Genomic DNA, 50,909 nt, shown 5'->3' with positions numbered 1-50,909 from the left:
GCAGGCCATCTTCTTAGCAGGCTTATTCTAAAGCCGCTTTCAGATATGATCGCAACGATGAAGCATATTGAGCGCAGCAATCAGTTTATTCGCCTTGAGCATCGGCAAAGCACAAGGGACGAGCTGTCTCAGCTAGCGACGACCTTCAATACGATGATGGATAAATTAGAAGATAACTATGAAAAGCAGCAGCAGTTTGTCTCGGATGCCTCACATGAGCTTAAGACTCCGTTAACGGTGATCGAGAGCTATGCGAGCCTGCTTAAACGCTGGGGAGCCAATGATCCGGATATTTTGAACGAATCGATTGAAGCCATCTATGCAGAATCGATCCGGATGAAAGAAATGACGCTTCAAATGCTGGATTTGGCGCGACATGAGAACGACTCCCCGCTTGAGCTGACGGATGTCCATCTATTGGAGCTTGCCAAGGAGCTCAAAAACCTACTCGAAACGACCTATCAGCGTGACATTCAACTGTATCCTCATCAAACGATTGAGGTTTGTGCCGATCGCCTGAAGCTCAAGCAATTGCTCTTAATCCTGTTGAATAATGCGATTCATTACAGCAATGGAACGATTGAGATTCACTTTGGATTAAAAGAAGATCAGCCTTACATCGCAGTCAAAGACTATGGCATCGGGATACCAAAGGAAAGCCTTCCTTACATCTTCGACCGCTTCTACCGAGTCGACAGGGCGAGAAGCCGAGACACAGGCGGCACTGGCTTAGGGTTATCCATTGCGAAGCGAATCGCCGACGCCCATGATGCGGTGCTCTCAATAGAAAGCACCGAAGGAGAGTACACCTGCTTCACGCTCTGGTTCAAAGTCTAAAGCATAAGAATCTCAGCGTTTTCTCATCTTTACCTTGTATAATGAACGCATCCCATGAGAAATAAGGTGGTTATGTGAAACTTAAACGAACCGGAAGCATAGCGGCAGCCATCCTACTCATTCTAATCCTTATTATCGGTATCCTTTATTGGAGCTCCCGTGACAATCACGAGCTGCTAAGCCAGGATGAGATCATTTCGTTAATTGAACAAAAATATGAGGGAACGATTGAGCAAATTGCCCGCAGCGAGCAGCAGTCCTTCCCTTCCTTTGACGTCACCCTTACGAATGCGCAAGGTACCTATGCCATTTTAGTCAATGCTGAAAACGGCAATATTGAAAAGATGACAAGAATGACTGCAGCCAAGCCAACGGACCCATCGGGCAATACGCCGGAACCTGCTCCAACCAAGGATAACGATCAGCAAACGGCTCCGTCTCCTGGTGCCAGCAATGGCAGTGGTAAAGAGCCAACTCCCCCATCGAAGCCAGATTCATCTTCACAAGGAGGTTCAGCCTCTAATCAAGGTGAATCAACTGCTCGTATTACTAAACAACAAGCGAAGGAAATCGCTTTGAAGCAAGTGAAGGGTACGATTACCTCTGTGGAGCTAGAGGATGATGATGATTTGTTAGCTTATGAGATTGAAATAAATACGGCTGATCATAAAGAAGTTAAGATTTATATCAATGCTTATACTGGTGAAGTCATTTCATTGGAATGGGATGAAGATTAATCCTTTTCTTTCAGATCTCTCATCAATTTCTCATTTTTCTCTTACGGCATTCTCATTCTCACCATCTATACTTGGTCTTGTCAGATCATGAGCAATGAATGCAAAGGAGAATGATAAACATGAGCAAAAAGAAATGGATCATCACCACAACGGTAGCTGCAGCACTTTTGACAACAGGCATTGGAATGAACTCTCTTGTCAGCGCGAAGGAGGATGTGAAGAAAGCATCTGCTTCACAAGCTGCTTCCTCTACGGTAAAGATAACAAGAGACCATGCGAAGAAAATTGCAGCTAACGCATCCAATCATGGCAAGATTGAAGAAATCGATGTCAAACGCATTAACGGCACCTTGTACTATGAAGTGGAATTCGATCAACGTGATGATGACCAGGATGAGCTTTATATCCATGCATCCACTGGTGCGTATACCTGGGAGAAAGACATGAACCTTTATGACGATGATGACCAGGATGATCGTGATAATCACAACGCTCCTGCTAAAAATCAAACGCCACCTGCTCCTAGCAAAAAGCCAGCTGGTAAGATTACCAAGCAGCAAGCGATCGATATCGCTTTAGCAAAGGTGCCAGGTACAGTTGAAGATGTAGATGTTGATCGCGATAACGGCAAGATCGTTTACGAGATCGAAATTGATTCGCACAACGGTGAAGACGTCGATGTCAAAGTCTCCTCCACTGGGGTCATTCTGGACGTTGACTGGGATTAATCAAATCAATCGCTAGCCGTCCACACGATCGTACTCTGCATGCACTCAGCACAAGAATATAGGCATGACTTTGAATAGCCGTTACATGGCTCCATACGGGTGTGGTTTGGAATCAGTCCACGATAACAGCAGTGGTCACACCTTTTATGTACCACCTCACATTGTTATCATTCTGTTGCCAACATATTAAAAGGGAGACAACAGCAGGCTAACCCTGCTCTGTCTCCCTTTATAACGTTAAGACGATTCATATAGTTGCAAGCAATCGAGAACTTATTTTCCCCACGATGTTGGATCTTCGCGCCATGCTTTAAGCACGGCCAGATCGGTCTCTTCAATGACTTTCTCTTCAAGCGCAGTTTCAATCAAAGCCGTATAGTTGGACAAGGTATGAAGCGGAATGCCAGCTTCTTCAAAAGCCTTCACCGCTTTATCAAGCTGATAGCTGAAGATGGCAAGCACAGCGACTGGCTCCGCACCAACTTCTTTAACAGCGAGTGCAGCCTTTAGCGAGCTCCCGCCTGTAGAGATCAAATCTTCGATCACAACAACCTTTTGACCTTCCTTGATAAGACCTTCGATTTGATTTTGCTTTCCATGGCCTTTTGCCTTGTCACGAATATAAGCCATAGGCAAGTTTAGTTTTTCCGCCACCCATGCTGCATGAGGAATACCAGCAGTTGCTGTTCCTGCAATAACTTCCGCATCTGGAGCAAGCTCGCGCACTAATGACGCGAAGCCTTCTGCAATCGCATTGCGAATCTCTGGATAGGACATCGTCAGACGATTGTCGCAGTAGATCGGAGACTTGATCCCCGATGTCCAAGTAAATGGATCATTCGGACGTAGGGCAACCGCCTTGATGTTCAAAAGATGCTTGGCAATAGTATGTTCTAGAGTTGTCATGTTAGATCAATCCTTCCAATATAGATTCTAATGCTTTACGTGGGCTTGGTGCAGCCGTTATCGGACGGCCAATCACAACATAGTCAGTACCTTGAGCAAAGGCTTGTTCAGGTGTCATCACACGACTTTGATCCCCTACGGCGCTGCCTGCAGGGCGAATGCCTGGCGTAATTGTTTGGAATGCCTCTCCGCACGCCTGCTTGATAAGCGTCACTTCCTGCGGAGATGCGACTACACCATGGAGTCCTGCCTCCTTCGTCAGTTGCGCGTAACGTACGACACTATCGGTCACTAGACCAGGGATCCCAATCTCTTCGTTCATCATCGTTTGACTCGTGCTGGTTAACTGCGTTACAGCAATGACAGTAGGCTTAGCCAAACCTTGATGATGAGCGAGCGCTTCTTCAACGCCTTCCATGGCTGCTTTCATCATTTGGACGCCGCCTGCCGCATGAACGTTGAACATATCAACCCCCAGCTTGGTAACACTGTTTGAACCGCCCTTTACCGTATTCGGAATATCGTGCATCTTCACATCCAAGAACACGCGGTATCCACGAGTCTTCAACTCACGTACAAAGTCAGGTCCTGCCGCATAGAACAGCTGCATGCCAACCTTCATATAGCAAGGAATGCCTTCTAGTTGCACCATCAACTGCTTGGCAGCTTCAGCGTCAGGGTAATCAAGTGCAACCATAATACGATTAGCCGCTTGCTCTAAGGTTAATGACTTCATCGATTCACTTCCTCCGATCAAACATAGGTAATCTTGGCTGATCTCAGCCTTTATTCGCAAGTCAAGGAGGCTCAATCGGCCTCCTTGTGTCACTTTATCATCAAATTAAGCTTGAACGGTTGGCATCGGTCTCGATGAGAAGTTAATCGTTTCAAGCATTTCAAGCAGCGCGCGTACGGTATCGAGCGATGTCATACATACGACACCATTCTCTACAGCCTCACGGCGGATACGGAATCCATCGCGCTCAGGCGTCTTGCCCTTTGTAAGGGTGTTGACTACAAAGTGTGCCTCGCCGTTGCGGATGAGATCCAAGATGTTAGGAGAGCCTTCTGTCAGCTTCTTCACATGCGTGACTTTAAGACCTGCATCCTCAAGCGCTTGTGCAGTACCGCCAGTCGCAATAATTTTGTAGCCGAGGTTGAAGAAGCCTCTCATTAGTTCAACAGCTTCCTCTTTGTCCTTGTCTGCAACTGTGCAGATGATGGAGCCTGTAGCAGGAATCTTCATGCCAGAGCCGATCAAGCCTTTGTACAGCGCCTTCGCGTACTGCTTGTCGCGGCCCATTACCTCGCCTGTCGACTTCATCTCAGGTCCAAGCGTTGGTTCTACGCGGCGCAGCTTCGCAAAGGAGAACACTGGAACTTTAACCGACACATGCTCATCTTCTGGCCACAAGCCTTCTTGATAACCAAGATATTCAAGCTTGCTTCCCATAATAAGCTTCGTTGCTACGTTCGCCATCGGTATATTCGTAACCTTGCTCAAGAATGGCACCGTACGGGAAGAGCGCGGGTTAACCTCGATGACGTACACTTCATCTTTGTAGATGACGAATTGGATATTGACTAGACCTACGGTCTTCAATTCCTTCGCGATGCGAATCGTGATATCGACAACTTTCTGCTTCAGTTCTTCCTTCAGGTGTTGAGGAGGATATACCGCGATCGAGTCACCGGAGTGAACGCCAGCGCGTTCAATATGCTCCATAATCCCTGGGATAAGCAACGTTTCCCCGTCACAGATGGCATCAACCTCTACTTCTTTGCCAAGCATATAGCGGTCAATCAGTACCGGATGATCCGGATTGATCTTCACTGCTTGCTCCATGTAGCTTAAGAGCTCTTGGTCAGAGTATACAATCTCCATCGCACGTCCGCCGAGAACGTAAGATGGACGAACGAGTACCGGATATCCGAGACCTTGAGCAGTTCCTACCGCTTCATCTACCGAAGTGACCGTGCTGCCTTTCGGCTGTGCAATGTTTAGGCGGGAGAGAAGCGCTTCGAACTTCTTGCGGTCTTCCGCTTCGTCAATGCTCTCTAGGCTTGTGCCGAGAATTTTAACACCAGCCTTGGCAAGCGGTGCTGCCAAGTTGATCGCTGTTTGACCACCGAATTGAACGATGACACCGATTGGCTTCTCTTGCTCGATAACGTTCATGACATCCTCGAAGAAGAGCGGTTCAAAGTACAGTCGGTCAGATGTGCTGAAGTCGGTCGATACCGTCTCAGGGTTATTGTTGATAATAACCGCTTCGTAGCCAGCATCTTGGATCGCCCATACCGCATGCACGGTAGAGTAGTCGAACTCGATCCCTTGTCCGATACGGATTGGACCTGAACCCAGAACGACGATTTTCTCTTTTGTCGACTCTGTTACTTCATTCTCGGTTTCATAAGTTGAGTAGTAGTACGGCGTTGTTGCTTCAAACTCCGCTGCACAAGTATCAACCATCTTGTATACAGGGATGAAGCCTTTCTCCTTACGAGACGTACGCACCTCAGCTTCTGTCAGATGCGTGCCAACGCTTAACTTCGCACTGCGGATTTCCGCAATCGCGCGGTCAGTGAAGCCCATCCGCTTCGCCTCGTACAGCGTTTCGCTGGACAAGTTCTCTTCAGCTGTCAGCTGATCCTCAAACTTAATCATGCGCTCCAGCTTATCAAGGAACCACCAGTCTACCTTCGTAAGATCATGAATTTGCTGCAGAGTGTAGCCGCGGCGATATGCTTCTGCGATTAAGAACAAGCGCTCATCATCAGGTGACTTGAGTCTCGCTTCTAGCGTTTCTTGCAATAGCTCGTCGGTTCCCTTCAAGTACAAGCGATGCGCGCCGATCTCAAGCGAGCGAATCGCTTTATGAATCGACTCTTCGAAGGTACGGCCGATTGCCATAACCTCGCCTGTTGCCTTCATTTGTGTTCCGAGCTTGCGGTTCGCTTGTGTGAACTTGTCGAACGGCCAGCGTGGGATCTTCGATACGATATAGTCAAGTGTAGGCTCAAAGCAAGCATAGGTTTGGCCTGTTACGGGGTTAACGATCTCATCCAATGTATATCCCACCGCAATCTTCGCAGCCATCTTCGCAATGGGATAGCCCGTTGCTTTGGATGCAAGCGCAGAAGAGCGGCTTACACGAGGGTTTACCTCGATAACGTAGTATTGATAGCTGTCTGGATCAAGCGCAAACTGTACGTTACAACCGCCTTCGATGTTAAGTGCACGGATGATCTTAAGAGAAGCCGAACGAAGCATTTGATACTCGCGATCCGACAGCGTTTGGCTTGGCGCTACAACGATACTGTCGCCTGTGTGAACGCCTACTGGGTCAAAGTTCTCCATGTTGCACACGACGATACAGTTGTCGTTCGCATCGCGCATGACTTCATACTCGACCTCTTTCATACCAGCGATGCTCTTCTCAATCAAGCACTGTCCGATTGGGCTGTAGCGAATTCCTGATGCCACGACATCACGAAGCTGCTCCTCGTTGTCGCAGATACCGCCGCCTGTTCCGCCTAGTGTATAAGCCGGACGGACGATGATCGGGTATCCGATTTGATTCGCAAAGTCAACCGCCTGTTGGACAGACGTTACAATATCACTTTCAGGCACTGGCTGCTCCAGCTCTCTCATCAGTTCGCGGAACAAGTCGCGGTCTTCCGCACGCTCGATTGCGTCTAGCTGTGTACCAAGCAAGCGCACGTTTTCTTGTTCAAGCACTCCTGCACGCGCAAGCTCAACAGCCATGTTAAGACCCGTTTGACCGCCCAGTGTTGGGAGCAGGCCGTCAGGACGTTCTTGGCGAATGATTTGTCTTACGAAATCTAATGTAATGGGCTCGATATATACTTTGTCAGCCATGTTCGTATCTGTCATGATCGTGGCTGGGTTGCTGTTAATGAGAACAACCTCAAAGCCTTCTTCTTTCAGTGCTTCACAGGCTTGAGTACCGGCATAATCGAACTCTGCTGCTTGCCCGATTACGATTGGTCCGGATCCAATAACGAGAATCTTTTTCAGTTCATTTCTTTTTGGCATGTTATTGTTCCCCTTTCAGCTGTGCTACGAGTTCCGCCTGACGCGGGATCTTAGGTGTATTGCGTTTATGTTCACGAATCATTTCGATAAATTGGTCGAACAAATAGCTGCTGTCGTGCGGTCCAGGTGCTGCCTCTGGATGATACTGTACAGAGAACGCTGGATACTGCTTGTGACGCAAGCCTTCAATCGTCTTATCGTTATTGTTGATATGCGTTACTTCCAGTTCTGAGTTTGCTACCGATTCTTCGACAACCGTGTAGCCATGGTTCTGCGATGTAATGAAGCAGCGTCCTGTGCTCAGTTCTTTAACTGGATGGTTGCCGCCGCGGTGGCCAAACTTCAATCTTCCTGTATCTGCCCCGCATGCAAGAGCGAACAATTGGTGCCCTAGGCAGATGCCGAATACTGGAATCTCGCCAAGCACTTCTTTTAGCATCTCGATCGCATGTGGAACATCCTTCGGATCCCCAGGGCCATTGGACAATTGAATGCCGTCAGGGCGAAGCGCTCGAATCTCATCCGCAGTAGTTGTGTGCGGTACGACGACTACATCGCATCCTCTTTGTGTTAATTCGCGAAGAATGCCGCTCTTTGCTCCAAAGTCAACGAGCACGATGCGCTCGCGGCTGCCAGGGCTTGAGAACACTTGCTGAGTGGATGTGCGCGCCACCTGGTCACGCAATAGCGGTGTAGCTTGCAGCATTTCTTGCAGTTCTTCAATCGATCTATTGCCTGTTGCAAGAATCCCTTTCATTGTTCCAAAGTGACGAAGCTTGCGAGTAAGCATACGAGTATCGATACCGCTGATTCCAGGGATATCATACTCCTTCAGCAGGCGATCTACGGAGTATTCAGCACGCCAGTTACTTGGAATCTCCTCATGACGACGAACCACAAAGCCATGCACATAAGGCCGAATCGATTCGAAGTCATCTCTTGTAATCCCGTAGTTTCCAATCAGTGGGTAAGTCATCGTTACGATTTGTCCACAGTAGGATGGGTCAGACAACACCTCTTGGTAGCCTGTAATTCCTGTATTAAATACGACTTCACCTACGGACTCCCGATCAGAACCAAAGGACGTTCCCGTAAAGAGTGTTCCGTCTTCCAATAACAATTTAGCTTGCATGCTAGTCACTCCTCGCTTTCATTTCATCTCCACCATCTAAGGCGAATTTTCGCTATATCTGTTCTCTGTATGCTGTCATCTATCGCTTTGTCGAGCTCGACAATCTGTTTTCATGATGAGATCACCCTTAGCTTAGGGTATCGTCGCTCCAAACAACCTTGCCGTCCACCAAAGTCATGACGGTCCAGCCTTTGAGCTTCCAGCCTGTAAATGGCGTATTGCGTCCTTTCGTTAAGAACTCTTCTGGATTTACTTTGCGTTCTGTATCCAGATCAAGGACAGCCAAGTCTGCTGGTGCGCCTTCTTCCAGTCGACCGGTTTGAAGTCCGAACGTAGCAGCTGGGATAGAAGTCATGCGTTTTACCAGCATGTCAAGCGTCCATTTGCCTGTCTCTACGAACTTCGTGTACATCAGCGGGAAGGCTGTCTCCAGTCCTACGATGCCAAATGGTGCAAGCTGCATGCCGCGAGCTTTCTCTTCAGCGCTATGTGGCGCATGGTCCGTTACCAGAATATCAATCGTGCCATCTTCAAGCGCCTCGATGCATGCTTTTACATCGCGCGGCGAACGAAGCGGCGGGTTCATCTTCCAGTTCGCATCAAGATCTGGGATATCTTCATCGGATAGCAGAAGGTGATGCGGGCATACCTCTGCCGTTACGTTAATGCCAATTTGCTTCGCTTGTCTAATCAAGCGGATTGATTGCTCCGTGCTAACGTGGCAGACATGGTAGTGCACACCTGTCGCTTCTGCCAGCAGAATGTCGCGTCCGACATGGATCGCTTCGGATTCATTCGGGATTCCTTTAAGTCCATGCTTTTTTGAAAATGGGCCTTCGTTGACAGGAGCGCCGACAACCAACGACTCATCTTCACAGTGGGCGATGATTGGCATGCCAAGTGCTTGCGCGCGCGCCATTGCATCCTTCATCATTTGTGCGGTTTGGACGCCTACGCCATCGTCCGTGAATCCGATAACCCCCGCTTCCTTCAGTCCCTCAAAGTCCGTCAACTCGCGCCCAAGCTCATTTTTTGTAATCGAGCCGTATGGGAGCACCTTTACGATGCCTTCTTCTTTAGCTTTTTGATGAATCAACGCTACCGTTTCGACGGTGTCAATAACAGGCTTCGTGTTCGGCATGCAAGCGATCGTCGTGAAACCGCCTCTTGCAGCGGAACGAGTTCCGCTTGCAATCGTTTCTTTATGTTCAAATCCAGGCTCGCGAAGGTGAACGTGCATATCGATGAATCCTGCCGAGACAAATTTACCCGCTACGTCGATCACTTCTGCACCCTCAGGAAGAGCTGCGTTCGAATCCGTCACGCGGCGGATCACACCGTCCTCTACCCATACATTTGCCTCGATCAGATGACCTTGTTCATTTAGTACACGTCCATTAGCAAGTATCAACATTGTACTTTTCCCCTCTCCGCCAAGTGGTTCACGCGCTTTTGACGCGATCCCCAGATTTTTTTCATATTCTATATGGATGTTATCCGAATCTATCGATTTAGCGCAGCGCGCGTTCCATGACCGCCATCCGTACAGGCACACCGTTGCTCATCTGTGTGAAAATTCTCGATCTGCTGCACTCAACCAGCTCATCATCGATCTCCACGTTGCGATTGACCGGTGCCGGGTGCATGATGATCGCATGATCTTTCATCTGATTCATTCGCGATGCTGTTAGTCCGTAAGATTTGCGGTACTCCTCAATGGAAGAGAATAAGCTGCAGCTCTCATGGCGCTCAAGCTGTACGCGAAGCATCATGACGACATCCGCCTTTAGAGCCTCGTCGAAGGATACATAAGGAACGTCCAAATCATGCGTCCGCATGTTCTCTGGAGCACAGAAGTTCACCTTCGCTCCGAACTTTTGAAGAGCCCACAGGTTCGAACGAGCGACGCGGCTATGCTCGACATCTCCAACGATCGATACGCTTAAGCCATCCAAGCTTCCAAATTCCTTGCGCATCGTATACAAATCAAGCAGCGCTTGCGTAGGATGCTCGTTATTGCCATCTCCTGCGTTAATGAGCGGCATGTTGACCCGTTCCGCGATTTCTTGCAGAAGCCCTACTGGCTTTAAACGAATAACCCCTGCATCCATGCCCAGCGATTCCAAGGTGCGAACCGTATCATAGATCGATTCTCCCTTTTCCACACTGGAATTCTCAGCCGAGAAGTTCACAACTTCCATGCCAAGTCTCTTCTCAGCTACTTCGAAGGAGTTGCGTGTACGCGTGCTGTTCTCAAAAAACATGTTCGCGACAAACTTATGCTCGAGCGTATGGCTTACCTTTTCCTTCTGCTGCTGCCAATAAGCCGCACGATCAAGCAAAAATGTAATCTCTTCACGGCTCAGGTCTTTTAGTCCAAGCAAGCTGCGTTCCTTCGTCGTTTTTGACAAACGGACCATAGTCATGGTGTACTACCCCCTGTTATGCGAAATTCGAACTTCATCGACGCCGTCTGCCTCTTGGAAGAAGACTTGAATCTCTTCCGATTTCGATGTCGGCACATTCTTGCCAACATAATCTGGGCGTATCGGCAATTCTCGATGACCGCGATCCGCAAGTACCGCAAGTTGAATCATTGCAGGTCGGCCGTGATCCATGACTGCATCCATTGCTGCTCGAATCGTTCTGCCTGTGTAGAGTACATCGTCGCAAAGAATCACCTTCATGCCTTCGATCGGGTAAGCTTCCCCAGGCACTGTCGCACTATCTTGCTCAACCACTTTGCGATCATCACGGTATCGTGTGATATCGAGCTCGCCAACCGGGATGCTGACACCTTCAATAGCCTGGATTCGCTCAGCGATGCGCTGCGCTAAATAAATTCCTCTTGTTCGGATCCCAACGAGCACACATCCTTCGATCCCCTTGTTACGCTCTAGAATCTCGTGTGCAATTCGGGTCAGCGCTCTTCGTACCGCCGCTTCATCCATAATGACATTGTAGTCTGCCATACTCACTGCACGTCCTCCCTTCCTGTGTTCAACTTTGGTATTTACTGCAATCGCATTTGAAGCCTAGTTCACATGTATCGAAGTCCTTTAATCACGTCTGTCGTGTATGATTACACAAAAAAATCCTTGCCTAATGGCAAGGATTGTCTGCGTAATATCATGCGAATCGGGTGTACTCATCCCTTAAGATGCCACGAAGGTATGATTCCAAACCTCCCATGTTCTCATCAAAAGTCGGGTAGAGTTGCGACAGATATTCTGGGCGTCGATCCATGATCTCTCGTATCATCGGATATCCCTATCTGCTCGCTTAACCGTTCGCTTCCGAGCGTGACCTTGCCAGCCTCTCTGGACTGATTTAAAGGCTCAATATGCGTTTAATAGGATTATCCCATTACAACCATCCGATGTCAAGACAAAGCTTTCATTCTAATTCTAAAACTCTAAATCAACGTTAAACCTTTATATTCAGCTTGTCCCTCATTATAATTTACATTAATTTATATATTTAGTACTATTTACACAATATCGATCTTCATGTTACGCTCACAGTGCATAGCCCTTTTCATAGAGCAGCTAGAATGCAATAAAAAGAGCAGGGAGGGAGAATGTAGAAGAAGGATTACCTGCATCTTGGATTTAGCACGAGGATCATCCTATTTGAAGGAAAGGATCGTGAGAGATGATGAAACGAAAATGGTTGTCGCTCATGTTAACTGTGGCAGCATTGATGGCGATTTTACCCGTGTCTGTCGCTTCTGCACAGAAAGTACCTGCTCATTCCTATTCTACTTCTGCACAAATTACGAAATCAATTGCTGGTCAAGGAAGACTCTCTGTTTATGTTGATGCCTACAGCATGGCTCCTCCTGAATATGGGCCTGTGCTCTGGTATCAATATGAAGTTAGGAATAGCGCTGGCCAAATCATTTATTCAAACGGCATCTCTCAATCTCCATCTGGCAGCCTGAACAACCTTCCTTATGATACGTATACGGTAAATGTATGGACCAATCAGTGGACTGGCATTGCCGGCGTATACTTAAACTTTTACTAATTTCATTATAGTCACAAAGTTTAAACGTTTTACATCGTTAAAAGCACTTATGAACCCCCAGTCTAACTGGGGGTTTCTTTCTGCACAACAAAGCCCTGCAAGACGACTGCTTACAGGGCTTCGATATAAGGCTTATTTATCACAAACTAGAATATAAACTGAACGTCTGTCAAACGACGCTTCAGTTCCTCAATCACGCGCTTCTCTTCCTCCAGTCCCTTCGCTTGGAAGGTTACGGAGAAGCGAATGAAGTGACCTGCATCATCCCAAGGCACAGTAGAAATCAGCTTCTCGCGAATGAGGTATTGAGAAAACGCTTCGGCTGAGTCGAAGGTTGGACCGTTTACTACACCTTTAGGCGCTTCTACATACAGGAAGAAGGAGCCTCTAGGCTTCTCCGCATGGAAGCCAATTTCATTCAAGGCACTCACAAGCAGATTATGACGGCGGGAATATTTCTCCGCAATGGCTTCTGTAATCGTCGGATTCTCAAGGCCATAGATAGCAGCCTTCTGGATCGCGATAAACTGACCAGAGTCGTTATTGTCCTTCACATCGCTGAAAGCTTTGACGACAAGTGGATTACCTGCGACGAATCCGATACGCCAGCCCGTCATGTTGTAGGACTTGGACAGGGAATGAAGCTCAACACCTACATCCTTGGCGCCAGGAACGCTCAAGAAGCTGAGCGGCTTCTCTCCATCATACGTTAGAGCTGCATAAGGCGCATCGTGCACCACGATGACATGATGCTGCTTTGCCCATGCTACAACCTTTTCAAAGAACGCAGTCGTTGCAGCTGCTCCTGTGGGATTGTTTGGATAGTTCAGATAAAGAAGCTTAGCACGCTGGCAGATCTCAGCTGGAATGCTATCAAGATCCGGCAGAAAGTTATTTTCCTTCGTTAATTGGATGTTGTATACTTCTCCACCCAGATACTTCGTATGTGTACCAAGGACAGGATAGCCTGGCACTGTCATGATCGTGACATCACCTGGATTAATAAAGCAAGAAGGCAGCATCGCTAGAGCTGGCTTGGAGCCGATCGAGTGAACGATCTCTATATCCGGATCGATGCCTCCCACTTGGAACACGTCTGCCAAGTATTGTGCAGCCGCTCTTTTGAACTCATGAATTCCATTGTCTGCGTATCCGCGGTTTTCTGGCTTGGCTGCTTCTTCAGCAAGCTTGGCAACGATGCCTGCATCTGCCATCTCGTCAGGCTCCCCTACGCCCATATCGATCAATTCGACGTTAGGAAAAGCTTGCTTTGCCGCTGCCTTGGCGCGCTTGATTTTTTCAAATTTATAAATGTTCGTATCCTTGCCATAGTTCACGCCCCCAATGCGATCCGCGAACACCTGCTGGATATAGGTTTCTTGATATTGTTCAACGCTCATATACATCCTCCTTCACATCCACACTACATAGCTTTACTATGCAGGATTCACATGGATTCATGAATGGACGATATAAGCAATGATTTGTACTAGCTGCACAGATCATACTGGGATCATGTGTATTATAATCTCTCGCGTATCCTTCCAAAACTGCTGATTTTCCGCGCAAATCAAAAAGCAGAAGAATCCTTATAATCGAAGTTGTTCGTTCAACCAGTCGATTCTACAGGACCTTCTGCTTTTTCTTTTATCCACTATTTCGTTCAATGATATAACAATTATCCCATTGAAATTAGATATTAATATCGCCTGAAACGGTAACTTATCGATTACGCAGCGTCATCAATAAATATTCCATATCCTCCGGGATTGGAGCATCAAATTGAATCAGCTCTCCCGTTGCTGGATGCTTAAAGCCAAGCGTCTTCGCGTGAAGGGCCTGACCCTCCATTTTAAGACTTTTCGTTACTCGACTATACATGGGGTCGCCTACCAGTGGGTGCCCGATAAATTTCATATGTACCCGAATTTGATGGGTACGTCCTGTTTCCAGCTGCAGTTCAACCAGAGTGGCATCGCCAAAGCGCTCTAGAACCTTAAAATGAGTAACCGCATGCTTGCTGTTGCGCTCTGTTACGGTATACATCTTGCGGTCATGCTCATCACGTCCGATGGGTGCATCAATCGTCCCTTGATCATGCTGCAGATTGCCGTGTACAACAGCAACATACTTGCGCAGCACGGAATGCTCTTTAAGCTGCTCCGCCAGTGACACATGCGCACGGTCATTCTTTGCTGCCATTAATAAGCCTGAGGTATCTTTATCAATACGATGCACGATACCTGGGCGAAGCTCCCCATTAATTCCAGACAGGTCCTTGCAATGATACATCAATGCATTGACAACGGTTCCAGAGGAATGCCCAGGGGCGGGGTGCACAACCATGCCGCGAGGCTTGTTAATCACGATGACATCAGCGTCTTCAAAATAAACGTCAAGCTCAATGGGTTCTGGCACGATATCGACAGCTTCAGGATCAGGCATCTCAAGCTCGATCAGGTCTCCCACTGTGCATTTATAGTTTGGTTTTACAGCAGCACCATTGACTTTAACATGTCCATCCTTGATCCATAATTGAACCTGAGAACGAGACACTTCCTCCTCAATCGACTCTGTAATATACTTATCAATACGTTCCTTTGCAAATTGCTCCGTGACAACCCATGACTGCGTCTCTTGTTCTTCAGACATGCTGTTTGAGCAATGTTCTTGATTCATCATTCCTTATTTCCCTTCTTGTTGCTCGCTTAATTTCTCTTGGCGTACGGAAAGAATCGTATCCAATAGGACAAGTCCTACCCCAATACAAATGGCGCTGTCTGCTACGTTAAAGATCGGGAAAGTGTAGCTGCCGAAATTAAACATAAGGAAATCGACAACCTCTCCAAAGAGCAAGCGGTCTAGGAAATTCCCAATCGCTCCCCCAAGGATAAGAGACAGTCCAATCGGCAAGATCTTGCTCTTTTCATGGCGAATCTTCTGCAGATACCATATTAATCCCGCAACCACAATGATCGTTACAACGATGAAGAACCAGCGTTGTTCCTGCAGAATTCCGAATGCTGCTCCCCGATTACGATGAGAGGTGATCAAGAAAAAGTCTCCAATTACCGAAATTTCCTGGTGAAGCTCCATCCGATTCGCTACCAGCCATTTCGTTCCTTGATCCAATAAGAATACAATTAAAGCAATCCCATAATACCACACTGGCTTAAAGTCACCTCTTTATCGAACTTCTCCTCTATATGTTAACTCGCTCATTGTATCACAAGTTCAAAATTAACGTCCAATTTGAGCCATCATTGATTTACCATGTCATTATTTTTGTATTCCGAGCATGCTATATCGTAACAAGATGTCATTCGCATGCGCGTTAGGAAGGAGAAATCATTATGCCTCATCTAACTTCTCAGCAGCTTCAATCACTAAGCAAACGCTTAATGGAAATGAAAAGCGATTATGAACAACGCCTTCAGCAATCTGATCATTATGGGCTTGAGAACAGTTTGCGTGAATCTACAGGCGAGCTTTCCCCAATAGACAACCATCCCGGTGATGTCGGTACTGAAATGTTCGAGCGCGGTAAAGACATTGCCCTGAATGAGCACCATGAAACGCAGCTTGAACGTATAGATACGGCTCTGAAGCTCATTGATAAGGGAACATACGGCACCTGCGTCGTTTGCGGAAAAGAGATTCCCTTTGAACGTCTTGATGCTATTCCTGAAACAATGTTTTGTGTCGAGCATAGCCCTGAACAAGCCGTTTCCAACAATCGTCCAGTAGAAGAGGAGTTCCTATATCCGCCCTTTGGCAGAACCAGTCTGGATGAGAACGACCAAACCGGCTTTGATGGCGAAGATGCATGGCAGATCGTCGAGTCCTGGGGCAATTCAAACACACCTGCTCTTCACGAAGAAAATAATATTGACAGCTACGATGACCTGCATATTGAAGCTTCAGATGAGCTTGATGGGTTTGTCGAGACGTATGAGACTTTCGTTGCCACAGACATTACAGGTCGGCATGTCACCATTGTACGCAATCATCACTATCAACAATACATGGATGAAGGCGAAGGCGAACATTTGTTAGAACCTGATACTGTTGTAGAAGATCTCGATCACTAATACATGCTGGAGTCCAGCTGCTTCTGAACGATACGAACAATATCCGCGATATAATCACCAATAATAGGCAAATTAAGTGCACCAAGCATTTGTAGAAAATAAAGCAAAGTCGCGGTAATGACCGTCAAACCGATCGCAATCCCAACGCCGCGAGCCATGCCTCCAAGCAGGTTCACCCAGATAAGCCTGCCTGGCTTAAGCAGCAATTCATTATACTCACGAATACGGGATTTCTCCAGCGTCCAAGCAAGCTGCTGCGTCAAAGTGTACGTTTCATGCAGCAGTTCTTGATCTGTCTTGGTCTGAATCTCTTGTTTTTTCGGTATTTCATCAGGGGTTGGCTTAATCTTGATTTGATCTTTTCGTTGACTCAACCATCTCACTCCCAACTTGGACAACCGTCTTCTGCAAAAAGAGCGTGACCTGGTGCGAAGTTGAAATTTCGCATCTGGTCAACGCTCTCCCACTCTTCATGAATGCATCACATAAACCTTATCCTGCTGTGTCTACACGTAGTGTGACCCAATCCACCATTTTACATTCGAAGGCCAGCAAGTTCTTCACTGTCCCATCACTTGCATATTAGCGGATCGCAAGCTCGATAACTTTTGAACCAAGCTCAATCTTCTCCATGTTATCCACAGTACCAAAAGTCAACTCCGAGACAAGAACATTGTCACGCAGTGTCGTTTCAAATGCCTCAATGGCTGTCTTGAGCTCTCCATCGACATGAAGAACAATATCTACACGCTTCTCGATCGGCAAGTCCAGCTTCTTACGTGTATCTTGAATCACACGTACGACCTCGCGTACCCAACCTTCTTGCTCAAGCTCAGGCGTGATCTCCGTGTTCAGAGCTACCGTCAGCTTATAGCCAGAAGCAGAAGCAAAGCCTTCTTTCGCCTTCTTCTCAATGAGAAGCTCTTCTTCCGTCACCTGAAGCTCTTCGCCTTCAGTATTGGTGAAGGTGAACAAGCCTTGCTCAACGACTTGACGTGCTTCTTCTGCACTTAATGTGCGGAGCGCTTGCTGGAGCGGACCTACATTTTTGCCGAACTTCTTACCCGCAACTTTGAGGTTCAGCTTCAAGTTGAAATCAACGAATCCGCTGTCGCTCGTTTCCACAACAATGCTCTTCACGTTGATCTCGTCCTTGATGACCTCCTCATAGCCAGCGAGGTCAAACTCTTGATCCATCGACACGATCAACTCCGAAAGCGGTTGGCGAGTCTTGATTCCTGTCTCGTTACGTACGTTGCGAGCAAGTTCAACGATCTGACGAGCGGTCTCCATGTCACGCTCAAGCTCCTCGTCAATAGCCGATGCATCCGCTTGAGGATATTGATCAAGGTGCACGCTCTCCATGCTTCCGCCAAGGTTGCCATAGATATCCTCAGCAATCATTGGTGCATATGGAGCAATCATCTTAGATAGCGTTAAGAGCACCTGACGAAGGGTTTGGTAAGCAGACAGCTTATCCTCTGTCATGCCGCTTCCCCAGAAGCGGTCGCGAGAACGGCGGATATACCAGTTGCTGAGCTCATCTACATAGTTCTCGATCGCTTTAGCAGGATTCAAGAAGTCATTTGCTTCAAGTCCTTTTGCTACAGTCGTGATCAAAGAATTCAGGCGAGACAGAATCCAACGATCCAGCTTGTTCTCAGAAGCACGTTCCGGGTATGCACTCGGATCGTAGTTGTCAATAAGCGCGTACAGCGTATAGAAGGCATGTGTATTGACAAGCGTATCGATGACTTTAGATTTCGCCTCAGCTACAATTTGCTTCGAGAAGCGCTTCGAGTTCCACGGTGCGCTGTCAGAAAGAAGCGCCCAACGGAATGCATCGGTGCCGAACTCATTAATAATATCCCACGGGTCGATTACATTCCCTTTCGACTTGGACATTTTTTGCCCGTTCTCATCTAGAATGTGGCCTGTGGCGATAACCGATTTGTATGGCGCCTGTCCGTTGTAGAGCGTAGATACAGCAAGCAAACTGTAGAACCAGCCACGAGTCTGGTCGATACCCTCACAGATCATATCTGCTGGATATTGCTCTTGGAATGTCTTCTCATCGCCAAATGGGTGATGATATTGAGCAAACGGCATCGATCCGCTGTCAAACCATACATCAATTACTTCGGAAGTACGCTCCATTACGCCGCCTTCACAATGCGGGCAGGATAGCTTCACTTCATCGACAAATGGCTTATGAAGTTCTAAGTCTTCACTGATAGGTTCTATCGACCGTGCGCGCAGTTCCTCATGGCTGTGTGGAGCGAACTCCCCATTACAGGATTGGCACACCCATACGTTAAGCGGTGTACCCCAGTAGCGGTTACGTGAAATGTTCCAATCAATCAAGTCTTCCAGGAAGTTACCAAAGCGTCCATCACGAATGTGGGCAGGGTACCAGTTGACTTTTTTATTATTTTCTATTAATTGTTCTTTAACCGCTGTGGTCTTAATGAACCAAGATTCTGTTGCATAATACAGCAATGGTGACTTACAGCGCCAACAGAATGGATAGCTGTGCTCATATTTTTCTTTGCTGAACAGCTTGCCTCTCTCGGAAAGCATCTTCACGATATCGATGTCGCAATCCTTCACAAAGCGGCCAGCAAAGTCTGTGACTTCCGCTGTAAATTTGCCGCTAGCATCTACAACGCTAATGAAGCTCAAGCCATTGTCGCGGATCGCACGATAGTCGTCTTCACCGTGCGCAGGCGCCATATGAACGATACCTGTACCACTTGAATCCGTAACGAAGTCAGCGCCTACGATATAGTGGCCTTTTTCAGGAACGACATAAGGGAATGGAGCCTCATAGCTCTTTCCGATAAATTCTGAGCCCTTGTGCGTCGACAATACTTCGTAGCCTTCAGCCATCACATCATCTGCCAAGTTCTTTGCAACGATGAATACTTCTTCACCCTGCTTCACGCGAACATAATCCATCTCTGGGTTCATCGCAAGTGCAACGTGGGAAGGCAGCGTCCATGGCGTTGTCGTCCAAGCCAGCACATGATCACCGCTGTCACGAAGCGTAAATTTGACTGTCGCTGAAAGATCCTTCACCGTCTCGTATCCTTGCGCCACCTCGTGAGAGCTAAGAGTGGTCTGACAGGAAGGACAATATGGGCTTACGCGATGTCCACGATACAGGAGATCCTTGTCATGAATCGTGGCGAGAATGTTCCACACGCTTTCGATATAACGATTATCAAGCGTGATATAAGGATGGTCCATATCTGTCCAGTAGCCGATCGCTTCTGTCAGCTCACGCCACTTATGCTCATATTCGAATACGCTGTCTTTACATTTTTGAACAAATGCCTCAACGCCGTAGTTCTCAATCTCATGCTTGCCGGAAATGCCAAGTTGCTTTTCAACACCAAGCTCAACCGGGAGACCATGCGTATCCCAGCCCGCTTTACGAACAACTCGATAACCGGACATCGTCTTATAACGTCCGATAAAGTCCTTAATAACGCGGCCTAGCACGTGACCAATGTGCGGAGCACCATTTGCTGTAGGCGGTCCTTCATAGAACACGAAGTTTGGCTTGTCCTCGCGGGACTCCATCGTTTTTTTAAAGGTATCCTCTTCATTCCACTTGCGCAGCACGCGCAGCTCACGATCGCGAGCCTTTTCTCTCACGTCAACCTTCTTCACTACTCTCAGTCCTTTCAGCTCTCTATAAACAAATAAAACCCCGTCCCAATAAAGGGACGAGGCTTGCTCGCGTTACCACCCTTGTTCCGCATGACTCATGTAGACATCGGCGATTACACACCTTCTTTGTCTTCACGCGGCACTCTGTTACACTCCTTAATCCAAGGAATGCACCCGTATAACGGCGGGAGCCGATCAAGCTTAAGATACAAGGCAGGTCAGCTTGACGAAGCCAAGTACGTTCAGCTTAATATCTCAGGGATGATGTCCAAATGCGCTATGATCATCGGTTCTCAGCTTACCCCGACTCTCTGGCGAACATAAACACAATGGCGCGTTCCCCTCATGGATGTTATCCAATATGATTGAATTATACCTAGTTATAACGTGTTTTCAGAAAAAAGTCAAACCTGATACACGCCTATGATTAAATCAATTCTTTTAGCTCTACCTGCTCCAGTTGATCCCAGCCATCTTGGCTCAGCAGCTCAAGCTGTGCTTCCACTAAGGTGCGGAAGCGAGCGCGATAGATCGAAGCCTGCTTGCGAAGCTCTTCGACTTCAATTGAGATTCGGCGAGACTTGGCAAGCGCATCATTCACGATACGATCCGCATTCTTCTCTGCTTCCTTCAAGATTAGCTGTGCTTCCTTCTTCGCATTGTGCTTCACTTCATCCGCAGCTTCTTGGGCAACGATGATCGTCTTGCTGAGCGTTTCCTCAATGTTCGCAAAATGATCGAGCTTTTCCTGAAGAAGCTTATTGTGATTCTGAATCTCTTTGTTCTCACGAATCAGCGCTTCAAAGTCCTTCATGATATGATCAAGGAATTCATTTACTTCATCTTCGTCATAGCCGCGCAGCTTGCGGCTGAACTCCTTATTATGTATGTCCAATGGTGTCAATGGCATATTATCACACCTCCCTAGAATTGTACGAGCTCATTTGGATGTTTTTCTACGATTATTCGACAAGAACGGACTTAATTCCTGCTTTGTCACCAAAGCCGAATTCTACTTTCAGCTTATGCATAAATCCCCACGCTTACTCGCATTCGTCCCTTCTTCGTTACGCCTTCGATCTCGATGACTTTAAACCGTCCAAATCCCTTTAAAGATACGATGTCGCCAGCGCGTAGGATCGTGGATGGATCCTCTTCATTCTTCCAGTTCACTCTACACCTGCCTGCTTTGATCGGCTGGACAATTTTAGTACGGCTGAGTCGAAATACGTCGCTTGCGATGCCGTCTAGGCGCATGGAAGCAACGGACAGATTCAGCATTTGGAAGGAAGTGCTCATGGCACGAAGCTCTTCAACGGGGAGCAGCTCTGTCATCACAGGAACGCGATGCACTTGCCTTAAGTGCGTATCGAGAAAAGGTGCGATATCAGCAGTTACGACAACATGGCAGCCTTCTTCTGACACATGGATATCGCCGATCTTGTCCCTTTTAATCCCAAGGCCAAGAACGGCTCCCATATAATCACTGTGCTCAAGAGCAGCAAATTTTTGATCACGCGAATGAATAGAAAGCACCTGCATGTCCATCTCTTCTCCATCCAGATAGACATAATCCGGTGCAACAATCGCACGGCAACGCTCTGCGTTCACCGATCCTCCATCAAGCCTCATATGGACGTCAGGGTTTCGATTCACAAGCGTCTGCAATATGTATGCTTGCCGCGGATCTAAAAAGTCAGTCAGTCGGACTTCATGATTCTCCGCGGCATGATTAACCCAGTCCATCGCACGATCAACGAAGACGCGTTCATCGGGATGGAAATGGACCATTATCGAATCCATGGACATAGCTTCATTCTCCAGCGTATTCTATCCTAAGATGGTTTGTACAACCGTAATTAAACCAAGTTGGACGAAGTTAAGTACAAACAACGCGATGATCGGCGAAATGTCCAGCATACCCCCAATTGGCGGGATGAAGCGTCGGAATATGGACAAGTACGGTTCAACCAGCTTGCCAAGGATTTCACCAATAAAGCTGGATCTTACATTTGGAATCCAAGACATCAGCACATAAATAATGATCATCCACCAATAAATTTGAAACAAATAGTTCAGATAAGTCACAATTTGACTTTGTAACATGGTTCACCTCATTCGATTGTGATCTTCCTCTGCAAACATTTCCGTAATAGAGCCCTGAATCTCAACATTCTCAGGCACGCATAAAAAGATATTGCTTCCTATCTTAGAAATGTTCCCACTTAAAGCATACACGGTTCCACTCAAAAAATCGATAATCCGAAGCGCTTGATCGCTGCGAATGCGTTGTAAATTAATAACAACCGAGCGGCGATTGCGAATATGATCCGCTATTTCCTGCGCTTCATCATAGGATCTCGGCTCGTATAGAACCATTTTAGACGCCTTCTGGGAATGAATGCTCACAATATTAGACCCCTTTGTTGCCTTGCGAGATTCAAATACGGTCGGTTCCGGTTCAGCCTCATATTCATCCATCTGAGCAACCTTCTCCCGCTCCGTATACTCTTCCTCATCCTGCATGCCGATAAAATTCAAAAAACGGTTCATTACACCCATGCTATTCCCCTTCCTTCCCTACCAGGATAGAGCCAAGCCGAACCCAAGTTGCCCCTTCTTCAATGGCGACTTCAAAATCATTAGACATTCCCATTGACAATTCAGTTAGCGGTTGTTCCAATTCACACGTACGGTTCAGTTCATCTCTCAGCTCGCGAAGCCCGCGGAATACAGGTCTTGTCTCTTCAGGCTCTGCTTCGAAAGGAGCCATCGTCATCAACCCAATCGGTTGAATATGAGAATATTGCTTTAGCTGCTGCAAAAAGTCAGCGACCTCTGACGGCGCTAAGCCCTGCTTGCTTTCTTCTCCAGAAACGTTCACCTGAACAAAGCAAGGCACCTTAACTTCAAGCTCCTTTGCCTGCTTATCAATCGCCTTCGCAAGAGAGAGGCGATCTAACGAGTGGATATAAGCAAATCTGCCGACTACTTCTTTTGCTTTGTTGGATTGCAAGGAACCGATAAAGTGCCAGGTCGCCTGATCGTGAAAGGCGTTCCACTTCGCCTCGGCATCCTGCCAACGGTTCTCGCCTATTTGTGTCAGGCCAGCACGAATTGCCGATCCTGTTGATTCCAATGATACATACTTCGTTACTGCAATCACATTCACATCTTGACGCTTGCGACCGCTTCGTTCACATGCAGCTTCTATTCTCGCTTCCACGTCTTGAATGCGTTGTTCTAATGTCATCTTTTCATCCCTTCTTCCAACCAATCCAGCTTGCCATGCGGCCTGTCTTGCCCCCATCTCTGCGATGTGAGAAGAAAAGCTCGGAATGACAGCTGGTACACCAAGTAGTACATTCGATATGAGACGCCAAAATTCCTGCTTTGAGCAGCAATTCTCGATTGATTTCTCGCAAATTAAGCATGGCTCGACCTTGCTGCGATGGCTTAAGGATTCCTTCTTCCGAAATTGAATGCGCACTGAGCAGTTCCTTCACAGGCGCAATCACCCGCTCGTCCACTTCATAGCAGCAAGAGCTAATAGAGGGTCCGATCGCTGCAAGAATAGTATTAGGATCGCTTCCAAAGCTCTCTTTCATACGTTCCACCGTCTTCATGGCAATGCCAAGCACGGTGCCCTTCCAGCCCGCATGTGCAAGACCAATCACCCGCTGAACGGGGTCTACGAACAGAAGAGGGACACAATCTGCATAAAACGAATTGAGAAGCAGCCCCTCTTCTTTAGTAACCAGTGCATCGGCATCCTGAATCGCATCCTCTCGAAGGCTTCTGCCCTTGCCGCGATCCGTGAGGTTAACGATATGTACATGATTGCTGTGAACCTGCTCGGCACAGGTGTACGAATCAAAAGGAAGCCCTACAGCACTTGCCAGCAGCTCGCGATTGCGCATCACATGCTTAGGATCATCATTCACATGAAGAGCCATGTTCATGGAATCATAGGGAGCCTCGCTTACTCCGCCTTGTCTTGTTGTATAGCCTGCCGTTAATCCAGGAACATTCTCCGTCCACTTCTTTAGCAGCAACGCAGTTATATAACAGCCGTCCCCGGCTTGAAGTTTAGTCTGTTCAAATGGTTCCATGCTCTCACCTCATCTCCAGTGTAACATATGAGGAAGGCTCTCGCCTACGGACGATACGTCGTCAGCGCAGCCTCTGGTTCTTCCAGCCGCGGCGGACGAGGCTCCTCCATCTTCACCAACACCACATCCTCACCGATCTTTACAATATTGCGCCAAGGAATCACGAGCTCGGTTCCGCCGCCAAAGATGCCAAGGAATTTGCTATAGTTGGGTACTACGATAGCATCTACTCGTCCCTGCTTCAAATCAAGCTCCAGATCGCTGATCTGTCCGAGCTTTTTCCCATCGATAATGTTAATGACATCCTTGGTTTGAAAGTCCGATATTTTCAAAGTGATCGCCACCCTGTCCGTTAAAATGGATTGCCTCACGATTCTCGTATCATTCTTAGAATCAGTATATGTGTGCCCCTGAACAATAAGCCCTGAACTTAACCTTAAATGCGTACGAACCTGTAGAGCGGGCGGGCAACCTTTTTCTAGCTTTATGGAATGGCTATCCATAAGGAAAAGGCCGGCGCAACCAGCGCCGGCCTTCCTATCTGTGGGCAATGCAGCTCCCTTACATGTTCAATTAAGTGCGCACATGCTTCTGCATTTGATTAATAGCTGACTTTTCTAAGCGCGAGACCTGTGCTTGCGATATGCCGATCTCTTCTGCAACCTCCATCTGGGTTTTCCCTTCAAAGAAGCGCATCGACAGAATCATCTTCTCTCGATCGTTCAGCTTATGCATCGCTTCGCGAAGCGCAATCTCCTCAATCCAAGACACGTCCTTGTTCTTGTCGTCGCTGATCTGATCCATCACATAGATCGGATCTCCTCCATCATGATAGATCGGCTCGAAGAGGGACACTGGATCTTGGATGGCATCTAGAGCGAATACAACGTCCTCCTTAGGAACGTTCAACGCCTCGGAAATTTCGTGAATCGTCGGTTCGCGGGAATTCAGATTTGTCAGCGAGTCGCGAACCTGCAGCGCTTTATACGCAATATCTCGAAGGCTTCGGGATACGCGTATCGGGTTATTGTCTCTAAGATAGCGTCTAATCTCCCCTATAATCATTGGAACAGCATACGTGGAGAATTTAACATTTTGACCGAGATCAAAGTTATCAATGGCCTTCATCAAGCCAATACAACCTACTTGGAACAGGTCATCGACAAACTCTCCGCGGTTGTTAAACCTCTGTATCACACTCAGCACCAGCCTAAGGTTCCCATTGACGAGCTTCTCACGTGCTGAGAGTTCGTTTCGATCCTGAAGAGCCACGAACAATTCGCGCATTTCGGCATTCGTGAGCACAGGCAACTTGGATGTATCCACACCGCAAATTTCGACTTTATTTCGGGTCATTCGTGATTACCTCCCAAGGAGAAACATTAATGTTCATTATCTCCTCAGGACCCCGAATTATTCCTGCTCACGGTAAGTCTTCCAACCCTCTCCAATCTCTCTATTTGATCAAAAATTAAAGATTCCATACACAGCAAAGTCTGCGGCTCATGCGTGCCGCAGACTCTTCTTTTTTCCACTAGGAAAAGAGCCGTTATTCAAAGCCTTGCAAGAGAATGTCCCTTCTCGCTTTGCCATTTCTCGTCCTGCTTGTGAAAGTCATTCCATCCCATCATGATTCAGCAGGCATCCATCATCGTCACACCATCTTATTGAATTCCTTGCGCAATCGCTTAATAATACGCTTTTCAAGACGTGATATGTAGGATTGCGAGATCCCCAACAGGTCGGCAACATCCTTCTGCGTCTTCTCTTCTCCATCTGATAGTCCAAATCTAAGCTCCATGATTACGCGCTCCCGGTCGGTCAATTTGTCGAGAGCCTTATGAAGAAGCTTGCGATCAACCTGCTCTTCAATATTTTTATAGATCGTATCATTCTCTGTCCCAAGCACATCAGACAGCAGCAGCTCATTTCCATCCCAATCGATATTTAAAGGCTCATCAAAAGAGACCTCGGTCCGCGTCTTGGAATTGCGTCTTAGATACATCAGAATTTCATTTTCAATACAGCGGGAGGCATAGGTCGCAAGCTTGATCTTCTTCTCAGGGTCAAACGTATTCACCGCTTTAATCAAGCCAATCGCCCCAATAGAAACTAGATCCTCAATGTGAATCCCGGTGTTCTCAAATTTGCGGGCGATATAAACGACGAGGCGAAGATTGCGCTCAATCAGCATTGCACGAATGGCGCTGTCACCGCTTGAAAGCTTGCCAAGCAGGTACTCCTCCTCCTCACGAGTTAGCGGCGGCGGTAAAGCCTCACTGCCTCCGATATAGTAGACATCTGCCCGCTTGAGACCAAGAAGCAGCAAGATTCGATACATTTGAATTTGCATGATCAGTTTCCATTTCGTTCGCATCGCTGTACCTCCTAGGGTTTGAATAGAGAAAGATAATTAGGAGTGCCTTTCTACTCCTGATGAATTAAGATGCCTTCGTTGCAAGTGCCTCCGATGATCCGCTATGCGTGCTCACCGTCTTCAAGGATGGATCAATCATGTCGGGATGCAGAATGGCTTGGAACTGCTGGTCAGCGGAAAGCCGCCCGCTATCAAGGCCAACCACAGCATGCTCCACCCTGTATTCAGAAGCATCATGTGTAATTTTGATATAGTCAGGTTTAAACCCAATCATCCACTGTGTGCTTGCATTAACCCCTCGGTAAGGAATAATGCGTAACTTCCCTGCGTCCACTGCGCTGCTGCCGTCATCTTCGCTTTGCTGCAGCCCGTTTAAGACATCGCCCTCCTGCACGGCCGTAATCCACGAAGCAGGCAATATGCCGTCCCACAGCATGGCGTCCGTTATCATGACAGGAGCTCCAGATAGAGGCTCCTTCAAGCTGTTGCCCGTATCAATCAGCCCTTTGCAGGTGCAAACCTGTCCACCTATTCCAATCTCGACTTCCGCAAGGAAGGTGTTCATTTGCGATTGCTGCTTCTGCTGTCCCCAAGCAATGCGGTATAGACCATAGGCACAGCAAAGTCCTATGATAAGGAGTGCCGAGCCAAACTTCATCCGCTCGCTCACGCCCTCTGAAGCCGTGTTGCTAAATACGGACCATAGACTAGCATCCTGCAGCAAGTACTGTATTCCCATCGCTCCTCCGGCTATAACGAAGGCGCTAAAGTAAAAAGCTAACAAGTTACGAAAGAAATATCCAAATTGGTGAAATCCAAACGCCACCATCAGCATACATATAGATATAAGTACTTTTCCTCCAATGGTAAGCAAGAAAGGAACTGTGGGCAGAAAGAGGACGCCTGCATAGACGGTACCGATCAATGCAGCACCTGCTATGCGGAATCGCTCGGGACGAATACCTCGCAGCCTTGCCGTCATCCTAAGCAGTGTCCAATCCAAGACGATATTAAGACCTAGCACGAGGTCGGCATATATGACGGTCAATATTCTCCCTCCTTCTTCCACCGCCAGTTAATTGGTTGGAAATCGTTCTTGAATTAACTCTAGTATAAAGAGTGGCGAGGTACGAAGTCTGTCTAACGCTGGGCAAGGATTGCCACTTTTTTTGTCGTACACCGTCAAGGGAAGTCATGGCATTCATCATTGTAAGCACTTACATAAAGATAAAATGACGGGATAAGCGCTAGATTCGGGATAACAGCGGTACAAGCGGACAAGAAACGTAATGTCGTCAAATATCGAATAGAAAATAGCATTACAGCACAAAGGGCTGCCCTGTTGGACAGCCCTTTACGGTATTACTGAGTATATTCCTTTAATGCTTCGTGATCTTTTACGAGAAGCATTTTATTGCCTGACAGCGAGATGAGACCCTTTTTCTCAAAGTTGCTGAATTTGCGGCTGATCGTTTCCCGAGTGACGCCAACATAACTGGCCATTCCCTCACGGGTAATTGGCAGCTTGATGAGAACGCCCCCAGGATGCTTTTTGCCAAACTTCCTGCAAAACTCCAGAATCATATTCGCAATGCGAACATCCGGATCCTTGGTGGCCAAATTTTGAGCCAAGTTCTCGATATGCGCCATACGCTTTGTTACGGCCGTTAGAAGCTTAATCGCGATCCCTGGGTTATCATGCATCATTCGTTCCATTGATTCTTTCGTAAGCACGCAGATTTCCGTGTCTTCAATGGCATAGACGCTGAAATTATGCGTTTCATCCGGATTAAATATATGCAGTTCCCCAAAGAACTCTCCACTCGTCAATAGATAAAGAATCTGCTCCTTACCCTCCATCGTGAACTTGGATACCTTTACCTGGCCGCTGTTGACGATAAACATCTTATCGGACTTTTCGCCCTCGTTAAGAAGCATCTGTCCTTTATGATATCGAATATGTCTGGTCATACGGGAAATCTTCAAGATTTCTTCTTCTGACAACGATTGAAAAATAGGAACCTTGGATGGACAAAGCATTGTTTTACGACCATGATGGTTGCAATTAGACTCATTCATACATGTATCACCTTATTTAAAAATGTAAGATGCCTTCAATGATGATAACGAATATCAATGAGAATAGGATAGCACGGGGAAGCACCATACATTGTGTTTTGAAACACATCGTATAGGAATGACGATTCGTCTCCCCATGGCAATGGTCCATTCTTAATTTTCTTCAACTACTGCAAAATGATCTTTACCTTCTCCGCATACCGGACATACCCAATCCTCAGGCAGATCCTCGAATGCAGTGCCTGGCTCAATATCTTCATCCGGATCTCCGATCGCTGGGTTATAGATATAGCCGCATGGAATGCAAATATATTTTTTCATGATTGCTTCCTCCTAAAGAGTGATTTTTATTTGACAGTTGTACATTCTCTATCCTTAATGGCCCTCATGACCTCTTGAATGGTTAATTGATGAAGTGCTAGCCCTTCAACTGAAGCCTGGCTATCGATTGCAGCCTTATAGGGTTGAGCAGCAACGACTGATTCCAGTGAGATGACACCTACAATTTGATTATTCTTAATAAATAGGCGCGTGTATTTGCCAGTCTCATCTTCCTCAATCATGGTCATGTCGCATTGGGATTCGTCCACTACTCCCATTGTGAACATCGGCAGATCAAAAGCATTAAATACCGTTAGAGGAATTACTCTTTGATAGTCCCTTGCCTCTGTTGAGGCCATATTGTGGCCAGCAATCTTGCCTTGCTCCATCGCACAGTCCCACAAGCCATCAACGATACTTCTCCACTCGGTCACATCTCCGGCCGCATATATATCAGTTCCCGAGGTCTCCATTTGATCGTTGACCACGATTCCTCGATTGGTTTCTATTGCGATATCTAGAACCAAGTCTAGATTAGGAATAACACCGATAGCATAGGCGACACTATCGCACGGTATAACTTCGTTATTCACCATGATTCCCGTGACGGACTCTTCTCCAACGATTTGCTGAATGGATGCCTGCACATACACCTGTGCTCCCCATGCTTCTATCGTTTCTTTCAATCGACTGCTGACCCGTTCGTCCAACTGGCGAGCCATCAAACGCGGAGCGGCCTCAATGACGGTAACCTTCTTGCCTGCTTTAGCAAGTGACCAAGCCGTTTCTAATCCCTGAATACCTCCTCCAACGATAGCCACGTGCAGCTTATCCTCGATATACGCTTTGAATGCATCCGCTTCATGACGTTCTCGAATGCTGAATACTCCTTGCTTATCCGCTCCATTGATCGTTAACTTGCAGTTCTTAGCCCCTGTACAAATTAACAATTTATCATAATCAAGACGTTCGCCTGCAGCCGTTACAAGCGTGTGTTGTTCAATGTCGATTCGTTCTATTCTCGTGTTTGGGAATACTTGTATTCCCTGCTTGTCATACCATTTGCCTTTCTTTATGAGCACTTTTTCACTATGCAAATCAGCGAATAAGTCTTTCGAGAGCTTAATCCGGTTATAGGGCAGTCCTTGCTCAGCTCCATAAACCGCAATATGTCCATCGGGATCCAGATCACGGATCGCTTTAGCTGCGTGCACTGCTGCAACGCCTGTCCCGATAATGCAATAGTTCTTCTTCATCATTCTCCCCTTCTCTTCAAACGATTAGATCGCGCTTTGCAGCAGGTCGGTAATAAAAGCAGTTGCATGCTCAATCTTCTTTGTTTGCTCTCCTTTAGGCATAAAGCGAATGCGAACAGGGAATTCCACATGCGTCATACCCGTAGTCTTAATCACTTTGGAAGTGCTTTGTACGTTCATGTTGGTTTGCATGAGATAATCTTGGATCACTTCGATCGCTTCCCCGCTCCAGCCATACGAGCCGAAAGCTGCTGCAATTTTCCCATCCAGATCCATATCCTTCATGGCAATCAATAGATCTTCCAAGCCGCCTACCATATCTGCATATTTCGTCGAGCTGCCGATCAATACAGCATCAGCTGCTTGAATGCTTGCGATCATTTCTGCCTGTTCTGCTTTATCTGCATTGAATACTTGTGCCTCAACTTGATTTTCTTCAAAGATGCGCTTCATTTGTTCGGCTACTTTTTTCGTATTATTTTTAATTGTCGTATAGATAATAGTAACGCGCTTGTCTTCTACCGTATTGGCACTCAGCTTGTCATAAAGATCAATATACTTCTCAATATCCGTCCGTAAAATAAAGCCGTGAGAAGGAGCGATCATCTGCACATCCAGTTCTTCAAGTGCCTTCATCAGCGTGCGAACATAGCGGCGGTGTGGATGAATAATGGCATTGTAGTAGCCAATGAAATCTTCTGTAATATCGAAGCCCGCTTCATCCGCAAACAAAGACTCCGTTGCAACATGAGAGCTGAAGATATCACACGGGAACAGCATCTTATCCTCCATGCAGTACGTAATCATCGTTTCTGCCGTGTGCAGGTAAGGCGTTTCTTTGAATTTCAGTGTCTTGCCACCAATATCAAGCGTATCTCCATCCCTTACAACCAAGAAGTTGCGATGGTGCAGCTTATACATTTCTTTCAACTCATCGACAGCCATTTCCGTGCATACAATCGTCGCATTCGGTGCTCGGCCAGCCAGCGCAGCCAAACCACCAGAATGGTCAGGTTCTGTATGGTTAATCACGATATATTGAATCTCGCTTGGATCAATATGCGTGCTTAAGTACTCTACGAACTCACGACCGAATTCCAAATCAACGGTATCAATGACAGTTGGTTTAGAAGTGTGCAACAGGTAGGCATTGTACGTAGTTCCTTTAGCAAGAATCAAGCGGTGAAACGGCACTTCACGATCGTCAATCTTTCCTACCCAGTAGGTATTTTCAGCAAGCTTCACTTTATTCATCATCTATTCCTCCAAATGAAATGTGGATGTTTTTTGTCATGCACTTATCCTAATCGACATTTCAAAAACGAATCAGGATTTGAATCACAGTTTGTGAACTTTTTCTCTAAGGCGCAATAAAAAAGGGCTGCCTTACAGTCCTTGACTGTAAGACAACCCTTTTGGTTGTTCCTGTTACAGATGAAAATGTGCCACTATCAATCGTTAGAATGATTGCGAGGACGATTGCGCAAGAATGTCGGAATATCCAACTGATCCGAAGAAGGCTGGTTGCCAAACGGACGAAGTGTGGATGTATTGCTGCTGCGCATGTCGTTTGTCTCTGGTGCAGAAGTGGCTGCCGCAGATGGGCGACGCATTGGGTTCATCGAAGGCATAGGCTTGTTCTCAAAGCCTGTTGCGATAACCGTTACTTTGATATCGTCCTTCATGTTTTCCTCAATGATCGCACCGAAGATCATGTTCACTTCTGGATCAGAAGCTTCGGTAACAATCTCTGCTGCCTCGTTGACTTCGTACAAGGATAGATTCGTTCCACCCGTGATATTCATGATGACACCGCGAGCGCCATCGATTGAAGTCTCAAGCAACGGACTCATAATCGCTTTGCGAGCCGCTTCCGCTGCACGGTTCTCGCCATTTGCGATACCAATACCCATAAGGGCAGAGCCGCGCTCTGTCATGATCGTCTTCACGTCCGCGAAGTCAAGGTTGATGAGACCTGGTACAGCGATCAAGTCAGAGATGCCTTGAACCGCTTGACGAAGAACGTTGTCTGCTTCGCGGAATGCTTCAAGCATTGGCGTCTTCTTGTCTACGATCTCAAGCAAACGATCATTTGGGATTACAATGAGTGTATCCACTTTTTCTTTAAGTGCTTCAATTCCTTGCTCAGCGTGGCTTGAGCGCTTGCGTCCTTCAAAGGTGAATGGACGTGTTACAACACCCACGGTCAAAGCCCCGCATTCGCGAGCGATCTCGGCAATAACTGGAGCAGCACCTGTTCCAGTACCGCCTCCCATACCTGCGGTAACAAAGACCATGTCCGCGCCCTTCAGCGTGCTCATGATGAGGTCACGTGATTCTTCAGCCGCTTTTTTACCTACCTCCGGGTTTGCACCAGCACCCAACCCGCGAGTTAGCTTTTCACCAATTTGAAGCTTGTGCTCAGACTTCGCAAAATGAAGTGCTTGAGCATCCGTATTAACGGTAATAAAGTCAACGCCCTGAACGCCATTATCGATCATACGGTTAACAGCATTGCTTCCGCCGCCACCTACGCCGATTACTTTAATTTGGGCTAATGATTCCATTTCGAATTCGAATTCCAACATGAGTACTCCATCTCCCCTTCATTGTGCATGGATGGCATGAGGTCAATTTGTCCATTTTAAATAAATTCACTAAACATATTCTTGATTTTTTCTATGAAGCCTGGCTTGGTCGTAGTCTCCACAGGAGCTGCCTTACGTGGCGCGGATTTCTTATTGCTAGAACCTCCACGGGGGCGTACAGAACGTAGAACGTGATGCAGCACGCCAACCCCACTGACAAAGCCTGGGTCGCGAACGCCGATAAAATCAGGTACCGCGATTCGAACGGAGGTCTGAAGCTCCGCTTGCGCAGCATTCAGAACGCCTGGCATAGAAACTGTGCCACCTGACAATATATAACCACCAGGAAGCTCAGTGAAGCCAAGACGCTTCACCTCATTTTTAACCAGATGGAAGATTTCTTGAACACGAGGTTCAATAATATTCGCAAGGAACAGCTGATTGAATTCCTTCTCTACATTGCTGCCAATGCGTGTAACCTTAAACACAACATCCTCAGCAGCATCGTCGATCCATGCACAGCCGAACTTCAACTTAATCTTCTCTGCTTGATCTGACATCGTTCTAAGACCATAAGCGATGTCATTCGTAACAAAGTCGCCGCCAATTGGAAGCGTTGAAGTCGCTGCAAGTGTGCCATCTTGGAAGACAGAGATTGTCGTTGCACCTGCACCGATATCAACAAGTACAGAACCTACCATCTTCTCATCCTTCGAAAGAGCCAGTTGACCGCTAGCCATCGGAATAAGGATAAGATTCTTCACATAGAGGCCTGCCTTTTCAACACATCTCAACAGATTATGAATACCCGTCTTCGCACCAGTAACGATAGTCGCATCAACTTCCAAGCGTACGCCAATCATGCCGCGAGGATCATGGATATCATGAAGCCCGTCTACTACGTATTGCTTGGCTACCACGTCGATGATCTCACGTTCAGGTGGAAGTGCGATCACTTCAGCTGCCTTCAAAACTCTTACAATATCTTCTTCACCAATCTCACGATCTTCATTAGAAACGGCTACAACCCCGTGAGAGGATTGCAACCCGATATGATTACCTGTAATACCCACATAGACTTCTGATATTTCAATACCAACCATGCGTTCTGCATGCTCTACGGCATTACGAATAGACTGCACAGTTTGGTCAATATCTACAATCGCACCTTTGCGAATACCTTCTGATTCAGCAGATCCAACGCCGATAATTTGCAGTGTCCCGTTGTTAATCTCGCCGATTATAGCGCGCACTTTGGATGTACCGATGTCCAAACTCACAATGATGTCATTGCTGCTCAAGCCGTGGCACCTCCCATATATCTAATAAATTGGTATGTGTATCCCCGGATTCCTCTGTATGTATTCAACAAAGCTGAGTCATTCCCTCTTTTTTTTACAAATAATTTTGTTTCATGTCAACAATAGCTAACATTCGACATGATTGGTGGTGAAAATGCAAGATTTAGTAGGTTATGACTTGAAATACCATAAAACTTATTCTAGCATTTTTTACGTATAATGAGTAGAGTTTTTTTCCCCTCATTCCCCGTCATTTTCCTTTAGCAGGTTCGTATAAGAGATATAAGAGTCTGCTTGAAGCATCGTAATTCGACCTGGTTCCTGTGTCTCCACAATTCCGCTCAAATAAGCAATCTTATCAGGCAGCAAGGAGACTGTCGTAATCACTTCAAAGCCGGATCTCGTATAGATCTTCACACGATCGTTAAACGAATCGGATGGATCATACTTAATCTCGGAGATGTCGGCCAACAGGCCCTCAGGAATGGAAGCCAATGCAACAGAAAGCTGCTTCTTCACGGCTTCTGCATTCGCGTCTGTCCAGTTTGTTAATAAAGGTTTCTCCAATACAAGCTGCTTTTCCTGCTTAAGAATAACAGTTGAGCCATTTTCAAGACATGCCAGAACTTGTCCATCCGTCTGAAGCTCGTACGCTACTGTCCCAAATTCCTTCACATATATCGTGACCTTGCCTGGAAAATGCTTTTCCATCTGCACCGATTGGATAAATGGATACTTAGCCTGAATCGCTCCAGCAACCTCCTCCTGAGAGAAGAAGTATGGAGATCCCGTGGTTAGTCCGCTCGCTTCGCTTAGCTGCTTCTCACTTGCCATGGTGTTCCCAATAAATCGAAGATCTGTGATCTTGCTGATCGGAGAACGAAAGAACAATACGCCAAGCAATACGAGACATAACAAAACGATAATCCATATCACTCGTTTACTTTTGCGCTTCTTGGGCGGTTGTGTAGGCAGCGTTGGTATCGCTCTAACTTGCAATCGCTCCCATCCCTTCCCTTTTCGAGGATTAATGATATGCCTAATCCCCTCCGCTTGGAGGGGACGGATCAATGATGACATCTGTTCCATCTATTCATACCTTGCTCACCATTCCATAAACTATCTCTATGGAGGACTCGATGCTACCCATTCGCCAAATCAAGCTTAGGCACAGCAGTGTTACGCTTTATACGAGCCCCTAGTCGTGTAAACATATGCTCTATTCCGTCATAGCCGCGATCAATATGATGAACTTTCTCAACAACCGTGTGTCCATCCGCTGCCAAGCCCGCTATCACAAGCGCCGCTCCAGCGCGCAGGTCGGTTGCCTCAACGGTGGTGCCATACAGCTGGTTCACACCTCGCACATAAGCACTGCTTAGATCGACTCGAATGTCTGCACCCATACGCCCCAGCTCATCCACATGCTTAAATCGTCCTTCGAATATCGTCTCTTTCATCACGCTTACGCCATCCGAAAGAGCGAGAAGAACCATAAGCTGAGATTGAAGATCCGTCGGAAAAGCCGGATAAGGAGAAGTCACTACCCGCTCAACGGCTTTCGGTCTTCCAAAGCTGGTCACGTTAATTATACCATTACTGGTAGCGATCTGCACCCCAGCACGGCGCAGAATGTGAATGAGCGAGGTAAGATGCTCGGAATAGGCATTCGTAAGCGTGACAGCTCCTCTTGTGGCCGCAGCTGCGATCATGAAGGTGCCTGCGACAATTCGATCCGGAATAATCTCATATTTTGTCCCATGCAGGGCCTTCACACCATGAATCGTAATCGTATCGCTACCAGCTCCGCTTACATTAGCTCCCATTTGATTAAGGAAGTTCTGCAAGTCGATAATCTCCGGCTCGCGCGCGGCATTGGTTAGGACCGTTATCCCCTCTGCCAGCACGGCCGCCATCATAATATTTTCCGTCGCCCCAACGCTTGGGAAGTCAAGATGGATGTCCGCTCCGACAAGACGCTTTGTCTTGCAGGTCAATTGGCTGCCTGCATACTCAATCTCCGCTCCCAAAGCTTGCAGGCCTCGAAGATGCAAATCAATCTTGCGCTCACCGATTGCGCAGCCTCCCGGCTGATAAATATGCACTTCGTGGTATTTCGCGAGAAGAGGCCCCATTAAGAAGATCGAAGACCGCATCTGACGCATCAAATCCTCCGGGATATGCGATGTCCGAAGTCCTGAACTGTCCAGCACGACGGTATTCCCGTCATGTGTCGCTCGGCACCCAAGACCTCTTAAGATGTCCAACATGACCTCGATATCCAATAAATGAGGTACATTGTGAAGCTGCACTGCCCCATCCGCTAGGATGGCAGCCGCCATGATTGGCAGAGCGGCATTTTTTGCTCCATGGATCCGTATGGTTCCCGAAAGAGGCTTTCCACCTTCAATCACCAATTTATCCAATGTATCACCTCCGAGATTACCGCTCACCCACCACCATCACTTCAGGTATCAGCTCTATGCCGTAGGTCGTCTTTATTCTCTCTTGAATGCGCTTCATAAGGGTGAGCACATCATGCGCTGTTGCTTGCCCGGTGTTTACGATGAAATTGGCGTGCTGCGTGGAAACTTCGGCCCTGCCTGCTCTCATTCCTTTCAGGCCCGCTTCTTCAATCAAGCGAGCGGAATAATCTCCAGGAGGGTTGCGAAACACACTTCCTGCACAAGCAGAAGAAAAAGGCTGTGTGCGCAATCGTCTTTCTTTGTAGGAAGCGAGTACAGCGGCAATCTCTTTGCGATCTCCATGCTCCAAACGGAACCTCGCTTCTGCAACAATGCCTAATCGGCCGTGCAAAACGGAATGACGGTACGCATATTGCATATCATCCACGCGATAAGTCACCAATTCCCCTGTATCCAGTACAATATCAGCTGATTCAAATATGCGTGACACATCTGACCCGTGTGCTCCCGCATTCATGTATACGGCCCCGCCGACCGTTCCAGGAATGCCGCCAGCAAATTCAAGACCAGTCAAGCCTTCTTTGCCTGCTAGTACAGCTAGCTTGATGAATGAATAGGCGCCGCCTGCAACAAGGGAATCCCCCTCCCTGCAGGCGTAATCCAACCCTTCAGCCAAATGAATCACTACGCCTCGGACCCCTTTATCCATCACGAGTATGTTTGAGCCTCTCCCCATACACAGCCATGGAAGACGATACTCATAAAGAAGCTTGATCGTTTGAGCGAGAGCCTCTTTTCCCCGCGGCTCAACGAACAGTTCCGCAGGCCCGCCTATCTTCCATGTCGTGTACTTTGAGAGCGGCACATTCCACTCATAACGTCCTAATCGTAGCTCTTCATATTGTGCAGCAAACCGCTGAAGCATAGGATGACCTCCTTTTACTTCTTCAAAAAGCTGCCTATCCAGTCCAGTGCAAGGCATATGACCATTCGTCTAGGCTGTCTGTCAGTTCTATAGGGTGACAGTCACGATTATAGGGTATCTTATGACAACGCGGCACGTTGTGTGACACCCGCCCATCATCGATTGCTATTGCTATATATATCGGCTAAATGTTAACGAAAACAAAGCAAAACGGGCAAGTTTTACTCGCCCGTTAGTCTCTTCATCTCCGCTACAATGCGCATCGCAGAATCTGGTTGTCCGCAAGCTTTGGCGTTCCCGCTCATCTTCTTGCGCTTATCATCATGGAGCATCAATTGTTCGATTTCATGAAAAAGCTTCTCAGCAGTAAGCCTGCTCTCAAGAAGCATAACCGCAGCCCCAGCCTGCTCTAGCGATCTTGCATTGGCCTCCTGATGATTATTCGTCACATTCGGTGACGGAATAAGGATCGAAGGAATGCCGAGCGCTGTCAACTCTGCAAGGGAGGAAGCTCCCGCACGGCTGACGGCAACCGTTGTTGCAGCCAGCACCTCTGGCATATTGTTTACATAAGGCAGAACATGAAGATGATTGCGAAGACCTGAGTTCGATTGCAAAACGGCCTTTCTCGTATTTTCATAATACTGCTGACCCGTTATATACACAAAGTGCACGTCAGGCAGCTTTTTGAGAAATGGCACCATGCCAATCATCGCTTCGTTGACCACCTTCGCTCCTCGGCTTCCGCCAACTACGAGCACAAGCGGGCAATCCTGAGGAAGCCCAAGTGAAGCATAGCCTCGCTCTCGATTCGCCTCTACGACAGAGGTAGCGCGAGGGTTGCCTGTAAACAGCACATGCTTCGCTTGCGAGAAGTACGGCTTGGATTCCTCGAAGCTAAGTGCAACAGTACTTACATATCGGCTTAAAAACTTATTCGTTAAGCCTGGGATCGCATTCTGCTCATGAATGATCGTTGGAATACCAAGCTTTGCAGCCGCATAAACGACAGGTCCGCATACATAGCCGCCTGTGCCGATGACGATATCTGGCTTGACGGCTTACCCCGCGCAGGAAGCGCATGACGGTCTTTACATTTTCAAAAGATAGCTTGCGGCGAAAGCCCGTAATTTCAATAGACTCGAAAGGTAGCCCTTCTTCTCGAACCAGCTTGCTCTCTAGCCCCTTCTCTGTTCCGATATATAAAAAAGCGCTGCTGGGATCGCTCTTCTTGCACTCCCGTGCGATAGCCAGTGCAGGATAAATATGACCTCCTGTACCGCCTCCGCTTAGCACGACGCGCATTCTCTTCACCTCGCATAACGTGATATATTCAATAGTACGCCCAAAGCTGTCAGCATCAAGGTTAGAGATGAGCCTCCATAGCTGATAAGCGGCAGGGTTATTCCGGTGACAGGCATCATGCCAATGACCACTCCAACGTTAATGATGACTTGTACAGCCACAATCCCGACGATACCAGAAGCCAGCAAGCTTCCAAACGTATCTGGAGCGGTAATCGCAGCTCTCATTCCTCTCCACACGACAATCAGGAACAATAGGATGACGGTAACACAACCGATAAATCCAAGCTCCTCTGCCAGAATAGAGAAGATAAAGTCCGTCTGCGGCTCAGGGACATAGCTGTACTTCTGCCGGCTGGCACCAAGCCCTAGTCCCGTAAGTCCCCCAGGACCGATCGCATACAGCGACTGAATGATCTGATAGCCTGTACCAAGCGGATCCTGCCAAGGGTCCAAAAAGCCGGTAATCCGCTTCATCCTATAGGGTGCAGCGAGAATAAGTCCGACAAGTCCAACAACGCCAATCATGCCGAGGCCAGCCAGATGCTTAAGTCGAACACCAGCTACAAAGATAACGAGCAGCGAAGCTCCCATCATAACCGTGCCCGATCCCAAGTCAGGCTGCAGCATAATCAGTCCAAAAGCAAGTCCCATCACACCAAGTGCTGGCAGCAGCCCCTTCGTAAAGTTCGTAATCGGATGCTTCGATTCCGACAGCATGTACGAGAGGAACATGACCATGCCGAGCTTCATAAACTCAGAAGGCTGGATACCGAACGATCCAATGCCTAGCCAGCTTCTTGCCCCGCCGCGCACCACACCGATGCCCGGTATCAGTACGATAATTAACAGGACAAAGCAGACAACAAGCCCAATTTTAGCATAACGCTTCCATACGTGATAGTCTACATTCAGCGTGATGAACATCGCGATCAGTCCAAGTCCTGCAAATAGGAGCTGACGCTTCACAAAGTAGAAGGAATCGCCGTACTCCCGAAAGGCGAGTACAGCTCCCGCACTATACACCATAACCATACCGATCGCAAGCAGCGATACGACAGCAACGATTAGCCACAAATCGGGCGCAGTTTTTGCTTTGACCATTCGGTACACCTCGTCTGACAATGTAGAGGCTTGAACACCCCTCTACTTAAGACTATGCACCGCTTCTTTAAAAATGCGTCCGCGAGTCTCATAAGAAGGGAACATATCCCAGCTTGCGCATGCTGGAGACAATAATACGATATCTCCAGGCACGGCCATCTGCCGAGCCTCTTGAACGGCCTCTTCTATTGCACGTTCGGCATTATCTACATTGTCGACGATCTTCACATGGTTCAAACCTGCTTCTAACGCCACGCTCTCCAGAATATGACGTGTTTCGCCAAGGGCTACGAGCCCTTTTACACGTTCTTTGAAATAAGGAACAAATTCCTTGAAATCAAGACCGCGATCGAGTCCGCCTGCGATCAAAATAATATTGCCTGGGAAGGCATCCAAGGCCATCTGGGTTGCAATCGTGTTGGTCGCCTTCGAGTTATTGAAGAAACGTACGCCTTCCCAATTTCGCACATATTCTAAGCGATGCTCCACACCCTTGAACGACTTTAAGCTTGGTACAAGCTGCTCTGGCTCAGCACCAGAAGCTACTGCAATCGTGATGGCCGCAAGGGCGTTATCCACATTGAATCGGCCAGGCAGCCCAATCTCATGAACAGACAGTAGACGATGTATCCGTCCTGCTTCATCCTTGAACATGACATATGGCTCAGCATCCTTGCCAGAGGCATTAGCCTGCTCGGCTTGGTCAAACGTAGGCTCAAGATATGCGCCAACTTCGACAGCCTGCTTTGACGAGAACCACCATACGCTGGCATGAACCTCTGCTGACAATTGCCGGCATACGTCATCATCCGCATTGAACACCGCAATGTCATCCTTTGTCATATTGGCAAACAGCTTCGCCTTCGAAGATATGTAGTCTTCCATCGAGCCGTGGTAATCAAGATGGGTTTCTGCAATGTTCAATAAGCACGCCACATGCGGCTTGAATGCCTGCGTGCCTTTTAGTTGGAAGCTGCTAAGCTCCAAGACAACCTTTTGATGTTCTGAAAGTTCTGCTGCCACGCTGTTAAACGGTGTCCCGATGTTCCCGGCCACGATAGGCTCTAAACCCGCCGCCTCCAGCATTTGACCGACCCATGTCGTCGTCGTGGTCTTCCCGTTGCTTCCTGTAATTCCTGTGATTGGCGCTTTACACAAGTGGTAGCCTACTTCGATTTCGGTTACGACATCGATGCCTAAGCGAAGAGCCTCCACAATTGGCGGCGCACTGTAGGGGATGCCTGGATTTTTGACGACAAGCGCTGTATCTGGCGTGATCAGGTCATCCGGATGCCCCCCCAATACAACACAAATGCCCAAAGCTTCTAATTCAGAAGCCTCGGGGCATTGTTCACGGTCCTTTTTATCATTTACGATCACTTCAGCTCCACGCTCATGAAAACGTTTTGCCACATCAAATCCACTTCGAGCTAACCCTAGCACAACCACTCGTTTACCTTGATATGCATCTGGATGGTTCATTGATTACAACCCCTTGTTAATCCATAATCCGAGTGCGGCGAGCACAATAGCAACGGCCCAGAACGTAATGACAACACGCCACTCGGACCATCCGGACAATTCGAAATGGTGATGAATGGGGCTCATCTTGAATACTCGCTTTCCTCTAAGCTTAAAGGACACCACTTGAATAATAACAGACAGCATCTCCATTACGAATACGCCGCCGATAATAATGAATAAGAGCTCTGTCTTGGTTAAAATGGCAACTGCCGCGATCGCTCCGCCAATACCAAGCGATCCTGTGTCTCCCATGAATACCTTCGCGGGATGCACGTTGAAGACCAAGAAGCCAAGCGTTGCTCCGATCATTGCTGCACCGCATACCGCGGCTGCAATCTCAGAGGTTTGCAGGGCAATTAGTGTGAATGCTGCGAATGCAATAGCACTCGTGCCGGACAACAGACCGTCTAGACCGTCTGTAAAGTTTACGGCATTCGAGATCGCAAGCATCATCAGCACGACAAATACGTAGTAGAACCATCCAAGATCAAGTCCCCATGACGTGCCTGGAATGCCAACAAAGGTGCTATGACCCATCTTGGCAAGCAAAATGCAGACGACAGCAGCAAAGAACAATTGGCCAAACAGCTTTTGTCTTGCCGTCAGCCCTAGCGAGCGTCGAAACACAATTTTTATATAATCATCTAAAAATCCAACCAATCCAAATCCTAATGTCGCTACGACCAGCACGTAGAAATCCGTATCTCTAACCGAGAATTTTACGAACGCCAACGTAAATGCCAATAGGATAATGACTCCACCCATTGTAGGGGTCCCCTTCTTCTTGAGATGGGACTGTGGGCCATCATCACGTACCTGCTGTCCGAATTTCAACCGTCTTAACAACGGAATGCATAACGGGCCTAATATGACGGCTAGGATAAAAGATACACCGATTGTCATTAATATCAACTTGAAGTCCAAACCTCTACACCTCCCGTTACCGCAGACCGACTAGTGCTCCGTACTGATCCATGGCTCTACAATTTCTTCAAGCTTCATTCCTCGCGATGCCTTGAGAAGTACCGTATCCCCAGGCTTGACGATGTTCAGAAGATAGTCGCGTAATGCATTTTTATCATCAAAGCTGTGCACCGCTTCGGCTGGAAAATGCCCCTTCGCCCCCTTGGCAATGGCTGCACCCAGCTTGCCATACGTGATCAGCTCATCAACGGTGTCGGCGCTGATTCCGGCGCCTACCTCCTCATGAAGCTCCACCTCGCGCGGCCCCAGTTCAAGCATGTCGCCAAGGATCGCAATGCGGCTGCCTCCCTTTACCGAAGCAAGCACATCAAGCGCTGCTTTCATGGCTGTTGGACTAGCGTTATACGCGTCATTCAACAAGATCCAGCCATCCTTCGTCACCGTCTTCTCAATGCGCATGCCAGATATGCTGGCGGAAGACATCGCCGCGCTGATCATGGGTTCCGGTACACGGAACAATCGGCCTACCGCAAGCGCAGCAAGTGCGTTCAATACATTGTGCCTGCCTAATAGCGGTATCGAATAGAGGCTCGTGCCTATCGATGGTGAGGTCAGCGTAAATGACATGCCATCTTCGTGCTGCATGATGCCTTCAGGGCGATAATCGCAGTGAATGCCAAGTCCAAAAGTAATCACGCTCATGCTGGCAGGCTTCTCCGTCTGCTCCTCATTAAACACCTGTGCAAGCAGCGGCTCGTCGCCATGGCAGATCAATACGCCGTCCGGCTTAAGTCCGCTGATGATTTCCATCTTCGCTCTTGCAATTTCTTCTCTAGAACCGAGCTGCAGAAGATGGGCCTCGCCGACATTGGTAATGACCGCAACGTCTGGATGAACAAGCTTCGTGAGAAGCTCGATCTCGCCTCGGCTGCTCATGCCCATCTCGAGCACCGCGATATCGGTGTCCTTTGGCATGCGCAGCACCGTGAGCGGCAATCCAATATGATTATTAAAGTTGCCATCTGTCTTGTGAACTCGGAACGTCCGTGACAAGACGGATGCGATTAGATCCTTCGTCGTCGTCTTGCCGTTGCTGCCTGTTACGGCAACTACCTTTACAGGAAGCGTCCGAATATAGTTTGATGCCAGCAGCTGAAGTGCTTCAAGCGTATCCTCCACAAGGACAAGCGGCAGCGGCGCTTTTGGCAGTGGGTGATCCTTCTGCCAGAGTGCTGCGTGTGCACCATCTGCAATGGCTTGTTCGACATAGGTATGCCCGTCGAATCGTTCCCCTACAAGCGGGACAAACAGTCCGCCCTGTGCGATCTGACGCGAGTCCGTGCATACTCCCGTGATGAGTTGCTGCTCATCCTGAGCACGCAAGAGCTCGCCGCCGCACATCGATGCGATGCCTTGTAAATTGGTTTCAATCACAGATTCAATCCCCTTATCGCTTCTTCGGCAACCTTACGGTCGTCAAAATCATGGATTTCCTTACCAATAATTTGGTAGGTTTCATGGCCTTTCCCCGCAATCAATACTACATCCTGCGGGCTTGCCTTTTCAATAGCTTTTGTAATCGCCGATCGGCGGTCTACGATACATTCATACCGAGATTCTGGTACCTGGTGCTCCTTAAGACCAGCTTCAATGTCCTTCAAAATAAGTGCTGGATCCTCGGTTCTTGGATTATCGGAAGTAACAAACAAATAGTCTGCGTACTTCGCAGCAATTTGGCCCATGATCGGACGCTTCTTGCGGTCACGGTCGCCGCCACAGCCAAATACGCAATAAACCTGACCTACTGCGAACTCTTTCACCGTCTCAAGCACGTTCTCAAGTCCGTCTGGAGTATGCGCATAATCGACGATAACGGAGAACGGCTGGCCTGCCTGCACGGGCTCAACGCGGCCTGCTACACCAGGGACAGCTTCCAAGCTCTTCACGATATCTTCCAGCTTAATATTCTCGATAAGTCCTACTGCGATAGCAGCCAACGCATTATACACATTGAACTTGCCTACCATTTGGAGCTTCACTTCGGCTGACCCACGGAATGTGTCCAGCTTGAAGCTCGTTCCTTGCGACGTAATTTGGATATGAGAAGCACGCACGTGCGCTGTTTCGTGAAGACCATACATGATCGTTTCTGCAGTCGTCAGTCCTTTAAAGTACTCGCTTGCTGGATCATCTCCATTCAGCACGACATAAGAGCGATCTTCTTCCTTCTTTGAAAAGGTATTGCCAAGTCGAGAAAAGAACAAACCCTTCGCCTCACGGTAAGCTTCCATTGTACCATGATAATCCAAATGATCCTGCGTGAGATTCGTAAATACAGCTGTGCGGAAATGGCAGCCTTTCACGCGGCCTTGTTCCAAGGCATGAGACGAAACTTCCATGGCGCAGGCTTGAACGCCCTGATCCGCCATGCTTCTTAGCGACTGCTGCAGGTGCATCGCATCGGGTGTCGTTCCAGACATTGGGAACGTCTGATTCGCATAGCGCATCTCAATCGTTCCAATAACACCAGCAGATTGTCCCGCATCCATCAAGATGCGCTCGATAAGATGCGTCGTTGTTGTTTTGCCATTGGTGCCTGTTACTCCAATCAAGCGAAGCTCTTGGCTTGGATCGCCATAGAACTGCGTGCTCAGTACAGCAAGCGCATGGCGAGCATTGGAGACGATCAACTGCGGCACATCAAGCTCAAGCTCGCGTTCTACGACTAGCGCAGCAGCTCCTGCCTCCACAGCTTGAGGGGCATACTGATGGCCATCTTGCGCTGTGCCTGATATACAGAAGAACAAGTCTCCCTTTATGACATGGCGTGAATCATTACTTAAGCCTTGGATCACTGTTGAAGGGTCTCCCTTTAAAGACGCAGTGATGAGTAAGGATGTTGCTTCTGAGAGTGAAAACTGGTGCATCGTCTAATCCTCCGTCTCTTCTTGACCCATATAAATTCGGATCGTTGTTCCGCGTTCAACGCGGGTGCCCGGCTTTGGAGCTTGGTGAAGGACCGTTTGCCCTGAACCGGACTTCGCTAGCATAAAATTCATATTCATATCTTCGTAAATATCCGTAATGCTCTTGCCGACTAGATTCGGAACTGTCACCAGCGGTGTTTCCGTATAAAGATATTTGCGTTCTACCTGTTTATCGCGAGGCTCAACTCCAAGAATATGAAGCGAGTCCTCCATAATGCGCTTAACGATCGGTGCTGCAATCAATCCCCCGAATTGGATGCCCTGCGGGTCATCGACTGCCGTGTAGATGACGATCTGAGGATCGTCTGCAGGCGCAAATCCCACGAAGGACACGATATGCTCATTAGGTGAGTAGCGTCCGTTAATCACCTTCTGCGCCGTACCCGTCTTGCCGCCGACACGATATCCATCAATAAAGGCATTTTTACCCGAGCCCTCCGCCACAACGTGCTCCAGCGCATCTCTTACCTTGCTAGAAGTATCCTCTGAGACTACCTGACGCACAAGCTCTGGCTCAATCTCATCGACCACAAGCCCAGTGTCTGGATGAATAAAAGCTTTCGCAACATGAGGCTTGAACAGCTTGCCTCCATTGATGGCTGCCGAGACGGCTGCAATCTGCTGAATCGGTGTCACCGACACCCCTTGACCAAAAGCTGTTGTCGCAAGCTCTACAGGTCCTACCTTATCCAGCTTGAACAAGATCCCGCTTGCTTCACCGCTAAGATCAATGCCTGTCTTCTTTCCGAAGCCGAACTTCGTTATGTAATCGAAAAGAACTTCCTTCCCTAAGCGGTTCCCCAGCGCCACAAAGCCTGGATTGCAGGAATTCTGCACAACCTCTAGGAAGGTTTGGCTGCCATGACCGCCCTTTTTCCAGCAGCGAAGCCTTGCTCCTCCTACCTCAACAAACCCCGGATCGAAAAAATGCTCGTTGTACAAATTCACCTTGCCTTCTTCAAGAGCTGCTGCAAGCGTGATGATCTTAAAGGTGGAACCGGGCTCATAGGTCATCCAGATTGGCAAATTGCGGTTGTACACTTCCGATGGATAGTCATTGTAGCTGCCTGGGTCATAACCCGGACGACTTGCCATCGCAAGAATCTCACCCGTGTTCGGATCCATTGCAATGGATACGATCTGCTTAGGCTTTAGCTCAAGCATGGCTTGATCTAACTCCCGCTCCATAATTGTCTGTATATCCTTGTCAATCGTCAATTGTAAATTTAGACCATCTCGCGGTGGAGCATACTTCTCGGTGGAATTCGGCATCAAGTTGCCGCCTGCATCCGCTAGGAAGGATACGCTGCCGCCAACACCTGTCAAGGCCGCATTGTACTTGGCTTCAACGCCAGTGAGGCCCTTGTCTATTCCAGCAAAGCCAAGAATATGCGCGGCAAGCTTTTCGTTCGGATAGAATCGTTTGCTATCCTCCGCTACGACAATACCTGGCAAATTCAAGTCTCTGATCTTTGCAGCAAGATCCAGATCAATCTTTCTGCCGCCTGGCTTCAATGACACGATGAGCTCGCGCTTCGTAATGATTTTTTGCACAGCTTCTTTAGACATGCCAAGTAACGGTGCCAGCTGTTCAGCCGTCCGTTCCGGTTCTCTCACCTGTGCAGGCACGGCCATAACCGTAGGAGAGCTGACATTGTAAGCCAGCCGCTCTCCATTACGGTCTAGAATCTCTCCGCGCTTTGCTGTTACGGGTATGTTGCGGCGCCAGGAATTCTCGGCCTTCTCACTTAACTCCGCACCATTCCATAGTTGAACATAGACAAGTCTTACCATTAAAGAAATAAACCCAATCGCTATTAAAATAAATCCGATAAACAGTCGTTTACGTACTGTCACGCCAGATAACTTCACGTGTATTCCCCCTTGTCCGACAGTGGTTCATAACCAACCTATTCGGGACAACCCGGGGATAGAACAAGCTAAGGTATCTTCGGCTTTAATTTCACATAAACAACCTTCGTATTATTTTTCGTAGAGATCGCATATTCGGTGACATAGCCTTCTCCTTCAGCATTCACTTCCCATTGAAGCAGTGAGGCGAGTTCCATGACATCGCGCAAGGATTTGCCCGTTAGATTCGGCAGTGCAAGCTGCGACGGATCTTGAGTAAGCAGATACACGCGCTGGCCAACCGCAAGCTTCGTACCCGGCTCAGGGTACTGCCGCTTTACTTCATTGCCTTTTCCAACCGTCTCAAACACAATGCCCTTCTCAGCAAGCTTCTGCTTCGCTGCATCAGGTTTCAAGCCCTGCACATTAGGAGTTGTAGCGAGCGTAACGCTCTGAGCATCGCTTTTGTCCCCTTCTTCACTGCTGTTGTGCGAAGTCGGAACGCCCATATATCGCAGCGACTTGCTTACGATCTCTTTGAAGATTCCTGGAGCAACAAAGCCCCCACCTTCATAATAATCCTTCGGATCATCCACAACAACAAGAACTGCGATTCGAGGATCCTCTACAGGCGCGTAGCCAATAAAGGAAACGACGGCACGAGTTGAATCATACTCTCCTGTCTCATTGACCTTCAGGGCGGTACCGGTCTTGCCCGCTACCCGATATCCTTCAATGTAAGCTGCCTTACCTGTACCAATCTGCTGATCTGCTACAACCTGCTCAAGATACTCACTTACCTGCTTCGCTATATCAGGCTTCAACACCTCGCGTACGACCTCAGGTTCACGCACCTGAACATCGCCTGTCTGAGAATCCTCCACCTTCTTGACAATGTGAGGCACCATCAGCTTGCCGCCATTCGCAACAGCGGACACCGCCATAATCTGCTGAATAGGGGTGACCGTCAGCTGACCATGGCCGTAGGTTGCAGCCGCGATATCAGCCGGGTATTGGAAATGGATCTTCCCTGCATTCTCGCCCGGAAGCTCGATTCCTGTCTTTTCCCCAAAACCAAAGTTATCAATATACGATTTGAACTGGTCTTCTCTTAGCTTCTCAAAGCCCAGCTTGACAAAGGCAACGTTACTTGAACGCTTCAAGCCTTCCAGATAAGAAATTGTCCCCCAACCCACATGATTATGGTCCCGAATTCTTCTCCCACCGGCAACGATGCTTCCGGATTGATAGTACTCGTTCGGATCAAAGACACCTTCTTGCACAGACGCAGCCAAGGTTACGATCTTGAAGGTTGAACCCGGCTCATACGTTGACATGATCGCTGGGTTATAGAAGTTTCGAAGGTCATCAGCAGATTCCCAGTATTCATTCGGATCAAAGGTAGGCAGATTCGCCATTCCTAAAATATCGCCTGTCTTAGGGTCAGCTGCGAGAACCGTTATACTATAAGGGCTGTACCGCTCGTACACGCCTTTTATGGCCTCTTGAATATACTGCTGAATCGTCGAGTCGATCGTAAGATACAAGTTCTTGCCGTCCTGTGCAGGAGTATATACCTCTGAAGCCGACGGAAGTTTCGTTCCTTGACGATCTTTATCATACTGGATCGAGCCTGGCTTGCCCTCTAGCAAGGAGTTGAACTGCGACTCAATGCCGCCTACCGGTTTATTTTCCTTATTGATATAACCAAGCACATGAGCGGCAAGGTCATTTTTCGCATAGAAGCGCTTTGAATCCTTTAACAGATAAAGTCCTACATCATTCGTATTTGCCTTGTCCTTCAGATCGATCAAGAAGTCATTCAGCTCATCATAGGGCTCTTGATCAATTCCCCAGCCTTCCTTGCGAACTTCCCGATAGATATGATACTCCCCGTTATCCCGTTTCTTTCTCGCAAGGTCATACAAATCCGATTCAGGCTTGCCGAGAACCGCATGGAGCTTCTCAACAATGAGACGCTCCACATCAATGTGCTTCTCTGCAAGCTTCTCATTGGTGCGGAGCGTCTGAATGACCTTCGGGTTAAGAACCACATTATAGGCAGGAGCATCCATCGCCAGCACTTCACCATTTTTATCAAAGATGGTCCCACGCTTTGCTGGAATTTCCTGTTCTGTCGACCATGTGGATTGGGCAAGATCAAGCCAGAAGTCCTGATTCCAGATTTGGTACCAAAACAGCCGGCTGATAATCACAATAAAAAATAGAAGAAACAATCCACCAATAAATAAGGTTCTAAGTTTAATCCGTTTTACCATAAGCCAGCCTCATTAATCATTGATCTGTGTCTTGCGCACGCTCATCTCAGAAGGCTCTTCCAAATATACGAGTCCCTTGGATTTGGCGAAGGCTTCGATCCGACTCCAATCGCTTAGCTTTTCTACTTCCACCTTAAGCACTTCTGCTTCACTTTGAAGCTTTGCCGTCTCGTTCTTCATGGCTTCCATATCGCGGTTAAAGGTATAAATATTCGCATATCCTGCCACCAGAACCATCGCGATTAACGAACAAACCACGATTGTCAGTAGGTAGAGCAGCTTCTCCCTAATCGAGAGGCTCGCCTTTTTAACCACTTTCTTTTTGGTTTCCCTGTAGCGTACCGGTTCTTCTGGGCGACGCTCTGGTCTTACGGCAAGATTACCTCTAGTGTAAGCCATCCTTTAATCTCCTTTCGTATCCAGCTTCTCCGCAATTCGAAGCTTTGCTGAGCGTGAGCGAGGATTTGCTTCAATCTCTTCGTCACTTGGCAGTATAGGCTTTCGATTCACAAGACGAAGTACACCTTTGTTGCCACAGCCGCAAACAGGCAAGTCAGGAGGACATGTGCATTTTCCTACATAAGACTTGAATATTTGCTTGCAAATTCGGTCCTCTAGCGAATGGAAGGTGATAACCGCTGCCCTTCCACCTGGCTTCAAGCATCGAACAGCTGCATGAAGAGCATCTTCGAATGCGCCAAGTTCATCATTTACGGCAATTCTGAGCGCTTGAAAGCTGCGCTTCGCTGGATGTCCCCCAGTTCGTCTAGCAGCTGCAGGAATCCCTTTCTTCACAAGCTCTGCCAGCTGACCGGTCGTTTGAACAGGCTCTTGTGCGCGTGCCTCCACGATGACCTTGGCAATGCGTCTTGAGAATTTCTCCTCCCCATACTCGAACAGAATCTTCGCAATCTCAGATTCTGACCATTCATTTACAATATCGTAGGCACTCAGCAGCCCCTCTTGATCCATCCGCATATCAAGCGGTGCATCATGGTTGTAGCTGAACCCACGCTCCCCTTCATCCAATTGAGGCGATGACACGCCCAAATCAAACAAGATGCCATCTACCTGCGGTACGCCATCGACCATCGGCACCTGAGCTTCCTTCAAAGCCTCTTCTAGGGAGCCCAATCGTCCTGATCAAGGGCGATGAGCCTTCCCCCTGCTGATAGCTGCGAGGCAATAAGCTCGCTGTGTCCTGCTCCTCCCAATGTGCAGTCCACATAAATGCCATTCGGTTGAACGGCCAGTCCATCTACGGACTGTTCTCGTAGTACAGTTACATGATGAAACACTTTACATTCCCTCCTGCATTCCTAATCCTCTTCTTGGTATGCCACGAACAGCAGTGAT

General features: G+C 47.9%; 44 protein-coding genes and 2 pseudogenes. 5 read left to right on the top strand and 41 right to left on the bottom strand.

What is annotated here, in order from left to right; translation table 11 throughout:
• The 3 genes from I2H74_RS07240 to I2H74_RS07230 all read left to right on the top strand — a co-directional run.
• On the top strand, nucleotides 1–837 hold an 837-nt coding region (locus I2H74_RS07240), incomplete at its 5' end, for a sensor histidine kinase (RefSeq protein WP_195572834.1).
• A gap of 74 nt (nucleotides 838–911) precedes the next feature.
• The gene (locus I2H74_RS25115; RefSeq protein ID WP_195572832.1) at nucleotides 912–1,574 is read left to right on the top strand and encodes a PepSY domain-containing protein; all 663 of its coding nucleotides are present in this window, start codon (nucleotides 912–914) and stop codon (nucleotides 1,572–1,574) included.
• Between the two features lie 119 nt (nucleotides 1,575–1,693).
• Complete coding sequence (locus tag I2H74_RS07230; RefSeq protein WP_195572830.1) at nucleotides 1,694–2,302, top strand: PepSY domain-containing protein; 609 nt, start codon at nucleotides 1,694–1,696, stop codon at nucleotides 2,300–2,302.
• Nucleotides 2,303–2,575: 273 nt separating this feature from the next.
• Here I2H74_RS07230 and pyrE read toward each other — a convergent pair whose 3' ends face one another.
• From pyrE to pyrR, 7 genes are all read right to left on the bottom strand, one after another.
• Complete coding sequence (gene pyrE, locus I2H74_RS07225) at nucleotides 2,576–3,208, bottom strand: orotate phosphoribosyltransferase (RefSeq protein ID WP_195572828.1); 633 nt, start codon at nucleotides 3,206–3,208, stop codon at nucleotides 2,576–2,578.
• Between the two features lies 1 nt (nucleotide 3,209).
• Nucleotides 3,210–3,944 (bottom strand): orotidine-5'-phosphate decarboxylase, encoded by a 735-nt coding sequence (pyrF, locus tag I2H74_RS07220; RefSeq protein ID WP_195572826.1) that lies wholly within the window; start codon nucleotides 3,942–3,944, stop codon nucleotides 3,210–3,212.
• Nucleotides 3,945–4,049: 105 nt separating this feature from the next.
• Nucleotides 4,050–7,268 (bottom strand): carbamoyl-phosphate synthase large subunit, encoded by a 3,219-nt coding sequence (carB, locus tag I2H74_RS07215; protein WP_195572824.1) that lies wholly within the window; start codon nucleotides 7,266–7,268, stop codon nucleotides 4,050–4,052.
• A gap of 1 nt (nucleotide 7,269) precedes the next feature.
• A complete protein-coding gene (locus I2H74_RS07210; protein ID WP_195572822.1) occupies nucleotides 7,270–8,400 on the bottom strand; it encodes a glutamine-hydrolyzing carbamoyl-phosphate synthase small subunit in 1,131 nt (376 codons plus the stop codon).
• Nucleotides 8,401–8,527: 127 nt separating this feature from the next.
• A complete protein-coding gene (locus tag I2H74_RS07205) occupies nucleotides 8,528–9,814 on the bottom strand; it encodes a dihydroorotase (RefSeq protein ID WP_195572820.1) in 1,287 nt (428 codons plus the stop codon).
• A 97-nt stretch (nucleotides 9,815–9,911) separates the two neighbouring features.
• Complete coding sequence (locus I2H74_RS07200) at nucleotides 9,912–10,826, bottom strand: aspartate carbamoyltransferase catalytic subunit (protein WP_195572818.1); 915 nt, start codon at nucleotides 10,824–10,826, stop codon at nucleotides 9,912–9,914.
• Nucleotides 10,827–10,832: 6 nt separating this feature from the next.
• Nucleotides 10,833–11,372, bottom strand: coding sequence for a bifunctional pyr operon transcriptional regulator/uracil phosphoribosyltransferase PyrR (gene pyrR, locus I2H74_RS07195; RefSeq protein ID WP_195573424.1), 540 nt, complete (start codon nucleotides 11,370–11,372; stop codon nucleotides 10,833–10,835).
• 682 nt (nucleotides 11,373–12,054) lie between these two features.
• Here pyrR and I2H74_RS07190 point away from each other — a divergent pair.
• Nucleotides 12,055–12,429: a hypothetical protein gene (locus tag I2H74_RS07190; protein WP_229106440.1), complete on the top strand. Its 375-nt coding sequence runs from the start codon at nucleotides 12,055–12,057 to the stop codon at nucleotides 12,427–12,429.
• Between the two features lie 146 nt (nucleotides 12,430–12,575).
• On the opposite strand, the gene I2H74_RS07185 is transcribed toward I2H74_RS07190, so the two are convergent.
• From I2H74_RS07185 to lspA, 3 genes are all read right to left on the bottom strand, one after another.
• Nucleotides 12,576–13,829, bottom strand: coding sequence for an LL-diaminopimelate aminotransferase (locus I2H74_RS07185; RefSeq protein WP_195572814.1), 1,254 nt, complete (start codon nucleotides 13,827–13,829; stop codon nucleotides 12,576–12,578).
• 322 nt (nucleotides 13,830–14,151) lie between these two features.
• Nucleotides 14,152–15,081 (bottom strand): RluA family pseudouridine synthase, encoded by a 930-nt coding sequence (locus I2H74_RS07180; RefSeq protein ID WP_420707427.1) that lies wholly within the window; start codon nucleotides 15,079–15,081, stop codon nucleotides 14,152–14,154.
• Nucleotides 15,082–15,114: 33 nt separating this feature from the next.
• Nucleotides 15,115–15,597: a signal peptidase II gene (lspA, locus tag I2H74_RS07175; protein WP_195572810.1), complete on the bottom strand. Its 483-nt coding sequence runs from the start codon at nucleotides 15,595–15,597 to the stop codon at nucleotides 15,115–15,117.
• 185 nt (nucleotides 15,598–15,782) lie between these two features.
• Between lspA and I2H74_RS07170 the strand changes: the two genes are divergently transcribed.
• Nucleotides 15,783–16,520 carry a TraR/DksA C4-type zinc finger protein gene (locus tag I2H74_RS07170; RefSeq protein ID WP_195572808.1) on the top strand — a complete coding sequence of 246 codons (738 nt, stop codon included), beginning with the start codon at nucleotides 15,783–15,785 and terminating at the stop codon, nucleotides 16,518–16,520.
• Here I2H74_RS07170 and I2H74_RS07165 read toward each other — a convergent pair.
• The 31 genes and pseudogenes from I2H74_RS07165 to rsmH all read right to left on the bottom strand — a co-directional run bounded on the left by I2H74_RS07165 (nucleotide 16,517) and on the right by rsmH (nucleotide 50,851).
• Nucleotides 16,517–16,828, bottom strand: coding sequence for a DUF5665 domain-containing protein (locus I2H74_RS07165; protein ID WP_195573422.1), 312 nt, complete (start codon nucleotides 16,826–16,828; stop codon nucleotides 16,517–16,519). The genes I2H74_RS07170 and I2H74_RS07165 overlap by 4 nt on opposite strands.
• Before the next feature lie 274 nt (nucleotides 16,829–17,102).
• The gene (ileS, locus tag I2H74_RS07160) at nucleotides 17,103–20,195 is read right to left on the bottom strand and encodes an isoleucine--tRNA ligase (RefSeq protein ID WP_195572806.1); all 3,093 of its coding nucleotides are present in this window, start codon (nucleotides 20,193–20,195) and stop codon (nucleotides 17,103–17,105) included.
• A gap of 427 nt (nucleotides 20,196–20,622) precedes the next feature.
• The gene (locus I2H74_RS07150; RefSeq protein WP_195572802.1) at nucleotides 20,623–21,105 is read right to left on the bottom strand and encodes a DivIVA domain-containing protein; all 483 of its coding nucleotides are present in this window, start codon (nucleotides 21,103–21,105) and stop codon (nucleotides 20,623–20,625) included.
• 113 nt (nucleotides 21,106–21,218) lie between these two features.
• On the bottom strand, nucleotides 21,219–22,004 hold the full coding sequence (locus tag I2H74_RS07145; RefSeq protein ID WP_195572800.1) for an RNA-binding protein: 786 nt from the start codon (nucleotides 22,002–22,004) through the stop codon (nucleotides 21,219–21,221).
• Nucleotides 22,005–22,025: 21 nt separating this feature from the next.
• A complete protein-coding gene (locus I2H74_RS07140) occupies nucleotides 22,026–22,301 on the bottom strand; it encodes a YggT family protein (protein ID WP_195572798.1) in 276 nt (91 codons plus the stop codon).
• A 3-nt stretch (nucleotides 22,302–22,304) separates the two neighbouring features.
• Nucleotides 22,305–22,757: a cell division protein SepF gene (locus I2H74_RS07135; protein WP_195572796.1), complete on the bottom strand. Its 453-nt coding sequence runs from the start codon at nucleotides 22,755–22,757 to the stop codon at nucleotides 22,305–22,307.
• A gap of 1 nt (nucleotide 22,758) precedes the next feature.
• Nucleotides 22,759–23,448: a YggS family pyridoxal phosphate-dependent enzyme gene (locus tag I2H74_RS07130; protein ID WP_195572794.1), complete on the bottom strand. Its 690-nt coding sequence runs from the start codon at nucleotides 23,446–23,448 to the stop codon at nucleotides 22,759–22,761.
• 4 nt (nucleotides 23,449–23,452) lie between these two features.
• The gene (pgeF, locus tag I2H74_RS07125; protein ID WP_195572791.1) at nucleotides 23,453–24,307 is read right to left on the bottom strand and encodes a peptidoglycan editing factor PgeF; all 855 of its coding nucleotides are present in this window, start codon (nucleotides 24,305–24,307) and stop codon (nucleotides 23,453–23,455) included.
• Nucleotides 24,308–24,351: 44 nt separating this feature from the next.
• Nucleotides 24,352–24,639, bottom strand: a complete 288-nt coding sequence (locus I2H74_RS07120; protein WP_195573420.1) for a YlmC/YmxH family sporulation protein — start codon at nucleotides 24,637–24,639, stop codon at nucleotides 24,352–24,354.
• 241 nt (nucleotides 24,640–24,880) lie between these two features.
• Nucleotides 24,881–25,663, bottom strand: coding sequence for an RNA polymerase sporulation sigma factor SigG (gene sigG, locus I2H74_RS07115; protein WP_195572790.1), 783 nt, complete (start codon nucleotides 25,661–25,663; stop codon nucleotides 24,881–24,883).
• A gap of 298 nt (nucleotides 25,664–25,961) precedes the next feature.
• Complete coding sequence (gene sigE, locus I2H74_RS07110; protein WP_195572788.1) at nucleotides 25,962–26,684, bottom strand: RNA polymerase sporulation sigma factor SigE; 723 nt, start codon at nucleotides 26,682–26,684, stop codon at nucleotides 25,962–25,964.
• A 64-nt stretch (nucleotides 26,685–26,748) separates the two neighbouring features.
• Complete coding sequence (gene spoIIGA / locus I2H74_RS07105) at nucleotides 26,749–27,732, bottom strand: sigma-E processing peptidase SpoIIGA (protein ID WP_195572786.1); 984 nt, start codon at nucleotides 27,730–27,732, stop codon at nucleotides 26,749–26,751.
• Between the two features lie 314 nt (nucleotides 27,733–28,046).
• Nucleotides 28,047–28,763 (bottom strand): Crp/Fnr family transcriptional regulator, encoded by a 717-nt coding sequence (locus tag I2H74_RS07100; protein ID WP_195572784.1) that lies wholly within the window; start codon nucleotides 28,761–28,763, stop codon nucleotides 28,047–28,049.
• A 153-nt stretch (nucleotides 28,764–28,916) separates the two neighbouring features.
• Complete coding sequence (rd, locus tag I2H74_RS07095; protein ID WP_195572782.1) at nucleotides 28,917–29,084, bottom strand: rubredoxin; 168 nt, start codon at nucleotides 29,082–29,084, stop codon at nucleotides 28,917–28,919.
• Nucleotides 29,085–29,110: 26 nt separating this feature from the next.
• Nucleotides 29,111–30,340 carry an NAD(P)/FAD-dependent oxidoreductase gene (locus I2H74_RS07090; RefSeq protein WP_195573417.1) on the bottom strand — a complete coding sequence of 410 codons (1,230 nt, stop codon included), beginning with the start codon at nucleotides 30,338–30,340 and terminating at the stop codon, nucleotides 29,111–29,113.
• A gap of 24 nt (nucleotides 30,341–30,364) precedes the next feature.
• Nucleotides 30,365–31,597, bottom strand: a complete 1,233-nt coding sequence (locus I2H74_RS07085) for an FprA family A-type flavoprotein (protein WP_195572780.1) — start codon at nucleotides 31,595–31,597, stop codon at nucleotides 30,365–30,367.
• Between the two features lie 194 nt (nucleotides 31,598–31,791).
• Nucleotides 31,792–32,928 (bottom strand): cell division protein FtsZ, encoded by a 1,137-nt coding sequence (gene ftsZ, locus I2H74_RS07080; protein ID WP_195572778.1) that lies wholly within the window; start codon nucleotides 32,926–32,928, stop codon nucleotides 31,792–31,794.
• Between the two features lie 56 nt (nucleotides 32,929–32,984).
• Nucleotides 32,985–34,229 carry a cell division protein FtsA gene (gene ftsA / locus I2H74_RS07075; protein ID WP_195572776.1) on the bottom strand — a complete coding sequence of 415 codons (1,245 nt, stop codon included), beginning with the start codon at nucleotides 34,227–34,229 and terminating at the stop codon, nucleotides 32,985–32,987.
• 240 nt (nucleotides 34,230–34,469) lie between these two features.
• Complete coding sequence (locus tag I2H74_RS07070; RefSeq protein WP_229106438.1) at nucleotides 34,470–35,309, bottom strand: cell division protein FtsQ/DivIB; 840 nt, start codon at nucleotides 35,307–35,309, stop codon at nucleotides 34,470–34,472.
• Nucleotides 35,310–35,371: 62 nt separating this feature from the next.
• On the bottom strand, nucleotides 35,372–36,655 hold the full coding sequence (gene murA / locus I2H74_RS07065) for a UDP-N-acetylglucosamine 1-carboxyvinyltransferase (protein ID WP_195572774.1): 1,284 nt from the start codon (nucleotides 36,653–36,655) through the stop codon (nucleotides 35,372–35,374).
• A gap of 16 nt (nucleotides 36,656–36,671) precedes the next feature.
• The gene (murB, locus tag I2H74_RS07060; protein ID WP_195572772.1) at nucleotides 36,672–37,580 is read right to left on the bottom strand and encodes a UDP-N-acetylmuramate dehydrogenase; all 909 of its coding nucleotides are present in this window, start codon (nucleotides 37,578–37,580) and stop codon (nucleotides 36,672–36,674) included.
• Between the two features lie 221 nt (nucleotides 37,581–37,801).
• Nucleotides 37,802–38,885 (bottom strand): annotated as a pseudogene (gene murG, locus I2H74_RS07055) (undecaprenyldiphospho-muramoylpentapeptide beta-N-acetylglucosaminyltransferase).
• Nucleotides 38,886–38,890: 5 nt separating this feature from the next.
• Nucleotides 38,891–39,988 (bottom strand): stage V sporulation protein E, encoded by a 1,098-nt coding sequence (spoVE, locus tag I2H74_RS07050; protein ID WP_195572770.1) that lies wholly within the window; start codon nucleotides 39,986–39,988, stop codon nucleotides 38,891–38,893.
• A 42-nt stretch (nucleotides 39,989–40,030) separates the two neighbouring features.
• The gene (gene murD, locus I2H74_RS07045) at nucleotides 40,031–41,470 is read right to left on the bottom strand and encodes a UDP-N-acetylmuramoyl-L-alanine--D-glutamate ligase (protein ID WP_195572768.1); all 1,440 of its coding nucleotides are present in this window, start codon (nucleotides 41,468–41,470) and stop codon (nucleotides 40,031–40,033) included.
• Between the two features lie 3 nt (nucleotides 41,471–41,473).
• Complete coding sequence (mraY, locus tag I2H74_RS07040; RefSeq protein WP_195572766.1) at nucleotides 41,474–42,436, bottom strand: phospho-N-acetylmuramoyl-pentapeptide-transferase; 963 nt, start codon at nucleotides 42,434–42,436, stop codon at nucleotides 41,474–41,476.
• Nucleotides 42,437–42,466: 30 nt separating this feature from the next.
• Nucleotides 42,467–43,870 carry a UDP-N-acetylmuramoyl-tripeptide--D-alanyl-D-alanine ligase gene (locus tag I2H74_RS07035; RefSeq protein WP_324254023.1) on the bottom strand — a complete coding sequence of 468 codons (1,404 nt, stop codon included), beginning with the start codon at nucleotides 43,868–43,870 and terminating at the stop codon, nucleotides 42,467–42,469.
• The gene (locus I2H74_RS07030) at nucleotides 43,867–45,363 is read right to left on the bottom strand and encodes a UDP-N-acetylmuramoyl-L-alanyl-D-glutamate--2,6-diaminopimelate ligase (RefSeq protein WP_195572764.1); all 1,497 of its coding nucleotides are present in this window, start codon (nucleotides 45,361–45,363) and stop codon (nucleotides 43,867–43,869) included. The genes I2H74_RS07035 and I2H74_RS07030 overlap by 4 nt, the downstream gene beginning before the upstream one ends.
• A gap of 3 nt (nucleotides 45,364–45,366) precedes the next feature.
• Nucleotides 45,367–47,295 carry a stage V sporulation protein D gene (locus I2H74_RS07025; RefSeq protein ID WP_195572762.1) on the bottom strand — a complete coding sequence of 643 codons (1,929 nt, stop codon included), beginning with the start codon at nucleotides 47,293–47,295 and terminating at the stop codon, nucleotides 45,367–45,369.
• A gap of 68 nt (nucleotides 47,296–47,363) precedes the next feature.
• Entirely contained in the window at nucleotides 47,364–49,553 is a 2,190-nt protein-coding gene (locus tag I2H74_RS07020) for a penicillin-binding transpeptidase domain-containing protein (RefSeq protein WP_195572761.1), read from the bottom strand.
• A gap of 12 nt (nucleotides 49,554–49,565) precedes the next feature.
• The gene (ftsL, locus tag I2H74_RS07015) at nucleotides 49,566–49,952 is read right to left on the bottom strand and encodes a cell division protein FtsL (RefSeq protein WP_195572760.1); all 387 of its coding nucleotides are present in this window, start codon (nucleotides 49,950–49,952) and stop codon (nucleotides 49,566–49,568) included.
• Nucleotides 49,953–49,955: 3 nt separating this feature from the next.
• Nucleotides 49,956–50,851 (bottom strand): annotated as a pseudogene (gene rsmH / locus I2H74_RS07010) (16S rRNA (cytosine(1402)-N(4))-methyltransferase RsmH).
• Between the last annotated feature and the right edge of the window lie 58 nt (nucleotides 50,852–50,909).

This window comes from Paenibacillus sp. 1001270B_150601_E10 (genome assembly GCF_015558675.1).
In the GTDB taxonomy this organism is placed as follows: Bacteria; Bacillota; Bacilli; order Paenibacillales; family Paenibacillaceae; genus Paenibacillus_B.
Note: the sequence above shows the minus strand (reverse complement) of the source record. Positions and strands in the feature narration are given on the sequence as shown.

Bases quoted from the DNA above. Each gene is read 5' to 3' on its own strand.
- I2H74_RS07230 (WP_195572830.1), top strand. From the start codon at position 1,694: ATGAGCAAAAAGAAATGGATCATCACCACAACGGTAGCTGCAGCACTT.
- pyrE (WP_195572828.1), bottom strand. From the start codon at position 3,208: ATGACAACTCTAGAACATACTATTGCCAAGCATCTTTTGAACATCAAG.
- pyrF (WP_195572826.1), bottom strand. From the start codon at position 3,944: ATGAAGTCATTAACCTTAGAGCAAGCGGCTAATCGTATTATGGTTGCA.
- carB (WP_195572824.1), bottom strand. From the start codon at position 7,268: ATGCCAAAAAGAAATGAACTGAAAAAGATTCTCGTTATTGGATCCGGA.
- I2H74_RS07210 (WP_195572822.1), bottom strand. From the start codon at position 8,400: ATGCAAGCTAAATTGTTATTGGAAGACGGAACACTCTTTACGGGAACG.
- I2H74_RS07205 (WP_195572820.1), bottom strand. From the start codon at position 9,814: ATGTTGATACTTGCTAATGGACGTGTACTAAATGAACAAGGTCATCTG.
- I2H74_RS07200 (WP_195572818.1), bottom strand. From the start codon at position 10,826: ATGACTATGGTCCGTTTGTCAAAAACGACGAAGGAACGCAGCTTGCTT.
- pyrR (WP_195573424.1), bottom strand. From the start codon at position 11,372: ATGGCAGACTACAATGTCATTATGGATGAAGCGGCGGTACGAAGAGCG.
- I2H74_RS07190 (WP_229106440.1), top strand. From the start codon at position 12,055: ATGATGAAACGAAAATGGTTGTCGCTCATGTTAACTGTGGCAGCATTG.
- I2H74_RS07185 (WP_195572814.1), bottom strand. From the start codon at position 13,829: ATGAGCGTTGAACAATATCAAGAAACCTATATCCAGCAGGTGTTCGCG.
- I2H74_RS07180 (WP_420707427.1), bottom strand. From the start codon at position 15,081: ATGTCTGAAGAACAAGAGACGCAGTCATGGGTTGTCACGGAGCAATTT.
- I2H74_RS07170 (WP_195572808.1), top strand. From the start codon at position 15,783: ATGCCTCATCTAACTTCTCAGCAGCTTCAATCACTAAGCAAACGCTTA.
- I2H74_RS07150 (WP_195572802.1), bottom strand. From the start codon at position 21,105: ATGCCATTGACACCATTGGACATACATAATAAGGAGTTCAGCCGCAAG.
- I2H74_RS07145 (WP_195572800.1), bottom strand. From the start codon at position 22,004: ATGTCCATGGATTCGATAATGGTCCATTTCCATCCCGATGAACGCGTC.
- I2H74_RS07140 (WP_195572798.1), bottom strand. From the start codon at position 22,301: ATGTTACAAAGTCAAATTGTGACTTATCTGAACTATTTGTTTCAAATT.
- I2H74_RS07135 (WP_195572796.1), bottom strand. From the start codon at position 22,757: ATGGGTGTAATGAACCGTTTTTTGAATTTTATCGGCATGCAGGATGAG.
- I2H74_RS07130 (WP_195572794.1), bottom strand. From the start codon at position 23,448: ATGACATTAGAACAACGCATTCAAGACGTGGAAGCGAGAATAGAAGCT.
- pgeF (WP_195572791.1), bottom strand. From the start codon at position 24,307: ATGGAACCATTTGAACAGACTAAACTTCAAGCCGGGGACGGCTGTTAT.
- sigG (WP_195572790.1), bottom strand. From the start codon at position 25,663: ATGACCCGAAATAAAGTCGAAATTTGCGGTGTGGATACATCCAAGTTG.
- sigE (WP_195572788.1), bottom strand. From the start codon at position 26,684: ATGCGAACGAAATGGAAACTGATCATGCAAATTCAAATGTATCGAATC.
- I2H74_RS07100 (WP_195572784.1), bottom strand. From the start codon at position 28,763: ATGAATGAGTCTAATTGCAACCATCATGGTCGTAAAACAATGCTTTGT.
- rd (WP_195572782.1), bottom strand. From the start codon at position 29,084: ATGAAAAAATATATTTGCATTCCATGCGGCTATATCTATAACCCAGCG.
- I2H74_RS07090 (WP_195573417.1), bottom strand. From the start codon at position 30,340: ATGAAGAAGAACTATTGCATTATCGGGACAGGCGTTGCAGCAGTGCAC.
- I2H74_RS07085 (WP_195572780.1), bottom strand. From the start codon at position 31,597: ATGATGAATAAAGTGAAGCTTGCTGAAAATACCTACTGGGTAGGAAAG.
- ftsZ (WP_195572778.1), bottom strand. From the start codon at position 32,928: ATGTTGGAATTCGAATTCGAAATGGAATCATTAGCCCAAATTAAAGTA.
- I2H74_RS07070 (WP_229106438.1), bottom strand. From the start codon at position 35,309: ATGTCATCATTGATCCGTCCCCTCCAAGCGGAGGGGATTAGGCATATC.
- murB (WP_195572772.1), bottom strand. From the start codon at position 37,580: ATGCTTCAGCGGTTTGCTGCACAATATGAAGAGCTACGATTAGGACGT.
- spoVE (WP_195572770.1), bottom strand. From the start codon at position 39,988: ATGGTCAAAGCAAAAACTGCGCCCGATTTGTGGCTAATCGTTGCTGTC.
- murD (WP_195572768.1), bottom strand. From the start codon at position 41,470: ATGAACCATCCAGATGCATATCAAGGTAAACGAGTGGTTGTGCTAGGG.
- I2H74_RS07030 (WP_195572764.1), bottom strand. From the start codon at position 45,363: ATGCACCAGTTTTCACTCTCAGAAGCAACATCCTTACTCATCACTGCG.
- I2H74_RS07020 (WP_195572761.1), bottom strand. From the start codon at position 49,553: ATGGTAAAACGGATTAAACTTAGAACCTTATTTATTGGTGGATTGTTT.
- ftsL (WP_195572760.1), bottom strand. From the start codon at position 49,952: ATGGCTTACACTAGAGGTAATCTTGCCGTAAGACCAGAGCGTCGCCCA.